The following is a 57,671-nucleotide window of genomic DNA, read 5'->3' as shown; positions in this document are numbered from 1 at the left end:
GATCAAGCTATCCGTCAATGGGGAAATGAAGCAAAGCTATCGCAACCACAACTAGAATCCTTGCGCAAATTAAATACTGACGACCTAAGAACTCTTGGTCGCATTCAAGATCAATTAGGTGATCTCGGAGCGGTCAGTGACGTTATTGGTGCAGTGGTTTTTTAATAAAATCGAGTTTAAAACAAGGTCTATCTTCAGAATACAATATGCCATCGGTGTTCTGGGGAGGCTTTGTTCATCAAAAAAAGTCTTTACAAAAAAGTATCAATAACGGAAAAAGTCTTAATTTGATTCAACTTCAGGCAGTGGTAATAGTTTTACTTTTACAATGCCATTTTAACATTTTATCCCCTCATTGAAAAAAGATTCGGAAAAATGGAAAATAAAAAAATTCAACCGACTCGCTATTATGCAAAAAGTTTTCATCAAGCTCTGGGTATATTAGTGACCATGAAATGTCCTTTAGAGTGCGCCCATTGCGGTATTGAAAGCAGTCCTCGACGGGAAGAAGTTCTTGATCAAGAGTTGATTGTTTCGAGGTTAAGGGAAATAGGAAAACAAGGAAAGATTAAACAGTTAATCATCACTGGTGGTGAACCATTTGCCGTTCGTCCTCTCCTTCATTCTATTTTAGAGGTTGCCTTGGAATACGATATTTATACCTATGTTCAAAGTAGTGGTTTTTGGGCTTCTTCTAAGGAAAGGGCGATCGCAACTTTGACCCCATTACCAAGAATTACCCACCTAGGAATTAGTGCGGACGAATATCATGAATCCTTTGTACCCTTGCAGTATGTAAAAAATGCTGTAGAAGCGGCTTTGGAGTGTGGAATGCTTCCAGAAATATCCCTCAGAGTTTGGGATATGGACAATGACCCCTTTTTACAACACTTTTATAATGTTATTGGTCAAGACCTTTTAGAGCAAGTGTATATTGACTTTGAAAAAATTATCCCTTTGGGTAGAGGCACTCAATTTCTTTCCGTAGAACAAATTCAAAAAAATAAAATCGATCATTTCCCCGAAGGTGCTTGTAACTTAGCTCACCATGCTTCGGTGGATTGCGACGGAAAAGTTTTAGCTTGTTGTAATACCCGAATGGCTCGTAAATATCCTGCTTTACAGTTAGGAGACTTAAACGAAAAGTCTTTTACCCAAATGACCAATGAAGCGGAGGAAAATTATTTATTACAGGCGATTCGGGTTTGGGGCCCAAAAAGATTGGCTGAAATTGTGATAAAACATGGTATGGGCGATCGCCTCAAGGATGTTTATGAAAAAGATAGTATTTGTCTGCTTTGCACTGACTTGCTTTCAAAGCCAGAAATTGTCGAACTACTAACGGAAGTCCTTAATACCCCCGAAGTTAAGGAAGAATTAATCCTCTCCCGACTACTACGCTATGGCGAAATTTCTAAACCTTTAGAGCATACTTTAGAGTTAGTTTCTCCAATGTAAATCTATCGGTTTCTTGAAAACTTTAGAAAATAATACACACCATGCTTTCAACCCCAGAAGCTCTATTTTCCAGTGTCTATGACTACCATGGGTACTTTAAAAAATGTCTAATTGTGCAACTAACTTTGCGTTGCCCCCTCCGTTGCGAACATTGCATTGTCGATGCTAGTCCAGACAACCATAATGAGATGACTACGGCACAGGCTGTTAATTTAGTAAAAGAAGTGGCCCAGGAGGGAAATGTTGAAGTGCTTGTGTTGACGGGGGGAGAACCCTTTATCAATTTATCAAGACTTAGAACTGTTTTAGCCGTTGCCCAAGGGTATAATCTCAAAGTTGCGATGGTTACCAGTGCAGGGTGGGCGACAAGTTACTCTCAAGCCCGAAAAATTCTGGAAAGTTTACCCTCTGTGGCTAATTTATCCTTTAGTGTCGATAAATATCATCTTGATTTTGTCAAACTAGATCGAGTTAAAAGTGCGATCGAAGCAGCACTATCATTAAATATTGAAGTAGGGGCATTTCTCTGTTTAGAAAATGACAGTGATCAATTTTTAGCCTCCTTTAAAGAATTTTTGGGCGATGCACTATATTCCCAAATCAAAATCATTACCCAATATGTTCATTTAACAGGAAGAGCCTTAGAATCCCCCCATTTAGCTCAACAAATAGAGCGAGTCAGCCTCGAAGAATTGCCCAATATAGACTGCCCCACGGTTTCTGCACCCATAGCAATGATTGATGGTTCGGTGATGGCTTGTTGCGGAGATACTATCTCTGATGCCCATAATTGGTCTGCTCTAAAATTAGGAAATCTCAAGGAGGAAGATTTAACCACTATTTTAACTAGGGCGGAGGATAATTTATTGGTTCACGCTCTGCGATTATGGGGTCCTAAAAAGTTGGCGATGATTGTCATGGGGGAATTAGGATTTAATGTATTTAACGATTCATACGAAACACATAATATTTGTCATATTTGCCGTGCCGTTGTTACCAATGAGGAGGTTGTGGAGGCACTACAAAACTATTTGCATAAACCAGAAATAAAGGAACAGATAATTTTAGGACGTTTATTAAAGTTCGGAGAAAGTTCTTTTGCAACGAATTAATAATATCCATTTTTTTACAAAACTTACCTTTATTGCCCTCTAAATTCCTCAACTCTGGTAGGGGTGATTCAAAGTAGGGGTAATAATAAATCCGTAAATAAAAATATACCTTCGTTCAATTCATTGAACGATAAATTGTTAGCCTTGTAATTCATTGCAAGGCGGGAGTGATATACTCTAACATTCGGATTTAGTATAAATTTACATTTTGTTAGTTCAATTTATCGAACGTAAACCGTTAGCTGTGGTGTGGATTGCACAGCCCGAATCAGGCTCACAATTTACCCAACGTGTAATGAATTACACGTCTAATAGATCTCGTTAAATAAATTTAACTCTATTTTTCAGTAAAAATATTATGGTTATTAACCATATTTAATTGTTACCTCAGGCAAAACATTTGAATTATTTGCTAGAAGATCATATAGGATTGCTAAATATTAGAACGAGATTTTTTAAACAAATTTTATTAGTATTAAGGAAAAAAAGATGAGTAATAATTTCAGTTCTCAACTAAAAAATATATCAGCTTCTTATCAAGTTAATACTGCTTATTCTTGGTCTCGTTTATTTAATGCAGATCATCCCAAAGAAAGATTTATTAGATATTTAATTGAAGTATATCATTACATTAAGTATAGTTGCCCTTTTATGGAGTTAACTAGGGATAAATTGACAGAAGATCATTTAATACTAAAAAATTATTTGAGTGAACATATTGCAGAAGAAAAAGATCATGATTTATGGCTGCTCAATGACTTAAAATATTTGGGTTTTTCCCCTGACACAATTCGCAATAGCATCCCCAAAAGGGAAACCATGGCTTTGGTGGGTACTCAGTTATATCTTATCAATGAAGTTAACCCCGTTAGCTATTTAGGTTATATCTTTTATTTAGAAAGTAATCCTCCCACAACCAAAACTCTAAATTATTTATCTCAAGAGTTGGATATACCTGAGAGGGCTTTATTTACTTTGAAGGAACATAGTCAAGTTGATCCTACTCACATTGATGATTTAACTCAATTATTAGATCGTGATTTGTGGAGTGAAAAGGAAAAAGAATTGATTGCTTACAATCTACAAATTACCCTCGAAAATATATCTGATTTAGTATTGGCGATCGCCCTTGAAGATATAGAAAAAGTAATTAAAAAAGAATACAAATTTGTTTGAGATAAATCTACATTCGTCGAAATGCTATAATTTTTCGTTGAATGCATATTTTGGATAGATGGTAAATTTTGGCACAAGTAATTATTGAAAACCTTTATAAGAGTTATTCTGGCTCTAGGTCAAAACTATCTGGTAGTAATAGTATGGGGGTTATCTCTCCTGCTTCTATCCCCGTAGAGATGGAACAAAAAGAATCTAAATCGGAAGATAATACTAATGTCCTTAAGGGTATTAACTTAGAAGTTCGGGAGGGGGAATTTATGGTGTTGGTAGGCCCTTCTGGCTGTGGTAAAAGTACCCTACTACGATTGATTGCGGGATTAGAAGATATTACAGCAGGTAAAATATTAATAGGCGATCGCACTGTAAACAATTTACCACCAAAATCGAGGGATATTGCCATGGTATTCCAAAATTATGCCCTTTATCCCCATCTTCGGGTATATGACAACATCGCCTTTGGTTTACGGCGTATGAATCCTCATCGCAAAAAGTTTTCCCCCGCCGAATTTTTAGGTAATATTAGCCGTGCCTTACCCCCTCGTTTTCGTTACCTCAGTGGGGAAGAAAAAACCATCCAGAAAAAAGTATTAGAAGTAGCCCAATTATTACAGATTGATCATCTTTTAGATAGACTACCAAAACAATTATCAGGGGGGCAAAAACAAAGGGTTGCCCTAGGGCGTGCCATTGCCCGAAATCCTCAAACCTTCTTGATGGATGAACCTCTTTCCAATTTAGATGCTAAACTCAGGACGGAAACCCGCAGTCAGATTGTTACCCTCCAAAAACAATTACAAGTAACAACCATTTATGTTACCCATGATCAAACAGAAGCCATGACCATGGGCGATCGCATTGCTATCATGAATAATGGAGAAATTCAACAGGTAGCCTCACCCCTAGAAGTGTATCATCAACCCGCTAATCAGTTTGTGGCTCAATTTATTGGCTCACCCCCCATGAACTTTATCGAAGTTACTTTTGTAAAAGAAAAGTCCATGATTGTTCATCAATGTTTTAAAATAAATCTCCCTTCAAAATGGCTCGATATTTTTGTTAATTATAATTATGAAAAAGTTAATTTAGGTATTCGACCAGAACACTTTTTTTTAACCGATGATACCGCCGAATCTTTGTCCTGTACCATCAAATTGATTGAATCATTAGGTAACGAAACCTTATTAAATGTCATCTTAGATCACACAAATCAGCCTTTACAAGTTAGGATATTTGGAGATGAAATTTTTAAAGTAGGAGATAAAATTAATCTAGGAATTAACTTCGATAAAGTTAGCTTTTTTGACTCATATCAAGGTAAAAATATTAGTTTAAAATAAAATAAATAAAATCTAAAAAATACTGCTTTTATAAGACTTTATTAATTAAAAATGAAAAAAATTACTCACCAAGAAAACATTGATAAAATATGTTTATTTACCATAACTATTTGTACCATAATTATTGCCATATTAATCATCGGTAGTCGGGTATGTCCTAACGATATTTGTCTATTTAGAACGAATCCCCATGTGGAAAATTTCTCCTGGGACGATCGCACCATAAACTCCAATGATAACGCCTTTATTCTTGATTTTGACCGCCCCGTATCCCAAGAAAGTGTGGAGGACAATTTAGAAATTGAACCAGCTTTACCCGGTAGAATTAGTTGGGCAGGAAAAAGATTAGTTTATACTTTAAATAACGTTATTCCCTACGGTAGAAATTACCGTGTATCCTTAAAAAGTGCGAGGGAACAATTCCGAGGTAGAGAAGAATTAGGACAAGAAATAGAACCTTTTATTGGACAGTTTCAAAGTAGAGATAAAGCCTTTGCCTATGTAGGCAGTGATGGAGAAGAAGCGGGGAGATTAATTCTTAATAATACCACTAAAGAAAATCAAACTATTCTAACCCCAGAAAATTTGATCGTGGCAGACTTTCAATTTACCCCTAATACGGAAAAAATAATTTTTTCTGCTTCCGAAAAAGATAATAATCAAGACGGTATTAGAGACTTATCCATTTATGAAGTAACCACAGGTTTATCCGACGATGGCACCACTAAAATTCCAGGGCAACTAAAAACCATTCTGGGCAAAGATGAATACTTAAATAATAACTTTGACTTAGCAGGGGAAAAAGGGGAGATAGTAATAGTTCAAAGAATACGAAAAGATGACCCCACCGACTTTGATTTGTGGAAAATTGAAGAAGGTAAAATACCTCAAAAACTAGATACTGATGGTGGTAGCTTTATTGTAACTCCCGATAGAAGGGCGATCGCCATTGCCCAAGGGGAAGGAATTTCCATCGTGCCATTACAAAGACAAGAAGAAGATGAATCCCTCAACTTTTTACCCCAATACGGGCAAGTATTAACCTTTACAAGGGATGGCAGAGGTGCCGCCATGGTTAACTTCAACACCGACAACGCCGAATTACGTTATACCCGTTCATTATTTTATGTCAATAATCAAGGGGTAGAAAAAGAATTAGTAACCATAGAAGGCTCAATCGTTGACTGTGAATTTTCCCCCAACGGCAATAGTCTTTTTTGTCTCCTTACCGAATTAACCGAAACAGAAAGCCAATTCCAAGAAAAACCTTACTTTGTGGGTATCGATATTGAGTCAGAAAAGGTTATCCCATTACTCGCCCTTCCCCACTATCAAGACATCAAGATAAGTATAGCCCCCGATGGTTCAGGAATCCTCTTTGACCAACTAATCACAGAAAGTAACCTAACCTATGACACCATCATTAATAATATGCCCGCCGCTGAATTATTTAGTGACTCAGCACAGCTAATCTTAAGTAGTCGTCTTTGGATGTTAAATTTACCTAGCACAGACTCCCCCCAAGCATCCTTACAAGAATTACCCCTACCCGGTTTTAAACCCCAATGGAGTCCTTAAGAAGCAACGGTGGGCAATGCCCACCAAAATAGCCTAATTTAAGGAAGTGAAAAGATTCTCTAAACGAGATTTTGCCACGCCTTTTTTATGTAACAATAACCAACTTTGAATTAAATCAGGGCCATGTAATTCTCCCGTTAACCCAGCGCGTAAAGAGCGCATTACTAAACCCTTTTTAACCTTCAAATCCTTGGTTACTTGTTTAATAATTCCCTTAGCTTCTTCTTCTGTTAAATCCTCTGAAGTAGCGGCAATCACTGCACCTAAAACATTCTTTACCCCCTCTTGGGTAACAAAATCCTTAGCTTCATCACTCAAACTAATTTCCGAAGCAAAAAATAAAGCAGTTTCTTTTACCCCATCAGTTAAACGAGTCAGGCTAGTGGAAATTAAACCCGTTAACTCCAATAACCAATCCTTTTGGGTTTCCCCATCAAACTCATAACCAGCCTCTTGCCAATAGGGAATTAAAGCAGGTAATAACTCCTCTGGGGGCATGGTATGTAAATATTGACTGTTAATCCAGTCCAACTTATCCCAATCAAACTTCGCCCCAGCCTTATTTACCCTATCTAAACTAAACTGTGTGGCAGCTTCATCAAGGGTAAAAATTTCCTCTCCATCGGGGGAAGTCCAGCCCAACAAGGTCATATAATTGACTAAAGCAGGAGCGACAAAACCCATTTTTCTAAAGTCGTCAATGGAAGTAACCCCATCACGCTTAGAAAGTTTTTTCCCTTCCGTATTAAGAATTAAGGGAGTATGGGCAAATTCGGGAACTTGACCCCCAAGGGCTTGATAAAGTAGGATTTGTTTGGCAGTATTGGCAATATGGTCTTCTCCTCGAATCACATGGCTAATGTTCATGTCTATATCATCTACCACCACGGCTAAATTATAGAGAGGTTGTCCAAAAGCGTCTCCATCGGAAGCCCTAGCGATTACCATATCACCACCCAAGTCGCTACCTTGCCAGATTACTTTATCTCTAACTAAATCATTCCAGACAATTTGCTGATTATCTTCGATTTTAAATCTAATAACGGGTTTTCTTCCTTGGGCTTCAAATTCGGCAATTTGTTCGGCACTAAGGTTACGATGACGGTTATCATAACGGGGGGCTTGATTGCTGGCTTTTTGTTTTTCCCGCATTTCGTCTAATTCTTCAGGGGTGCAATAGCAAGGATAAGCCAATCCTTTTTCCACTAGGGTTTGAATGGCTTGACGATATTTATCTAGTCTTTCGGTTTGAAAAAAAGGGCCTTCGTCCCAGTTTAGTCCTAACCATGCTAAACCTGTTTTAATATTCTCAGTATATTCGCTTTTGGAGCGTTCTATGTCGGTGTCTTCTACTCGAAGGATAAATGTACCTTTTTGATTACGGGCATACAACCAGTTAAAGACGGCGGTGCGTGCTGTACCTATGTGTAAGTTTCCTGTGGGGGAGGGTGCTATTCTGACTCTAACTGACATACTATTTTTATATAATAATTTTTCTTTGCAATCTTTTATTTTATCCTACGGTGCATTGGTTTACTTTGTCCCATGGTAGGATTAAATGGAGTTTCCATTTATTATGATTTTTGTGCAATATTTTGATACATCAGTTTTAAAAGGTGCTTTATGGGGTGCGATCGCCGGAGATTTTTTTTCTTTTCATCCCCACTCACAACTATTTTTGAATGATGATTTTAATGGTTTTTCTGGTGCTTTAGAAATCGCTTTTTTGGGTTTTAAAAGGGTTAATTATGATGGTTTTTTTCATATTAACTGTTGGTTAAAAGACTTGGAAAATAATGGTTATGCTTTTAATAATTTAAGTTTCGTGGAAAGGGCGATCGCCCTTATGCCCTTAATATTACATTGTCACGACCATGAAGCAAAATTAGTAGATAGTTTAAGCGAGTTAAATAACATGGATAGTTACCAAAGTATCCTAGATCTTAATTTGATTATTAAATCAATCTTGAACAAAAAAGACAATTTAACTCTTAATAATGAGCTATTAGAGAATAATAAAAATCTTTATAAAATACAAGAATATATTAGTAATAAAGAAACTAATAGGGAAATAGAAAAAAAATTTAAACAAGACTATAAATCAGAAGAAATAAGTATTTATCAAGGAATTTATTATTTTTTATCCATGCCCAACTATGTAGAGTTATCCTTGCTCAGAAGCACCCATAGCACCAATCAAAACATATCAATTCTGACCGGATTCTTATTAGGCTTACATAACAGTTATTACGCCATTCCCTTATCGTGGAGAAAATATTTTCAGTTAATCCCCACAGTGAGAGAAAAAAATATAGACTTATTGAGTCAACAATTTATTGATACTTGGCAAGGAAAATATCTCTCTTTTGCCACCGTCCAAAAGAAGTAATTTCAGAACAATGACAAAAAAAAATAATAATCCCCAACTACCACCCACCACAGACATCGAAGTTGACCATAGCTTGAGGGCAACCATCGAAAAATGGTTTGAATACCCCATCACCGTTCACCCCCATCACACCGACTATGCAGGAATCGTATGGCATGGGAACTATATACCATGGTTAGAAGAAGCAAGGGTTGAGTATCTTCGTAGTATCGGTATCGATTACGCCGACTTAGTTAGTGCAGGTTGTGAATTGCCCGTAGTCGAGATAAATCTTCGTTATCATCAACCCCTGAAAATGGGACAAAGTGCGATCGTCAAAACCCGTGTAAATCAGATTCAAAAAGTAAGAATGCACTGGGATTACGAAATCGTTTCCTTCTCCTCCCAAGAAATGTATCTAAGCGGTAGAGTTACCCTTGTGGGCATCGATACCCAAAAAGGAAAAATTCTGAGAAAACTTCCCCCCATCCTAGAAGAAGCCCTAATCAAGATGTCATGACCATTTTCTTAAGATTGAGTGTAACAATTCTTTACGTTTATTCAGTTCCGTAGCCCTTGTGGATTATGCTATTGATTGAAGAAAAAATATTTTAAAATACAAAAAATACGGAGGTAAAATCCTTGACTCTTCCTCTTCTTAATTACACTCCCAGCTCTCAAAATTCTCGTGTAGAAGGATTTGAAGTTGGCGGAGATGAGCAACCAAAAATCTATAATGCAGAAAACTTACTTTTTGCAACAGACATGGACGATTTAATTGAGGCGGCCTATCGTCAAATTTTCTTCCATGCTTTTAAATCCGACCGTGAAATTGCCCTAGAATCCCAACTACGCAATCGCCAAATCACCGTCCGTGACTTCATTCGTGGCTTATTATTATCCGAAACTTTTAGAAACAGTTTTTACGAAAAAAATAGTAACTACCGCTTTGTAGAGCATTGCGTACAGAAAGTTTTAGGTCGTGACGTTTTCAACGAAAGAGAAAAAATTGCTTGGTCTATCGTTATCGCCACCAAAGGTTATAAAGGTTTTATCGACGAATTATTAAACTCCGATGAATACCTCGAAAACTTCGGTTATGACATCCTACCTTACCAACGTCGTCGTAACCTACCTTCCCGTGAACTCGGCGAAAGACCTTTCAACATCAAATCTCCCCGTTACAACGAATATCACCGCAACCAGCTTGGTTTCCCTCAAGTTATTTGGCAAAATCAAGTTCGTCGTTTTATTCCCCAAGAAAAACAAATCAAAGCAGGAGATCCCTCTGGCTATTTAGCTTTAGCCCGTAGCATTGGTTCTAAACCCACTCCCGCACCCCGTGTGTCTGCGATGAATATCAGCCTAGACAGAGTTCCTTATCGTAAATCATAAGGTTGTTTAGATAATCAGCAATGGGGTTTTGCCCCGTTGCCTTTTTTCTTTTTAGTAAAGATCATACTTCAATAACGTACAAGGAATCCCCCCATTATCCACGGGAATCCGTTGAGAAGTTCTCAAACCAATTTTCTTAGTAAGCTCCTTATTCCCACTAAGAATATAACCAGTCCATCCCTTAAATCTTTGCTTTAAAACATCCCCTAACAACTTATAAAGAGGAAATAACTGCTCTGTTTCCGAAAGCCTTTTACCATAGGGAGGATTACAAATTAAAACACCATGTTCCGCCGGTGCCTCCACATCCATTAATCTTTGATGATAAAACTTAATCTTATCGGCAAATCCACAGGCACGGGCATTACTCCTCGCTTGGATAATCACATCCTCCTCCGCATCACTACCCGTAATAATGGGCATGGTATCCCTTTCACTAGCTTCGGCCTCTCCAAATACCTTATCCCATAAATCTGGGTCAAAGTTAGTCCATCGTTGGAAAGCAAAATCCTTTCGATATAATCCTGGAGCAATGTTCAAAGCCATTAAAGTAGCCTCAATAGGAAAAGTTCCCGAACCACAAAGGGGATCAACCAATGGTAAATCAGGAGTCCAATCTGTCATGGATAATAATGCTGCCGCCAGAGTTTCCTTAAGGGGTGCTCTACCCATAGCAGGGCGATAACCTCGACGATGGAGACTTTCACCAGAACTGTCTAGGCTAAGGGTACATTTATTATGACGAATATGAGCATTAATAATTACATCAGGATTTTCCGTATCAATATCAGACCTAACCCCATACTTTTCTTCCTGTTGATCAACGATCGCCCTTTTCACCTGTAAAGCCGTAAAATGACTATGATTAAGACGAGGACTCTTCCCCGTACAATGAACAACTAAAGTCTGAGAAGGACTAAGAAAATCAGACCAGTCAAAACTCCTAACGCTGTCATAAAGCTCATCCGCATCAGCACTAGGCACAACTTTTAAAGTCCATAAAACCCGAAATATAGTCCTACTCCATAAATTTACCCGATACAATAACTCCTTATCCCCTTCAAAGTGGACTCCCGTAAAATCCGTCTTAACATTTTCCCCCCCCAACTTAATAATTTCTTGAGAAGCTATATCTTCCAAACCTCTGCCCACAGTGGCAAAATATTGATGAATCATTGATAATTAATTAATTTATTCTTTCTGCTAATTATCTTAATCTGCAAACAACACATCAAGAAAAACCTCCACAAAAATAAAACAAAAAAAGGATGCTCCAAAAAGCACCCTTAAATGTAGTATCTTATCCCCATGAAGAACGAAAAAAGATCATGCTAACGATCCACAGATCCCATAATTACATCAATACTACCGAGAATTGCCATCACATCAGCAACCTTAACCCCCTTGAGTAAATGGGGAAGAATCTGTAAATTATTAAAATCAGGAGCCCTAATTTTCCAACGCCAAGGGAACACATCATTGTTACCCACAATAAAGATGCCCAACTCACCCTTACCACTTTCCATGCGAACATAATGTTCACCCTCAGGAATTTTGAAAGTAGGAGCTACCTTTTTGGCAATGTACTGATATTGAAAATCATTCCATTCAGACTTTTTACCTTCTGCTAGGCGTTTAGCCTCCAAATTCTCGTAAGGGCCACCCGGTAAACCCGCCAAGGCTTGACGAATAATTTTAACCGACTCACGCATTTCCCGAATCCGAATCAAATAACGAGAAAAACAATCTCCAGCAGTTTCCCACTGAACATCCCAGTCAAAATCATCATAACATTCGTAATGATCAACCTTTCTCAGATCCCATTTTACCCCAGAGCCACGCAACATAGGACCAGATAAACCCCAGTTAATAGCCTGTTCACGGGTAATGGTACCAACACCCTCAACCCTCTTACGGAAAATAGGATTATTGGTAATTAGTTTTTCATACTCATCAACCTTGGGCAAGAAATAATCACAAAAATCTTCACACTTATCTACCCATCCATAGGGTAAATCCACCGCTACCCCACCAATGCGGAAATAATTATTGTTGATAAGGCGCATACCCGAAGCCGATTCCCACAAATCATAGATCATTTCCCGTTCACGGAAAATGTAGAAAAAAGGAGTTTGGGCACCCACATCCGCCAAAAATGGACCAAGCCAGAGAAGATGATTAGCTATGCGATTAAGCTCTAGCATAATTACCCTAATATATTGAGCCCTTTTGGGAACATCAATATCTGCTAACTTTTCAGGAGCATTAACGGTAATTGCCTCGTTAAACATCCCCGCAGCATAATCCCAACGACTGACGTAGGGAACATACATTACATTAGTACGGCTTTCCGCAATTTTTTCCATCCCTCGGTGCAAATAACCGATGACAGGTTCACAATCCACCACGTCTTCACCATCAAGGGTGAGAATTAACCTCAAAACCCCGTGCATGGAAGGGTGGTGAGGTCCCATGTTTAATACCATGGGTTCTGTTCTAGTTTCAATTTTAGGCATATAGCAAATTTATATTTTGATAATATTTCAACCTGTGAAACAATTTAGTCTGGAAATTCGACAATAACTTAGTCTCGATTCCTATTTATTAATTATCATTACTTATATTTTATAGGTTATTAGCCTTTTGTTTCCCATAGGGTTAGGTAAATACATCTTTACTTTTCTTAATAAATAACATAACATGTAAATCTAAGTTACAATCAGTTACTTAACTTTAATAAAATCAACAATAATACTTTTTTTATAATCATGACTATCCAATCTCAATCTAAAGACTCTAAAATAGAACAGCTACAAAGAGCCTATAATGCTGACCAACAGGTAAAGTATATTCACCTAGAAGCAGAAATCGATTTATTATTACATCAACTTCAAACTCAGCAAAATAAAATAAAATAATTACAGGATTAATCAAAATTCCTGTCTATCGAGAAATCTGACTGTTAATGGTTAACTGTTCGATTTCCGCCCAGCAACAAAAGCATCTTGGACATAAAAAATTGTCTTCATAAGTTTAACAAAAGGAGTAGTAGATAAAATTGTTAACCCTTGGTGTAAATATTGACCACGTGGCGACCATTCGCCAAGCCAGACGTACCGTAGAGCCTGACCCCATTGGAGCCGCCGTATTAGCCGAATTAGCAGGGGCTGATGGCATTACCGCTCACCTAAGAGAAGATAGACGACACATTCAGGATCGTGATATTAGGTTATTGAGGCAAACGGTGAGAACTCATCTAAATTTAGAGATGGCACCAACGGAGGAAATGATTAATATTGCCCTTGATGTGAAACCTGATTATGTCACCCTAGTCCCTGAAAAAAGGGAGGAAGTAACCACGGAAGGGGGCATTGATATTGCTAAAAATCTTAGTCGTTTTACTGATGTGGTTGAGAGATTACAGGGGGCTGATATTCCCGTAAGTTGGTTTATTGATGCTGATGAAGTGCAGATTGAAGCGGCTTCTAAAACCAAGGCTCTGTTTATCGAGTTACACACGGGGAAATATGCTGATGCTGAAAATAAAGAAATTGAAGCAAAAGAGCTAGAATCCTTAAAGGTTGGGACAAAACAGGCTCTTGATTTAGGTTTAAGGGTTAATGCTGGTCATGGTTTAACCTATTGGAATGTTTTCCCTGTGGCCTGTATCGAGGGTATGGAGGAGTTAAATATTGGTCATAGTATTATTAGCCGTGCGGTTTTGGTAGGTTTAGAAAGGGCTGTACGGGAGATGAAGTTGGCCATGAGAGGAGAACTTTAGTTAGGTCTCAAAAAAGTAGGTTTTTCTCGGAATTGACTTCAATATTCTCTTACTCTATGTCAAAAATAGGTGCGATCGCACTTGCTGTCCTAGTTTCTCTCCACTGCCAATGGTTATCTTGTCCATGATTTTTTATATCCTCAATAGTTTGGTCAATTAATTGAGGTATTTGCTCAAATTCAGAAAAGTTATAACCGATTTTGACGGGATAATTAACCTGATGATGAATTACGGGATAGTCAGAGGCGATAATATGGCAACCTGCCGAAGCAGCATCACTAATTACTCCACTGGCACGGTAAAAATAACGCTCTTTGTCGTAGTGAATGATTAGTATATCTATTTGTTGTAATACTTTTAAATAGTCTTCTTCTTTGGTGGTGTCTAACAGGGTAGCTTTTGTTTCGTCGAGATACTCTGGTTTTTGGTTTAAGGGTGTGCCGATGATTAGTTCACATTGATGCTTACTATCAGCAATATACTGTTGTATTTTATCAAGGATAAGGGCGATCGGTTTATCGGGGCGAATCATGCCCACTACCCCAATTTTGATAGTTTCATTCTCGGATAATCTTTCCCCTACCTTTAGCCTTGGTATAACTTCACTGATGATAGGATGAGGCATTAAATATTTACAATGGTCTGGAAATCTGAATTTTTCAGGAATTACATCATCATCAATTTCTAGCAGTACAACCTTTAAGTTTCTAAATAATTGTAGATATATTTTTAGATAAATAAAACCTAAGTATTTAATTTTACTATTCATGGCAAATTGTTGATTACCATGAAGACTCAGAAAGGTTAATTTTCCTCTCAATGCCAGTAATGGTAGTAAAAATAAACAATGTTGATTATAAAATTCAAATACAAAAATAGAGTCAATATCTTTGAATATAAACGCTCTTAAACCCATGGCAATATGCCGATATTCTCGTCTAATTTGTAAGGCAATTTGATAAGGAAATAGTTTACTAAATTTTAGTAACCAATTTGGTAATTCTGTTTCTAAAGAGAGAAATGCGATCGCACTTTTATTATATTCAGGGATTAACAGTAAATCTTTTAAACCATTGTGCATTAATTGCATAGTATTTTAGGAAAATATTTTTGCTCAATCAACTAATTTTAACTACTTAGCCTAATAAATTCCTCGAAATCTCGTCTATTGCTGAAAAATAAGATTAATTGGTAAAGGCGATCGCACCTATATGTAAATACTGAGAATCAACTCTAATGCTCTATCCTTTTAGTGTTTGATAATTTTGTTGAACTGTGCCATCATATGGAACAAACTAAATCTTAATAGTCCGATAAGTTGTGAAAAAAACTTTAATTTGTGGATTCTATGGTAATGATAATTTAGGTGATGAAGCCATGTTTTCGGGAATGATGACATTATTAAGCCGAAAAAATCAAGATTTATCTTTCTCCGTTTTATCAGATAATCCCTCACAGACAAGAAAACGTTTTCAAGTTCAAAGTTTAGAACGAAATAACAAAAAACCTCAATTTCAACTACAAAGATGGTTAGCATTTTTGGAAAATCGATATTTTATTTTAGGAGGAGGAGATTTACTGAGGGATACAGCTAAGTATTCCATTGCTAAAGAATGGTTAGGACATTTACAAAAGGCGATCGCCCTACGACATCGAACCTTAGTTTTAGGAATAAGTGTTGGTGAAATTAACAGACCAGAAACTAAACGTTTAATTCCTAAAGTTCTTAATCAAGTAGATTTTATTGGTGTCAGAGATCAACAATCCCAACAAAAACTCATAGAGTTAGGCGTAAATAACACTATTCATGTGACTAGCGATTTAGCATTAGAAGCATTGACCAATATTAATTTAGCACAGAAATCTTTTAACAATAAATCTATCAACATCGGAATCTCAGTTAGATTTTTACAGGGTAGAGGTTCTTCTTTGGATATATCTGGATATTCTAACTTACAAAAAGAAATAGCTGCGATCGCAGATTGTCTTTATGAAAAATATCAAGCACAAATTCATTTTTTACCTCTAAGAACTCATAAAAATATCTATCATTCACAAGACGATGATTATGTTAGCATATTAGAAATATTACGCTATAGCCGTTATTCAAACAATTTTATAATTCATCGTTATTTTGCTTCTTTAGATGATTTTTATCAAGTAATTTCTCAATTGGATTTAATAATCGGTATGCGTCTTCATTCCTTAATTATTTCTGCTGGTTTAGGAATTCCAATAATAGCAGCCCAATATGATCCGAAAGTTGAAGGTTTTATGGAAGAAATTGCTCAAGGCGATCGCTCTATTCCTTTACATCAATTTGAATTAAAATTGGTATTAGAAAAAGTAGAAAGTATTTTAAATAATCCACAAAAAGCACGTCAAGAAATAGAATTAGCCGTAAAAAAATATCGTCAGAAAATGCTTACTATAGAACCAGAAATTCACAAAATATTTAGTTTATAAAATATTGAAATTTATTTCTCGCAAAGAGTTTTATACATTTCTAATGTCTGATTACTTAATACTTCCCAACTTAATTTATTCAATGGAGCTACTGAAGAACGTTCATGGCTAAAACACCAAGATAATCCTTCTTGCAAAACTTCTACTGTTAAATCACCAGAATAGGTTTTCACCCAAGATTCTCCTATTTTTGATTTAAGTTCACCCATCGCTCCTTTGGCTGGAACTAATATTGGTCGATTATAGGAAAGAGCCAGTAAAGCACTGCCCGAGTTTAACACTTCCGTAAAGGGCAATACAACCAAATCTGCAGCATTTAGATATATTTGAACTTCTTGATTACTTATAAATTTTAACTCTAATTTTATTCTTTTATCTTCTTCTTTAACTGCTAATATTTCACGTTTTAATTGCTCATCGCTAGGTTTACCAGCTACTAACAAAGTTATATGAGAATTAGTTAGTTTTCTAAAAATACTAATCAAATGAGGTACATTTTTATAGGGTCGTATTAAACCAAAAAAAGCTATTACAGGGGAATCATTACTTAAATTTAGCTTTTTTCTGGCTTGTAACTGGGTTATATCATTTGGATAAGTGTTGCGGTAGTGTCCGTGATAAATGGTATAACTGGGGATATTACGAAGTAATGGAAAATGTTTTTGTGCAGATTTTTGACCTGTTTTACTCAAATTTATGTAGCCATCAAGTCTAGGAATAAAAGCACCCCAAAACCAAGTCGCTATTTTGGGATAAGGATTCTCATGATGTTTTAGGTTATGAACTGTCCAAATGATTTTTGTTTTTCTTAATCGCATCCAATCAATGATTGTCAACAATACCATCATTCTAATAACAGATGTTAACGAATTTGAATTTTCAAACACTTTTTCTAAAGGCCAGTGTAAGTGTAAAATATCATAGGAATTTATAATTGCTTTACTTACTGAAAAATCATCTATATTTACACCTTTTTTTTTCATTGGTGAATATAACAAACAATTATAAGGATTTTTGTAACAACTTCTAAAAGCTGGTAGAGCAATAATTCTCATTTTATTTTAATAATATATTTTTAGATTCTAACTAACACTATTTTTTCAAACAATAAAAGGGCTTATAAAAATGCTTTTTAAAATTGCCATTTCACAAGCTGTCACTGTATCATTTTTTAATAGATAATAGTTTTTTAGCCAATAAAATATCATTTTTCTGAAATCATTAATTAGATACGCAAAAAAAGCAAATGGTCTTTGATAGGGTTTTAATCTAATCATTCTAATATGGTGTCTTGTTAAACCTGAACCCCATGCTAAGGATATTAAATAATTTCTTTCCAATCGCCAAGCGGGAATTTTATGATAAGTAACAATTTGAGGTACATACCAAACCTCCCAACCTGCATTTTGTATATAGGATAATATTTCTATATCTTCTCCTTTGGTTAATAGAGATTTCCCATTTGGTCCTAATAAAAATAATCTTTCTGGTACAGCTTCTGACCAAGCCTTTTTAGAAATAATAATTCCAGCACCAGGGGGCAATACTTTTTGTTTATGGTCATTATAACAAAACTCTTTTTTCCCTCGATCAATAATGGCTAAATAAACAGCGATTTTTGAAAAGTCCTTTGGTGGTTCAATTTCAAAATCTGGTTTGATCACTCCTCCATAAGCACCTACATTAGGATATTTCTTAGCGAAATTAACAGCTTCTTCCACCCAATTTAGCTCTGGAATATTATCGTCATCAAGAAAACCGACAAAAGTACCTTGGGCTTCATTAATCGCTCTTTTTCTGGCAGTTGAAGCTCCTTGAATCGGTTCGAAAAAATATTTTAAGGGATAAATTTTGTCCCATTCTGATTGGTATTCTTTAATAATTTTGGCAGTGTTATCTATACTATTATTATCTATTACGATGATTTCCCAATCAATATTTTCTGTGTTTATCTGTTGTTTTAATTTATTTAAAACATCAGGCAAGGTTTTTTCTGCATTGTATGCTCGTATAGCAACGGTAAAATCAATCATAACTAAATATTAGCTGAGGAAATTAAATATATTGTAAAACCTTTTTTCTGATTATTAACTTGATTCTTCAGGGAAAAAAGCAAAGATCAGTTATCCTAGAAAGCGTAAAGTTTTGCATGGACACTAGGATATATCCATGGGTGGAGAGGGTAGAAAATCCCCTGATTGGGAGAGAATTGAAAGGGCGTTGTCAGTAGAAAGGGAATATGGCTACAAAAACTTGAAGGGGAATCAATATCGTTTCCATGAATTTCTCTGTCTTAGTTTTGGGGGCATTCCCCCTGTGTTAAATTTGATGATTGCTTTTAAGTGGCAAAGGGTAGCCAAGGAGTTTGCGGAATATCCTCAATTAACTTTACAAGAGAAAAAGGATTTGATTGCTTATGTGGAAGGATTTATTGATGAAGTAAAGGAAAAACAAAAGGAAGAAGCTGAAAGGAAAGAGGCTATCAAAGAGGACAATATAATACCTTTTCCCTCTAAGGTGGAAACTGTTGCTGTTACTCCCAAGGTGAAAGAAACTGTTGAGAAGATTACTTTAGATAGTCCTGTTATTAACTTGAAATGTGTTAATAATCGGCAAAATAAGTTGTTAGAAAAACTTGGGATTTATAGAGTTAGGGATGTTTTATTTTATTATCCTCGGGAGCATATTGATTATGGTAATAAGATTGCGATTAAGGATTTGGAAGCAGGGGAAACAGTTACCGTGATTGGTACGGTGAAAAAATGTTCTTGTTTTAGTAGTCCAAAAAATAAAAAATTAACTATTCTTAGTCTTGTTATTCGGGATAAGACAGGAGACTTGAAAATAAGTCGTTTTTTTGCGGGAAATTATTACGGTAGTAGGGGATGGCAGGAGAAGATGAAGCGCTCTTATCCGATGGGGGCGCTGATTGCGGCTTCGGGGTTGGTGAAAGCAAATAAGTATGGCATTACCCTTGATAATCCTGAGTTTGAGGTTTTGGATTCTGGGGGAGGCAGTATCAATTCTCTGAAAATTGGTCGGTTATTACCTGTATATCCTCTCACGGAAGGGGTGGCGGCGGATTTGATTCGTAAGGCGGTGGTGGAATGTTTACCAACTTTATCGGCAATTGATGATCCTCTACCAATTAATCTTAGAAGGCAATATAGCTTAGTGAATTTGCAAAAGGCGATCGCCCATATCCATTATCCAGACAACCAAAAACAACTTACAGAAGCTAGAAGAAGACTAATCTTTGATGAATTTTTCTACCTGCAACTAGGCTTTTTAGAAAGGAGAAAACAAGATAGGCAAAACCGCCAAGCCTCCCCCTTCATCCCCCAAGGAAAACTCATTGAAGAATTTAACCAATTACTCCCCTTCCAGCTAACCGATGCCCAACAAAGGGTAATCAACGAAATCGAAACCGACTTAGAATCATCCTCCCCCATGAATCGCCTTGTGCAAGGGGATGTAGGCTCAGGAAAAACCATCGTCGCCGTTTTTGCTATCCTTGCCGCCCTTCAATCAGGGTATCAAGCCGCCCTCATGGCGCCCACGGAAGTATTAGCAGAACAACATTACCGCAAGATAGTACAGTGGTTTAACCTGCTCCATTTGCCCGTAGAATTGCTCACAGGGTCAACTAAAACCGCCAAACGGAGAGAGATCCATTCCCAACTCCAAAGCGGAGAATTGCCCCTTTTAATTGGCACTCACGCTCTGATTCAAGATCCCGTTAAATTCCGTAATTTGGGGCTAGTGGTAATTGATGAACAACATCGCTTCGGGGTGCAACAACGAGCCCGTCTGTTAGCCAAAGGCAAAGCCCCCCATGTCCTCACCATGACAGCCACCCCTATCCCCCGCACTCTCGCCCTCACCCTTCACGGAGACTTAGACGTAAGCCAAATTGATGAACTTCCTCCCGGTAGGCAACCTATTCAAACAACGGTATTAGCAGGAAAACAGCGCACCCAGGCCTATGAATTAATTAAAAGAGAAGTAGCCCAAGGCAGACAAGCCTATGTAATTTTTCCTATGATTGAAGAATCCGAAAAACTAGATGTCAAAGCCGCCGTTGTCGAACATGAAAAATTTACCGAAAAAATCTTCCCCGATTTTCAGGTGGGCTTACTCCATGGGCGAATGTCTTCCGAGGAAAAGGAAGCTGCCCTCACCGCTTTTCGGGATAACCAAACCCAGATAATTGTCTCCACCACCGTTATCGAAGTGGGGGTTGATGTACCCAATGCTACAGTTATGTTAATTGAAAATGCCGAGCGTTTTGGTTTATCACAATTACACCAATTAAGGGGTAGGGTAGGTCGTGGTAGTCACAAATCCCATTGTTTACTAATTAGTGGTAGTAAATCTCCTGATGGCATCCAAAGATTAAAAGTATTAGAACAATCCCAAGATGGCTTTTTCATCTCCGAGATGGATTTACGGTTAAGGGGGCCTGGGGAGGTTTTAGGCTCTCGTCAATCGGGGTTGCCAGACTTTGCCCTTGCTAGTTTAGTGGAAGATCAAGAGGTGTTAGTATTGGCAAGGGATGCGGCGGAAAAGATTTTGTTACAAGATAAATATATGCAGGATGGCTCTAGTTTAAAAAATGAATTGGCAAGACGTTATCAAAAGTTAATCGGTAGTGAAATGTTAACTTAGGTAGTGGTGATTGGGGGGATAAAAATTAATGGTTAATTGTCTATTGTTCATTATCAATTTTTACTACAACCTGAATCAAAAAAACAAGTTAAAGTATAGGTGTTAAGTTTTATGAAGACTGAGGTCGGTTTATGTTAGAACTCTATCAATTTGAATTATCGCAATTTTCTGAAAAAATACGTTTAATACTCGACTACAAAGGACTGGAATATAAAAAAATTGAAGTCACCCCCGGTATAGGGCAGTTAGAGGTTTTCAAAATCTCTGGACAAAGACAAGTACCTGTTTTAAGAGATGGTGATACGGTAATTAGTGATTCTACGGAAATTGCTTTATATTTAGATCGTAAATATCCCGAAAAACCTCTTATTCCTTCCGATGCAGTGGCTAGGGGGCAATGTTTATTGATGGAAGAATGGGCGGATGAGTCTTTAGGTTTAAAAGGACGTAAAACTTTTTTGGGCGCCCTTAATCAATATCAAAGTTTCCGCACTTGTTTTTTACCTAATAACACTCCTGATTTATTAAAAAATCTTGTGGGTGCTATTCCGGGAGACTTTTTAGGGGCTATTGGTAATGATATGTTTAAGGAAGCTGAAAGAGGTTTGAAACAGGATTTAGAAGCCCTTAGTTTAATTTTACAAAATCAACCTTATTTGGTGGGTGATGAACCTAGTTTGGCGGATTTGACGGTGGCTGCCCTTAGTACCATTATTAAATTCCCAGAGGTGGCTTATTATGATGTGCCGATGGATATTGCGGGTAAAGGTATTCCAGGTTTGGCTGATAATAGTGCCTATGAGCCTTTCTTTACTTGGCGCGATCGCCTTTATGCCCAATATCGTCAACCTTTAGATGATTCGAACCGTAGTAATGGTAGTAGTAATGGGGATGATAGCAAACCTACTTCCATCGAAATTGAATAATTATTAAGTATTAGAGGGCGTTGTGATGCGCCCTTTTTTTGTGGGATAAATAGTAAAAATGTTGGAGGTTAAATATTATTAATGGTTCAATACCTTGTTTTTTTGACGATTTCGACGGGTTTATATGCTTTGTTTGGGTTAGGGCTAAATTTACAATGGGGTTTTACGGGGTTAATTAATTTTGGTCATGTGGCATTTATGACCATTGGGGCTTATACTACTGTTTTACTTAGCCTCCAAGGGGTTCCCATTTTTTTAGCGGTCATCATTGGCATTGTGGGGGCTTCTATACTGGGTTTGTTGATGGGGGCTTCTACCCTCCGATTACGGGAAGATTATTTGGCTATTGTCACCATTGGGGTAGCTGAGTTTCTGCGTTTGGTGGCACAAAATGAGGAGTGGTTAACTAGGGGAAATTTTGGTATCCAAAGTTATCCGTTACCTTTTGGCTCTTTTCAACCTAATTTTGCAGGGAAGTTAATGATGATTTTTATTTTAACTATCTTAGCTATTTTTGTAATTTGGCGTTTATTTATTAACATTAAACAACAGCTAAAAGGAGGAAAAGAAGTACAGGGAAAAAGTTTTCAATATTCCAAAGCTAGGGATGTTTATATTAAAGGATTTATTACTTTTTTATTGGTTTTAATTACGTACATCAACGGTGCGATCGCCCTTTATAACTACACTTATAAATCAGGATTAATGTTATTAATATTAATAGCATTGGGAGCAGTTTATTATGGATTAGATTTATTAGTTCATTCCCCCTGGGGTAGAGTTTTAAAAGCTATCAGGGAAGATGAAGAAATCCCTAAAGCACTAGGGAAAAACGTTTTTTGGTACAAACTACAAGCCTTTATGTTGGGAGGCGGAATCGCTGGTTTAGCAGGTTCTTTTTATGCTTGGCAATTTACCACCATTTATCCTAGTAGTTTTGAATCTTTAATTACTTTTAATGCTTGGATTATTATTGTAGTCGGTGGTGCTGGAAATAATGCAGGAACGATTCTTGGGGCGGTAATTTTTTGGGCTTATGAATCTTTAACTAGATTTATTTCTGATAATTATGACTTCATTACTACGGCTCAATTAAGTTCTTTAAGAATGATGATTATTGGTTTAGTTTTAATGGTATTAATTGTGTGGAGACCCCAAGGAATTTTGGGTAAAAAAGGTGAACTATCTTTAGGAAAATAACCATAAAAAAACCCCCAAAAAGGGGGCATTATTTAGATTATAAAATCTATGCTAAAGCAGGAACGGCCTCTTGCCAACGTCCTACGGCTTTACCGAAGACAGCCAATTCCTTAACCAAAGCATCGAAAGCATCGGGGGTTAAAGATTGAGGGCCATCGGATAACGCCTTAGCAGGGTTGGGGTGTACTTCAATCATTAATGAATCTGTACCCGCTGCGATCGCACCTTTTGCCATAGCAGGAACATACTCAGACTTACCAGTACCATGACTAGGATCAATCATAATAGGTAAGTGAGTTAGAGTTCTCAACACAGGTAAAACAGATAAATCTAACACATTACGGGCATAAGAGCGATCGAAGGTACGAATACCACGCTCACACAAAATCACATTAGGATTACCCGCTGCCAAAATGTATTCCGCCGCCATCAACCACTCATCAATGGTGGCAGACATACCCCTTTTCAAGAGTACAGGCTTAGGTTGAGCGCCTACTTTTTTGAGGAGAGAGAAATTTTGCATATTTCTTGCCCCAATTTGTACCACGTCTGCATACTCAGAAATTACATCTAAATCTGCGGTATCCATAACTTCGGTAATAATACCCAGACCACTAGCATCTCTAGCAGCAGCTAGCAATTCGAGCGCACTTTCACCATGACCTTGAAACGCATAAGGAGAAGTTCGAGGCTTGTATGCACCACCCCGTAAAAACTTAGCTCCCGCCGCCTTGACTCTAATCGCCGTTTCCACGATCATCTCTTCATTTTCAACGGAGCAAGGCCCTGCCACAATAGCGATAGGATTATCTCTACCAATGGCTACATCTCCATTAGGAGTAGAAATTACAACCTCACTAGGTTGTCCATGGTGATATTCCAAACTAGCACGTTTGAAAGGTTTTTCAACCCTCAACACACTCTCAATCCAAGGACTAACTTCTTGAATTTGTTCACGATTAAGGGATGCGGTTTCGCCTACCAAACCGATAATCACCTTAGTTTGTCCAACGATTTTTTCGGGTGTTAAACCCCAAGAACCTAACTCCTCGCTTACACGGGTAATTTCAGGCTCGGGAGTACCGACTTTCATTACAACGATCATAATTAATATACCTATTTATTTCATTATCAACTGTCAACTCAAATATTGATCAGTCTTTTAATTGATTTTTGGCTTCTCTTGCTTCTTTGGCTTCCTGTCGAGCGGCGCGCCAAGCGGACAACATCCTACCGACATTAAGAGAAAACTCTTCTGTGCCCAGCAAAGTACCTACTCTTCCCTCATCCCACGAGGTGGAGAAAATGCCATAACTCAAACCTAACACACCTAACCCAAATAAGCCCAAACTGACTAATAAAACGGCGGTGTTAGGAATTTTTAACCATTCTTGGGTAACAACTAAATAGAAAACAAAAAAGGAAGATATACCTAATCCAGTGGGGATGCCACTAAAAATAGCCATTCTCCGAACCATTCTTTTGCTGACTTCTTCAGGGATTTCCTTTAAAGATGCTTCTTGCTTTTTGTTCCTTTTTCCAGTGTCTTTGGTAGGCTTAACACTGGCTTGGGATTTACTTTGGGCAGGAGGTTTTTTTTCTACCTTTTCTTTCTTGGTCTTTGGTTCAAAGGGTAATGGTTTTCTTTCAGAAGGAGATGGCATAGTTAATATATTTCTCTTTTTAATTCCTATTTTTAACCACGAATACCTAATTTTTTGATTAAATCTTGGTATCCTTGGGGATCTTTTCTTTTGATATATCCTAACAAACGTTTACGTTTACCAATGATTTTTAGAAGACCACGACGGGAAGAGTGATCTTTTTTGTTAACTTTTAGGTGTTCGGTTAGTTGGCTGATTCTGGCACTTAAAAGGGCAACCTGTAAACTAGAAGATCCAGTATCGGTTTCATGGGATTGATATTGACCGATGATTTCTTGTTTTTTCTCTTGGGTTAAACTCATTTTTCCTAATATTTTTGAAACTGCAACCTCCAATTATATCACAAACAAACAATTGAGAATTGAGAATTGATAATGGATAATAGGTAGGTAAAATCAATGGTGTTTTAGGAATTTTTTTAGGTTATGCGGATATTTATCAGTACGGGGGAAGTATCGGGAGATTTACAAGGGGGGCTGTTGACGGAGTCTTTGTTAGGGCTAGGTAAATCTTTAGGAATGGAGATGGAAATAAGTGGTTTGGGGGGCAAAAAAATGGCGAGCGCAGGGGTTAATTTAATTGCTGATACTACGGCCATTGGCTCGGTGGGTTTGTTGGAATCTTTACCTTTTATTATCCCTACTTGGCGGGTACAACGGTTGGCAAAAAAACATTTACGGGAAAATTTGCCTGATGTGGTGGTGTTGATTGACTATCTTGGCCCTAATTTGAGTATTGGTACTTTTTTGAAGGAGAATTTTCCTGATATTCCTGTGATTTGGTATATTGCACCACAGTTTTGGGTGTGGACTCCCATGGAACAAAATGTTAATCAATTAGTCAGTGTAACTGATAGGTTATTGGCTATTTTTCCCGAGGAGGCTAAGTTTTATGAGCAGAAGGGGGTTTCTAGTACCTATGTTGGTCATCCTTTGATAGAAAAATTTAGGGATAATCTTTCTCGGCAGGAGGCTAGAAGTAAGTTGGGGATTGATTCTGAGCAAAGGGCGATCGCCCTTATTCCCGCTTCAAGAAAACAAGAGTTAAAATATCTTTTGCCTGTGATGCTAGAAACGGCCCAAGAAATTCAAAAACAAGTAAATGGGGTTAAATTTTTTCTCCCTGTTTCCCTGCCCCAATACCGCCCACAGATAGAGTCGATGATCAACAAATCAGGATTAGATATTACCCTCTATGATGGGGATAGTTTAGATTTATTTCCTGCCCTCGATTTAGCCATTACCAAATCTGGCACCGTTAATTTAGAATTAGCCCTATTAAAAATTCCTCAAGTAGTTATCTATAAAGTAAATCCTTTTACTATTTGGGTAGGGAGAACATTTTTAAAATTTTCGATTCCCTATATGTCCATGGCTAACCTCATTTTAATGGAGGATATTGTTCCTGAATTGTTACAAGAAGAAGCTACCGTTAGTAATATTATTCAAGAATCCCTTGATTTATTGCTAAATGGCGATCGCCAAAAACTTCTCCAAAATAACTATCAAAGAATAATAGACAGTTTAAACCAAGGAAATCCAAATACATCAGCTACCCAAAAAGTAGCCCAAGAAATTATTAACTTTAGTAAAAAATAATAAATATACCATGCTAAAAACTATCAAATACCCATTCTTAATCATTCTCAGTACCATTGTCCTATTACCCGCCTGCAACTTAGCAAATAACGTTGATGAAGTCACTAATCCCATCGAAGAAGAAACCATCACAGAAACCCCAGAAATAGCCCCCATTGACGATAGTAATTCCACAACACTAAATCTGCAAACTTCAGGACAGGGAATTTTTGAGCTAGAAAATAGAGAAGCCATGGAAATTACCGCCGTTTCCTTCACCATGACAGATGACGATAAAAGTGAAATCAATATCACCCTCGCTGACAATACCACCATTTCATTTGCAGGGGAAACCCAACAAGACAACGATTCCATTATTACCTCCCTTACAAATTCGGGTATGGCAGATGCCGAAGGTTATCTAACCATGCAACATCAAAACGAAGAGATAACCCTATTACAAGGAGAAGGTTTATTAGACTCCCAACCATTTTCCATCAATTTTGCCCTAGAAGAAAATGAAACTAATCCCCCTGGAGAAAATGAAACCACCGTCCCAGAAGAAAATCCATCATCCAATGATATTAATTTTTATCAACAACTAGGACAAGGCATATTTAGTCTGGAAGGAAGACAAAATGAGATTATCTCTTCTGTGATGGTACAAATTAACGAAGATAATAAAGCCACCATCGGAATGTCTCTCAGTAATGATACAATCTTTAACTTTCGTGGAGAAGTTTCCCAACAAGATGCCTACACCATCAACATTCAACTAACTTCATCAGGAATGGCCGATGCAGAAGGTTTATTAAAACTAGAATATGGAGCGAATAATTCTATAAATAATCTCATGGCAAATGGTAAATTAGACGGACAAACATTTTTAATTAATTTTAGTAAATAAGATTAATTTTAACCATAACAACTAAACTATAAATAGTAGCTAATTTCTTTTTTTTTATATATAAAAAAGACCCCGACATCCCCAGCTTTTTTCACTATTTGAAACCAGCAAGAGAAGGAGGTGTATGAAACATAAGTTAATTAGCTACAGTTACTCTAAACCCCATTGGTGCTTGAGTACATCTTTATACATATTCTCCCTAACAAGCATTTGCTCATATAGTTTAATTAAAAAATCCCTAGCTTGTTCCCTACTCATTTGGTCAACCTGAGTTTCAAATGAACGCAAATTAAACTGTTGTTCTAGGGATAGTTGTGCTTTTTTGTTCATAACTTTCATACACTCCTTTGTTTTGTGATAATTTTGCCTAGATAACTAAGCATTTATCAGAACTAATAACTACACCCATCATAACAATAGGATTCGGAAAATAAATGCTCATTATGAACAATAAGTAATTGTACTCATGCTATTTTTTGCCATGTAAGTTATTGTTAGGCATCCAAAACCTTTTATTTATCAAGGTTTACTTCAATACAGTAAAGGGTGACTAAAGTAAATATTTTTTTAGCAAAAGTTAACAAAATAAGATAATCCGTTACACAATTTTCAGAAAAATAAGTAAATTTGAGTCCGATTTATAAACTGTACTTACAGTGTTGACTTAACTATTGCCTGCCCTAATAAGCGCTAAATACCATGGCTTTTACCCAATACCCAATGACGACGGAAAAAACGGTATAAAGATGATTCTTCTAAGGATAGATAAATAGGTCGCCCGTGGGGGCAAGTATGGGGATTTCTGGTCATTTTCCATCTATCTACCATGTCTTGCATCTGATTGATGGTCAATTTTGTACCATTACGAATGGCACTACGACAGGCAACGGCAACCATGGCACTATCAACATCTGCACCCCAACTCAATTCCAGAAGGGCTTCGGTGATGTCATCTCTTTGGGCTAACATCTGGGGAATATTACGCACTGCCCACAAGTCTTCCCCAAAACTTTCGATGTCTAGTTGGAGGTTGGTTAGTTGCTCAATTTGTTTTGGTAAAAGGTTATGAAGAATAATCGGTTGGGGGAGGGGAATTAGTTGCCATTGGTCTTGCAGTTGTTCATATAATATTCTTTCATGGGCGATGTGTTGTTCTATGAGCCACATTCCTTGATCATGTTCAGCTATGATGTAGGTGTTGCGTGATTGGGCTATTACTTGTAAATCTATTAAGCCGATAGTTTTTTCTTGGGGGAGATTTGTTTCTGTTTTTTCGACATTATAAAGAGTTTTATTTTCGGATACTTTAAAGATATTCTCTACTCTTTTATTTTCTATTTGGTGATTGATATTATTATCAGTTATTCTAAAAATATTATTAATAGCGGACTTAATTTGCTCTTGCCAAAATTCAATATTATGTAAGTAAATTTCTGCTTTTGCTGGGTGTCGATTCCAGTCTATTTGTTGGGGAGAGGTTTTGAGATGGATAAAAATAACGGGAAAACGATCGCGCCCTAGGGTACGATGAAACGCTGAATAAATAGCTGATTCTAGCTCAGGAGATTTTACCACTCTGCCATTTATTCCTATTTTAACCCAGTCTGGGCGAGGACGAGAAAGGCGATCGGGTAATCCTAAGACTAAATCTAGGGAGGATTGATTATTTTCTTGGGGAGTATTTATGGTTATTTGTTGGGAAGTTAAGTCATGATAATTGATAGTTTTAGACAGTTGAGAAAATATTTTTTGTACTTGCTCATTACCGTTTATATAAAGTATTAATTTATCATCTACAAATAGTTGCCAAGTTACTTCAGGATGGCATAGGGCAAGTTGTCCAATTAGGGTTTGAATTTGTTTAATTTGTTGTTTGAAAGGGGGGGTTGCCTGACGACGTAGAGGAATATTTTTAAAGAGGTTTTCCACTGTAACTATGGTCCCGGGGGCGATCGCAACGGGATTAACTGTACTAAAATGATTATCATGGCAACAAATCTCATAACCACAATCATCCGCCACCCGACTAACGATTTTTACATCCGCTAACTGGGCAATACTATGTAACGCTTCTCCCCGAAAACCGAGGGTGTTGATATGGTGTAAATCTTTCGTTTCCCTTATCTTGCTAGTAGTGTGGGCTTGAGTGCATAACAGCAAATCATCCTTATCCATAGCCCTACCATTATCCGCCACCTGAATCATCCACAACTCAGGCTTAAGACTAACGACAATGCGACTAGCCCCCGCATCCAAACTATTTTCCGCCAACTCCCTTACCACCGCCGTGAGAGAATCTATCACCTCCCCCGCCGCAATTAATTTTATGACATCGATAGGAAGTTTTTGAATTAACATCATTAGCAATTGAGAATGGGCAATGGGCAATGGGGGATGCCAAAAATTTATAAAAACTTGTGACTCATTACCAATTATTTTATTATCAATCAATTATTGGTATATTGATAGTCAGTAATCATCCAATATATTAAAGATATGGCAGGTAAAATCAAAAAAGGAACCTACGTCAAAGCCGTTAGAGAAAAACTAGAAAATAGTCTCGAAGCCAAAGCCAGTGATAGCCGTTTTCCTAGCTACATATTTGAAAGCAAAGGAGAAATCCTCGACTTAAACGATGAATATGCCCTAGTAAAATTTTACACCCCAACCCCTAATGTTTGGTTTCGTCTCGACCATTTAGAGGTAATCGACTAGAATTAATTTTATGGCAGAATCCATCTATCTCTCATCCTGTAATAAACTAGCCAAAGTATCCATTATCGGGGCAGGAAATGTAGGACGCACCGTTGCCCAACGGGTTATTGAAAAAAATTTGGCAGACGTTTGTTTACTCGACATTATCGAAGGCTTACCCCAAGGGATTGCATTGGATTTAACCGAAGCCCAAGGCTTAGAGTATCACCATTGTGAAATAATGGGAACTAACGATTATGCCGATACCAAAAACTCCGATATTGTGGTTATTACCGCAGGAATTGCTAGGAAACCCGGAATGACTAGGGAAGATTTATTAAAAATCAACGCCAAAATAGTCATCGAAGCTACCCACAAATCTCTCCATTATTCTCCCAATGCAGTGTATGTGGTAGTTACCAACCCTCTGGATGTGATGACTTACCTAGTCTGGAAAACCAGTGGTTTACCCTCTGAGAAAGTGATGGGTATGGCGGGGGTGTTGGATTCTGCGAGGTTAGAAACCTTTATTGCTTTTGAGTTGGGGGTATCTATCCATGATGTGCAGGGCATGGTATTGGGAGGGCATGGGGATTTAATGTTGCCCATTCCGAGGTATTGCACCGTTAGTGGTATTCCTATCACTGAATTATTACCCACCGAAACCATTGATAAATTAATTCAGCGCACCCGAGATGGAGGTGCAGAAATTGTCCGTTTACTCAAAACTGGCAGTGCTTATTATGCCCCTGCTTCTTCTGCTTGTTATATGATTGAGTCGATTTTATTTAATCAGTCTCGGTTGTTGACAGCGGCGGCTTATCTTCAAGGGCAATATGGCTTAAATGATTTATTTTTAGGTGTACCTTGTCGATTGGGTAGCAATGGTATTGAGCAAATTTTGGAAATTAATTTGACTCCTGAAGAAAAAGATATTTTGCAAAAATCGGGTAAATTTGTCCGTGATAGTATTGATGTTGTTCTCAACTTTCGGTAAATAACTTAAATCATAGAACTATTTTTCAGGAAAAAGCGTCAATTATAATGAATTGTTGTACAATGACTTGTTAACCTCAAGCACTCATCGATACAAAAAAAAAGAGATACTATGTGGAAAAAATTGACCCTTAAATTAGCATCAAAACTAGGAATTATCGCCTTTTTCTGGATGATACTCTTTTGCGCATCCGCCGAGGCAGCCCTAGAGTTAAGGGTAATGGTACGTAAAAGTGCCAATAGTTTACCCATCGGAAGTTCAACTACCGCCGTGGTAAAAGGTGGAGATGGTAGAGTATTAGGACAAGTAGCCGCCAGAAATTCCTTTAATGTTCGTGGCAATGGAAATAATGTTAATTTAGGGCAATGGAATTCTAATCGCATTTGGTTAGAACCCACAGGGGATGGGGTAGTATGGATTGGGGATAAATGGTATCGAGGTAGAGTTTTGTTAGTTAGGGAAGGTAGTGGAGTTACAGCCATTAACTATGTTGATATGGAAGAATATTTATATAGTGTCGTGGGGGCAGAAGCTATTCCCAGTTGGCCCCAAGAAGCCCTCAAAGCCCAAGCAGTGGCTGCCCGTAGTTATGCTCTCCATCAACGAAATAATTCCCGTAATGCTCTTTATGACCTTGATACTACCACAAGAACTCAGGTATATAAAGGATTAAGTAGTGAATACACAACTACCCATCAAGCAGTAAGAGCTACGGAAAATCAGGTAATGACTTACAATGGACAAGTAATTTTAGCGGTGTTTCATTCTTCTTCGGGGGGGCATACGGAAAATGTAGAGGATGTGTGGACTTCCCCTTTACCTTATCTTCGTGGGGTGGTAGATTATGATCAAACTTCCCCCGTGTTTTCTTGGAATAAAACCGTTAATACCAATCAAATTAGTCGGGCAGTGGGGGGTATTGGTAATATTCGTTCTATGGTACCAGAAAGAACAACTCCTCAAGGTAGGGTGGTATCTATGCGGGTGGTGGGAGATTCTAATACTCGTAGTGTCAGGGGTACGGATTTAAGACAGGCGTTAGATTTGCGTAGTACCCTTTTCCGTGTTTCCATGGGTAATGGTGGAGTGCAGGTTTCGGGAAGAGGTTTTGGCCATGGTATTGGTTTAAGTCAGTGGGGTACTTATTATTTAGCTCAAAATGGTATTAATTATCAACAAATTTTGGCTCATTATTACCAAAATGCTCGACTTTCTCGATTACAAACTAGATAATTTTTATAATTTGCCATGATTACCGTATCTCCCCTTCAGGATTGGGAAATATCCTTTGATTATATCGGCACTGTTTTAATGGGGCAGTTGAGAGATGGGCAATATTTAGTGTGGGAGTTGACGGCGGAAAATAGTCATTTTGTTCGTTTTAATAATGCTAAGGTAAGGCAGACGGGCATGGTGGTGGATGGGCAGGTGTCCATGAAGATGATTGCGGAGGGGAGAATTGCTTATGTTGATTTTCCTTTGACGGGGGATAAGGAGGTTGATTTATCCATTGCCCAAGAATCTTTTGATTATTTACAGGGGATAATTTCTCAATTGCCTCTGGATCCTTATATTGTGTTACCTTCTAATCAAGGCTCTAGTCATGAGGTATATGGGGGGAGTTTGCTTCATCCTGATGAGGTGGTGAATCATATTTTACCTTTGGTGCAGGGGTTAGATTTTACGGGGCTTTATGCTTCGGGGAGTGTGATTCGGGCAAATTACAATTCTTTGGGGCAGAAACATTGGTTTGCTACGGAGTCTTTTTTTGTGGACTATTCTTTGATTAATGCCCATGGGAAGGCTATTAAGGGGTGTTATTCAGGGCGTGATTGGGATGAGGCACTTTTTTTGAAGCACATTGAGGGGGAAAGGGTTTTACTAACAAAGTTAGATTTACCTATCCATGAGGTTTTACCTAATGCTTATGGTGCTTATCTTGCCCCTGCAGCAGTGGCTGATTTGTTACATATGTTTTCTTGGGGGGCGATGGGGGAGGCTTCTATTCGTCAGGGGGGTAGTTTTTTGTCTGGAATGAGGGATAGGGGGGAGAGTTTATCTTCTTTGTTTAATTTACGGGAAAATTTTGCTGGGGGTAGTGTGCCTCGGTTTAATAATTTTGGGGAAATTTCTCCTTTATGTTTACCTTTGTTTGAGGGGGGTAAATTGGTTAATACTCTGATTAATAGTCGTACGGCTAAGGAGTATGGCTTACGGGCAAATGGTGCGAATGGGGGTGAAACTTTGCGATCGCCCGAAATACTAGCAGGAAACCTCAAATCAGAGAATATTTTATCGGCCATAGGTACTGGGTTATATATCTCTAATTTACATTATCTTAACTGGAGCGATCGCCCCGGGGGCAGGGTAACGGGAATGACTCGTTATGGTTGTTTTTGGGTGGAAGATGGGGAAATTGTGGCTAGTATCAAGGATTTACGATTTGATGATTTTCTTGGTCAAATTTTTGGTGATAATCTCGTGGATTTAACAGATTTTCAAGAGTTTATCCCGGATGTTGGCACCTATGGAAATCGCTCCCTGGGCGGTAGTCTTGTACCCGGTATTTTGTTAAAAGCCTTTACTTTTACTCTTTAAATTCTAAGGATAAAACAGGGATAATTCAATCGTTATTATTTTCTGCCTCTTACCTCTTGCCCATCCCAAGCAAAAATCTTAAAATCAGTAACACCTAATCATCAACCATTATTAACCGTGAATATTTCTATAGAAAAAGGCTTTATTAAAATAAGAGAATTTAACCATTATTACGAGTGGGTAAAACAAGAAGATAACAACTCAAAACCCGTCATGGTTTTTATTCATGGTTGGGGTGGTTCTTGTAATTACTGGCGTACTACGGCAAGGGCGATCGCACCTTATTTTGATTGTTTATTATATGATATGAGGGGCTTTGGTCAATCTCAGGAAAAAATCCCCAATGATAAACCCCAATCCTACGAATTAGAAGAATATGCCCAAGACTTACTCACCCTATTAGAAGCATTTAACCTAGAGAAAATTTATCTCAACTCCCACTCCATGGGGGCATCCATCGCCACCCTTTTTCTATCCATTGCGCCCGAAAAAGTAGAAAAAGCCATCCTCACCTGTAACGGTATCTTTATTTATAATCCCCTCGCCTTCTCCATCTTTCATCAAGTGGGGGGATATGTGGTTAAACTCCGCTATAACTGGCTTTTAAAAATTCCCCTCGCCGAAAAGTTTTTCATGGCAAGATTTTTACATCGCCCCATTGCCAAGGAAATGAGCATCGCTTTTTTAGAAGACTTTTTAATGGCAGACTATCAAGCCGCCCTTAATACCATCTATTCTTCTGTGAGTAAAAAATCAGTGGAAACCTTACCCCAAGCCTATCAAAACATTTCTGTACCCACCCTGTTAATATCAGGGGAAAAGGATCAAATAATTCCTGCTAGTATGGGTAAAGCCGCCGCCCTTCTTAATCCAGAAAAGATTGAATACTATTCCATAAAAGATACTGGGCATTTTCCCATGTTAGAAGATAGTGTCACTTATTTAAAAGTTATGGGAGACTTTTTAGAATTAAATATTAGTAGTTAAAATAAAATATAAATCTGATTTATCCCTAAACAATTATTTTAAATAACATTTCTCAAACGAGAAAAAATAAGTAATAAAATGCTCGTAACAAATAAAGCTATTAATCCAGCTACCATAGGAGCAATAAAAATACTAAATACGGGTAAATTAAAGAGGGTAAATAACGAACTATGAAGCAGGGGAAGAAAATAAACTAAAGCCATGGTTGCACCCCCGACAAATAGTAAATCCCATTTTTCAATTACTTTTTTCCAGAGCATTAAAACTAATAAACCCATTATTCCTCCTAAAATTCCCATTTGTACCCCCAACGAAAGAGTTTCTAGTAGGCTAGTAATGGCGATCGCCACTAATACCCCCTCAAAAGCCCAAAAACTTACTCCCCTTAAGATAGAAGCCATGGGCAAGGGTTGTTTAGGAGTTTTTTCCTTCACAGGTTTTTGCGGTTTTTCCGTCGGTTGAATACCTTGTTTAGTAGGATTTACTGGCTCAATATGGACAGGTTCGGGTTCATGGGTAGGGGGACTTGTATTTGTGGTTACAGGGGGATTAACCGTGGGCTGAGGATTCATAGGAGGAACATTTGCCACCCCTTGCTTGGGAGGATTAATAATTTTAAGAGCATCCGTTGCATTTTGAAATCTTTTGGCTGGATTATGTTGTAACATTTTTTCAATGGTAAGCCCGAGGCGATCGCTCACTGTAACATACTTGCGCCACTGCCATGTATTACTGTAAGCATCATATAAATCCGTGACAGGCTTCCCCGTCAAAAGATGGACACAAGTCACCGCCAAAGCGTATAAATCCGTAGAAGGAAAAACCTGAGCCCCTGCCATTTGCTCTGGGGGGGCAAAACCCATAGAATAAATACCAGTAGATTTCCCTTGAGGATTGACGCCATGATTCGTCACCACCTTCACCGCCCCAAAATCAAGAAGATAAATCACCCCATCGTGCCTACGCATAACATTAGAAGGCTTTATATCTCGATGAATTGAGCCGTTGCTATGGACAAAAGCTAAAATTTTGAGAACTTCTTTTAAAATTTGCGTGACTTCCTGCTCAGAAAAAGCCCCCCTTTGTAGCAATTCCTGCTCTAAATCCTGCCCCTCAATATATTCTTGCACCAAATAAAAATATTGTTCTTCTCCTTGTTTTTTACCATTAATAGTACCTTGCACAATTAACGGAAAATAAGCAAATAAATCAGGAATTTGTGGATGACGATTACCCAAATTTTCCAATACAAGGGCTTCTCTTTCAAACAATTCCAATGCTACTACCAACTCCGCCTCTCCTAAATCTCCCTCTGGCTGAAACTGTTTTACCACACACTTTCTCATGGTGGGGCTATATCTGTCTAAGGCTAAATATGCCGCCCCAAATCCCCCTTTTCCCAGTAGTTTTATGGGTAAATATCGACCTGCTAATATTAGGGGCATTCCGCAACTAATGCAATATTTTTGTTGTACTGTTTTTAGCACCGAGACATTTTTTAATTCTCCAAAACTATTTATCGGATGTTGACAATAGGGGCGGGTACAGGTGATATTCATGGAACAAAATAGATTTTATATGGGGAATTATACTTTTATTATAATTAGATTTTACTGAGGGTAATGATTAAGGAACAAAAAAAGACATTAATCTTTAAACTGTATCTAAATAAGGTTTATGGGTACAGTCGTAGGATATTATTTTAATGATTATCTTGAACAGATTATAATTATATATATAGTTAAAAGTTTAAGCAATACTCAGTAATAACGAACAATTGATAAATGGGGTGCTAGTGACATAAAAATGGATAATAATTTTATTCTTCAAGAGCAACAAAAAGATTTTTGCCATCGTTTAAAAGCAGATTCTCTTTGTGCTTGTCGATCTCATAATTGTTATACTGAAATTGATACTATTAAGGCTTTTGCTACTAAAACTATCCTTAATAATTTAGAGGTTTTACTAAGAAATAAAAAAGGTAGTTCTGATTATCATAATATACTTTCTAAACATTTTCTTAATAGACTGGGAGAACATTTTTTACAACAACGTTACCAAGATCTGATCATTTTAGAGAAACGCCATAAGGGATTAGAAGTAATTAATAATAGTTTTGTCATTGAGGGTAACTCTAATTTTAATATTTTGGTAAAAACAGTCCTAAAGAGTGATGATATTTGTTGGTTTTTAACCCCAGAAGAAGTTAATAACTATGAATTAATTATCTTTTTTATTTCTGTGTATGATTTACAAGATGATATAAAAGATTATCCTTTAATTTTAGCTGGTTTTTTACCCCAAGAATATATCAAAAAATACATCACAAAAGACTATATTTATATCTCCGATTTATTTTACGGAGGAGCATTAAAAGGCTATTTACTTTGGGCAAGAAAAAAACAAATTAATCAATATACTAGATTAGGTAGATTTCATGAGCAAAAAGGAGAGTTTGACTTAGCTATTCATGCCTATAATAAAGCCTTAACCATTGGTGAAGCTAACTCTAATCTATATTTTCGGCGAGGAATGGCACTGTGGAAACAAGGATATTACCGTAGGGCTATTGATGATTTTTCGGCGACTATTAAACTTAACTCTAATCATTTTTTAGCCTACCATTGGCGGGGTTTTGCCTATACTTATTTTCAAAATTATGAATCTGCATTGCAAGATTATGAGCAAGAGGTAAGGATTAACCCCGTAAGTTTTTTAGGTTACTATAAACGAGCTTTTATTAAAACAAAATTGGGGAATTTTTTAGGGGCTTTGGATGATTATCGAATTTGTATTACAATTAATCCTAGTTTTTTTCTGGCTTATTATAATCGAGGTTTTGTTTATCTTAAGTTGAAGGATTATGAGGATGCGATAGATGATTATATTCAGGCTTTAAAACTTAATCCTAGTTTGTATCAAGCTCATTATAATTTGGGCTATATTCATCAACTTTTAGGACATCATTCCGAGTGTATTATGGCTTATAAACACTGTCTTAGGTTAAAACCTGATTATGAAAAACCTTATTTTAATTTGGCTATTTTACAGGCTGATTTAGGTTATATGCAAAAGGCGATCGCTCTTTATGACAAATTATTAACAATAAATCCTGATTTTATTCAAGCTAAGTATAACCGAGATTCGTTATATTTTATTAGGGAAAACGAAGGAAAACTATTAGGAGAATATACACAATATAATGACAAAAAAAATAAGAAAATTCCTTATCTAGTAGATATAAAAACCTATAACTCTTTAATTAAGAAGAAAGACTTTCTGGATTGATTAATTATTAAACCTTCTTTTGCCGACAAAAAACTGAACAATTGTTCATAATCTTTTGAAAAGATAGTCTATTATTTTTTGTTATAATATGTAGTCTAATTGCTAATATTTTTAAGACTATGACAACTAACTTATCCATCCCTTTCAAACAATCAATACCCCTCGATGAAATTGCCTACAACGAAAAAGGATTAGTAGCGGCGATCGCACAGGATCATTTAGATGGTACAGTATTGATGATGGCATGGATGAATAGAGAATCCTTACAAAAAACCCTCGACACTGGAGAAGCATGGTATTGGAGTCGCTCTCGTCAAGAATTATGGCACAAAGGGGCAACCTCTGGACATATTCAAAAAATAAAAGCCATCCGTTACGACTGTGATAGTGACGCTTTACTACTCACCATCGAACAAATTGGCGATGTAGCTTGTCATACAGGGGAAAGAAGTTGTTTTCACCAAGTTGATCATAGCAAATCTGCACCCCCTGCCGATACCCTTACAGAATTATACAAGGTAATTTGCGATCGCAAAAATAATCCCTCAGAAAAATCCTATACCTGTAGTTTATTCCAAGGAGGAGATAATAAAATTCTCAAAAAAATTGGTGAAGAAACCGCCGAAGTAGTCATGGCTTTCAAAGACGATAACCCCGCCGAAATTGCAGGGGAAGTGAGTGATTTGTTGTATCATACCCTCGTTGCCCTAGCCCATCATAATGTTGACATTAGGGAAGTTTACAAAAAACTAGACGAAAGAAAAAAATAGATGTTGTTGATTTTAAATATGATTTGGCAGTTTGGATAGGCAATGGTAACAATACTCGAATACTAATTTATTTTCGTAGTCTAACCATATTTCATACCGTAATTAAGGGTGGGCAATGCCCACCATTCACCAAGCCTTAATTGCGAATTAAAATTACCGCCGTTTCCACATGGGTAGTCTGGGGGAAAAAGTCAGCGGATTTTACCTTCTCAATACGATAATCCCCATTTTCACACAGTAACTTCAAATCTCTGGCAAGGGTAGCAGGATGACAACTCACATAGACAATTTTATTCGGTTTCATCTTCCCTAAACTCTCTATCACCTCTGGTTGACAACCCTTACGGGGAGGATCTAAAATTACCACATCTGCATGGGTAGTTAATTCAGGAAAAACAACCTCCGCCTTACCCACCACAAATCGAACATTATCGATGTCATTGATAGTAGCATTATGATTAGCTAATTCAATGGCTACCTTATCAAACTCAATACCAATTACATTATCGACCTTTTTGGCAATGGGTAAAGTAAGAGTACCAATACCACAGTATAAATCAATTACCGTTTCATTTCCTTGAAAGTCTAGGGTATCAATTACCCATTTAAACAGTGACTCCGCCACGGTGGTATTAACTTGGAAAAAGGTTTCTGTGCGGAGGGTAAGGGTTAATCCTGCAAATTCTTCTTTTAAATACAATCTTCCTGCCAATAATTCCGTTTCTTCCCCAAAAATTACATTAGTGGGTTTAGGATTATAATTTAAAGTTACTCCCACCACATTCGGATAACGCTCTAACCATAAGGGTGCTTGTTCTGCTAATTTAAAGTTACTGGGTTTACTGATGACAATGGTAATAAGAATTTCTCCAGTATTTTTACCAATACGAAAACAGAGATGGCGTAGGATACCTTTTTTCGTTTCCTCATCATAAACGGGGATGCCTAATTCTTGTAAGTCTTGTTTTATTTCGGCGAGGAGGGGGTTTAATCTTTCGTCTTGGATGGGGCATTGATTAAGGTTAACAATTTGATGGCTACCTTCTCGATAATAACCAGCTTTGAGAGTGCCGTTTTGGGATACTCCAAGGGGATAACTAGCTTTGTTACGATAACCCAAATCTTTATCTGCCAAAATGTCTTCCACTTCAAAATCAGTAAAACCACCAATACGGGTTAGGGTTTCTTTGACTTGATTTTTTTTAACTTCTAGTTGATGTTGATAATCTATATGTTGCCACTTACAACCTCCACATTTATCTGCCACTATGCAACGGGGGCGAATACGATTATCTGAAGGGTTGATAATGTTTTCTAGTCTCCCTTCGGCATATTTTTTCTTTACTTTTATTAGTTTAGCCTGAATGCGATCGCCCGTAACCGTATGAGGAATAAAAACAACCTGAGAATCAATTTTTCCTACCCCATTACCATCACTACTAACATCTTCTATATCAATCTCTACCAACTCACCTTGTCTAATCATTGAAGCTCTTTTTTTACCATTACAATACTTAGATCATATCAATAAATGGGGGGTAGATGTTGAGAGGTGGTAAGTATTATTAATTATCCATTATCAATTATTAATTATCCATTCCCATAGACGGTTTTCCCGATAACCATAATATTTTCTTCAACTATAATTAGAATGTAAAGAAATATTGAGCAAAAATGAGTATAGTTAACTTACAGGAAATATCCGATAACCTAGAGAGTAGTAATTCAAAGGATCGTTTATTGGCATTGGCTTCCCTAAGACAGGTTGATGCTGAAGATGCAGTGCCTTTAATTAAAAAAGTCCTTGATGATGAAGTGTTGCCCGTGCGCTCGATGGCTGTATTTGCTTTGGGTGTAAAGAAAACTGAGGAATGTTATCCTATTCTAGTCAAATTATTAGAAAGTGATCCCGATTATGGTATTAGGGCAGATGCGGCGGGGGCTTTAGGCTATCTTAACGACATCAGGGCTTTTGATGCTTTGGTAAGGGCTTTTTATGAAGATACCCAATGGTTAGTGAGGTTTAGTGCGGCGGTATCCTTGGGCAACTTAGGAGATATTCGGGCAAAACAAGTATTACTAGCAGCCCTCAGAAGTGGAGAAACCGTATTACAACAAGCGGCAATTTCTGCCTTAGGGGAAATCAAAGCGGAAGATTGTGTGGGTGATATTTTAGATTTTGCTCAGTCAGAAGACTGGTTGATTCGTCAAAGATTAGCGGAATCTTTAGGTAATTTTAACACTGAAAAAAGTGTTTCTGCCCTCAAATATTTAGCAAAAGATGCTCACCCTCAAGTGTCCCAAGCGGCTAATTATTCATTACAAAAGTCAGAACAAAATAATTAATTTTTACTTGCTATTGCTATCATTTTTATCTTAAATTCATTATCGAAAAAGTCTTGTTTTTACCTTCTATTTATTTCTAGGTTAAGCAAGATTTTTTTACTCAGTGTTAGTCAATTTAAGGGTGAAATACTTTTAATTACAAAAAGCATCTTATTTTATATCATGGTCATGGTTACATGGTACAGGATCATAACCTCCCGGGTGGAAAGGGTGACATTTCAAGATCCTTTTTATGGCTAAATAACTACCTTTAATTGTACCATGAAGGGCGATCGCCTCCAGGGCATAGGCAGAGCAAGTGGGCTGAAACCGACAACTAGGGGGAAATAAAGGGGAAATAAAAGCACGATACCCCTTAATTAATAAAATTAAAAAATGTTTCATCTTAACCGAGGAGGGCAAAAAAATCATCATCTAAATCATAGCCAAAAATTTGAGCCATAGCTTTTAAACGAGAATTTCCCGTCACCCCTTGAGACTTTAACCATTGATGGAGAGTAAAAACCTTACCCATGATAAAAATATCCAACGCCTCTGGATTATATTGTATGCCCTCCGTGCGCTTAAACTCGTGGGGTACAACCATCGCAGTATAACGGGCTAACTCCCCTTCACGCCAGTTGAGTAAGATTGGAAACCAAGGATAACGGGCATTGAGGGCGATAAACCATAAACGAATTTCAGGTATTTCCGAGAATTCTCGAGGGTCATTTTCGGATAAGGTATAATCAATTTTAAATTGAATTTGTTGCTCGGCGGATAATACCCCTTCTCTTTTTTCCCATTCCTCTACCATGGTAGTAACGGGGGATAAGTCTAATTTCTCAATATGTTGATTGTTGATAGTGATAATGGTCATATAAAGTATTTAATAATTGATGCTACTGTTAATATCAACTTTTATGAGCTTCCCTGTCAATCATCCATAGGGTTTATGGGAAAAGTTATTTAGTTGAAGTGAGGTGGGCAATGGGGAATAGGCAATGGGCAATGGTTAAGATTGATAAAGTAAGAAAAATTTAGTCTATTGTGCATTTACATAATTAATTATTTATCATAAATTTCACTGTACCAATCATGAACTTAAATATTCTTGGCAATAATCAAAAAAATCTTAGCTTTGCAGATCAATTTTGGCATAATTTTCGTAACAATAATGAGTCTATTAATAAAGTAATTTATGAGGAGAAAGAATCTCTTAACGAAACAGACTTTGATGTAGTTATTTGTGGAGGTACTTTAGGCATATTTTTAGCCACAACCCTCACATTAAAAGGCTATAAAGTGGCTGTGGTTGAAAAAGGAGTTTTACAAGGTAGGGAGCAAGAATGGAATATTTCTCGCCATGAATTAAGTTGTTTAATGGAGTTAGATTTACTAACTGAAAAAGAGTTAGAAGAAATCATATTCACTGAATATAATCCCGCTAGGGTTAGTTTTTATAAAGGTTATGAGTTGTGGGTAAAAGATGTTTTAAATATAGGAGTTAGTCCTAGATTATTACTAGCAAAAGTTAAAGATAAATTTTTAGAATTAGGGGGAATTTTATTAGAAAAAAAACCTTTTATTTCTGCCACTATTTATGATGATGGAGTAAAAATAGAGTTAGATAATAAAACTATATCTAGTCGATTGTTAATTGATGCCATGGGGCATTTTTCTCCCATTGCGAAACAGGCTAGACAGGGGCAAAAACCCGAAGGGGTGTGTTTAGTGGTGGGGAGTTGTGGTGATGGTTTTGCAAAGAATGATACGGGGGATTTAATTGTAACGATTTCCCCCATTGAAAATAGATGTCAGTATTTTTGGGAGGCTTTTCCAGCCAAGGATGGACGCACTACCTATTTATTTACCTATGTGGATGCCCACCCTAATAGAATTAGTTTGACGGATTTAACCCAAGAGTATCTTAGACTATTACCAGAATATCAAAATATTGACCTAGGGGCGATCGCCTTTAAACGTTTTCTATTTGGCTTTTTCCCTTCCTACAATCAAAGCCCATTGAAGATGCCATGGCAAAGAATACTAGCCATCGGAGACAGTAGCGGTAGTCAATCCCCCGTCAGTTTTGGTGGATTTGGAAGCATGATGCGTCACCTACCCCGTCTCACCACCGCCATCAACGAAGCCCTACAAACCGACAGTTTAAAGCAAAAAGACTTACATCTGATTCAACCCTATCAACCTAATATATCCGTTACTTGGCTATTCCAAAAAACCATGAGTGTAAGTATGGAAAAAAACTATTCCCCCAATCAAATTAACGACTTAATGAGTGGAGTATTTCAGGTGATGGATAAGATGGGCGATGATGTCTTAAAACCATTTTTACAAGACGTAGTACAATTTTCAGGATTAGCCAAAACTTTACCCCTGGTAAACCCTCTGTTAGTATTACCCCTTTTACCCCAAGTCGGTTTACCCGTCTTTGCCGATTGGTTTAAACATTTTACTAACCTAGGACTTTTTACAGGTTTATACCCCCTCGGTAACTCCCTCCAGTTTATGGAATCAAAGATGAATGAACAACAAAAATATTACTACCATCGCTATTTAGATATGTGGCAATATGGAGCAGGGCAGGATTAAAATACAAAGAATTGTGATCAAAATAGTACATTTTCCTAGAACTGTCACAAGATAGAAATAGTGATGTTTACTTAGGTTTGGTTATATGTTGCAGCATGATGTAATTATTATCGGTGGTGGTTTAGCTGGTTGTCGGGCAGCGTTGGAGATAAAAAAGCAAAATCAAGATATTGACGTGGCTTTGGTGGCAAAAACCCATCCCATTCGCTCCCATTCCGTGGCGGCGCAAGGGGGTATTGCGGCAAGTTTGAAAAATGTAGATCCAGAGGATGGATGGAAAGCCCACGCTTTTGATACCGTAAAGGGTTCAGACTATTTAGCTGATCAAGATGCGGTGGCATATTTAACCAAGGAAGCCCCCGAAGTAATTATCGAGTTGGAACATTTGGGGGTATTATTTTCCCGTTTAGAGGATGGTAAGATTGCCCAAAGGGCTTTTGGGGGGCATTCTCACAAGCGCACTTGCTATGCGGCGGATAAGACTGGTCATGCCATTTTACATGAGTTGGTCAACAATTTACGGCGTTTTGGGGTGCAGATATATGATGAGTGGTATGTGATGGATTTAATTTTAGAGGAAGGCGCTTCTTCATCGACACAGAAGGAGGCTAAGGGGGTGGTGATGTTTAATATTGACGATGGTAATGTGCAGGTGGTGAGGGCTAAGGCGGTAATGTTTGCCACGGGGGGTTATGGTCGAGTTTTTAATACTACTTCTAATGATTATGCCTCTACGGGGGATGGTTTGGGGATGTGTGCGATCGCCCAATTGCCCTTAGAAGACATGGAATTTGTGCAATTTCATCCTACGGGATTATATCCTGTGGGGGTGTTAATCTCGGAGGCGGTGAGGGGAGAGGGGGCTTATTTACGCAACAGCGAAGGGGAAAGATTTATGGCAAGGTATGCCCCCAATCAGATGGAGTTAGCCCCCCGTGACATCACCTCTAGGGCCATGGTGATGGAGATTCGGGCAGGTAGGGGTATCCATAGTGATGGTAAGGCAGGAGGCCCTTATATACACCTAGATTTGACCCATATGGGCAAGGAAAAAATTATGAGTCGTGTGCCTTTTTGTTGGGAAGAAGCCCATCGTTTGGTAGGTATTGATGCGGTAAGTGAACCCATGCCCGTGCGCCCTACGGCTCATTATTGCATGGGGGGAATCCCTGTAAATACCGATGGCAGGGTGCGTCAGGATGAAAATACCCTAGTAGAGGGCTTTTTTGCGGCGGGGGAGTGTGCCTGTGTATCGGTACATGGGGCTAATCGTTTGGGTAGTAATTCCCTCTTGGAATGCGTGGTATATGGCAGAAAAACGGGAAGGGCGATCGCACTTTATGTCCAAAATAGAGATTTTCCCCAAGTAAATGAGGTTCAATATTTAGATACCGCCCAAGCCAGAATCGATTGTTTACTCAATCAACGGGGGGATATGAGGATAAATGATTTAAGACAACAGTTTCAAGATTGTATGAGCGAACATTGTGGGGTTTTTCGCTCTCAGGAGATAATGCAACAGGGATTGGATAAAATTCAACACCTCAAGTCTTTGTACAATCAAATTTTCCTCGATGATAAATCTAACTGTTGGAATACTGAGTTAATAGAAGCCCTCGAGTTGAAAAATATCATTATCGTAGGAGAAATGATTTTAACCTCCGCCATTCAACGGCAAGAAAGCCGAGGCGCCCACTCACGGGAGGATTTTACCGAGCGCAATGACCAAAAATTTCTAAAACACACCCTCGCCTATCATCATCCCGACGGAGTCAAAATAGACTATATGCCCGTAGTTATTGATATGTTTGAACCCAAAGAAAGGAAGTATTAAAAGTATTCTCAGAAGACGAACAATGGGCTTAAGCCCATTACTCATTACCCATTACTCATTACTCATTACTCATTACTCATTACTCATTACCCATTACTCATTACTCATTACTCATTACCCATTACCCATTACTCATTACCCATTACCCATTACCCATTACCCATTACCCAAACATTATCAATTGTCCTAGGGTATGTTTTGAGTAATAATGAATTAACGACACCTGAGAATGATTAAAAAAAGATGGCAACAGAAATCGAAATCCAGTTACAAACCCTTGAACAAGAAGCCCAAAGTGCGATCGCCCATAGCGATAATCTCAAAAAATTAGAAGAATTAAGAGTAGCCTATTTAGGAAAAAAAGGGGAATTATCACTAATATTAAAGGGAATGGGTAAACTGTCCCCCGAAATGCGCCCCGTTGTCGGTGCCGTTGCCAACCAAATCAAAGACAGAATACAAAATAGCCTCACCCAACAACAAGAAAAATTACAACAACAACAAATCCAAGCCCAAATCGCCTCGGAAACCATCGATGTCACCATGCCCGGTGTCGGAAAATCCCTCGGAAAATCTCACCCCCTCCAAAGCACCATTGACAGGGTGATTGATATATTTGTTGGCTTAGGTTACACCGTCGCCCAAGGGCCCCAAATCGAGAGCGACTACTACAACTTTGAAGCCCTAAATACTCCCCCAGAGCATCCCGCTAGGGATATGCAAGATACCTTTTACTTTGGGGATGGTAGCCTTTTACGCACCCATACTTCCTCCGTACAAATTAGATATATGGAAAATAACGAACCTCCCATCCGTATCATTGCCCCTGGGAGAGTTTATCGCCGTGACACCGTAGATGCCACCCATTCCGCCGTATTCCATCAAATCGAAGTATTAGCCATTGGTAAAAATCTTACTTTTACTGACTTAAAAGGTACTATCAAAGAATTTTTAAAACAAATGTTTGGGGATGATTTGCCCACGGTTTTCCGTGCTAGTTACTTTCCTTTTACCGAACCTTCTGCGGAGGTTGATGTGGAATGGCAAGGTAAATGGTTGGAGGTCATGGGTTGTGGTATGGTTGATCCTAATGTACTCAAAGCCGTAGGTTATGATCCAGAAGAATATAGCGGTTTTGCTGCTGGTTTAGGGGTAGAAAGATTTGCCATGATTCTTCACAAAATTGACGATATTCGCCGTTTATATAATAGCGATTTACGTTTTCTTAATCAGTTTTAATTATCCGTCAGGTAGGGTTAATCCCTACTTAATTATAACTCTGATGACAAAATAGTAAAATTTTTTTATTACTAAAAACCAGTAAAATTTCGCAAAAAAACTTATTCAATCTTGAACCAAATATATTTTAAACTTGAATAAAATATTATTGTCAAAGGTTGTCTGCCCATGTCACGCATTCTCATTAACCAATACCGTAAAGAATTGGAAAATCGGAAACGTTATGGGGGCAGTAGCAATGAAGGCTCAATCCGTTACGCTTTTGCAACTTTATTAAATGGTTATTGTCGTCCAAGGGATTTTATTCTGGTAGAGGAATTAACCATTGCATCTCGTTTGCAAACAAAAATTCGCCTAGATGGTATCGTCAAAGATGCCCTCAGACTTGATTGGGGATACTGGGAAGCCAAAGACGAAAAAGATAGCCTTGACGCAGAAATTGAAGCAAAATTCAGGAAAGGTTATCCCACCGATAATATTTTGTTTGAGGATACCAAAAATGCTGTGTTAATCCAGAATGGTGATGAAGCCCTCCGCATTGGCATGGATGATGATGATGCTTTAGATGCTCTGATTAACCAATTTTTAGACTATGAAAGGGCAGAAGTAAAGGATTTTCGAGGTGCGATCGCAACTTTTAGCCAAGATTTACCCACCATAATCAATACTCTTAGGAATTTGATCGATAGTCAAGATCCCCCTATCATATCCCCCTCTCCTGTGGGAGAGGGGTTAGGGGTGAGGGTAAATTCTCCTGTGGGAGAGGAGTTAGGGGTGAGGGCAAATTCTCCTACGGGAGAAGGTTTAGATGTGAGGGCAAAAAATCAAAAATTCATAGAAGCGAGAAATAAATTCCTCAAAGTCTGTCAAGAGTCCATCAACCCTGACATCTCCATTGATGACATTCGAGAGATGATTATTCAACACATTTTGACAGAGGATATATTCACCAATATTTTTAGTGATGCTCAATTTCACCAAGAAAATAACATCGCTAAACAACTAAATGAAGTTATCAAAACCTTCTTTACTGGTAATGTTAAAAGAAACACTTTTAAAACCATTCAAAGTTATTATAATGCCATTATTCGCACCGCCTCAAGCATCGTTAATCACCAAGAAAAACAAAAATTTTTAAAAGTAGTTTATGAGAATTTTTATAAAGCCTATAATCCTAAAGAAGCTGATAGATTAGGGATTGTTTATACACCCAATGAAATAGTTAAATTCATGGTACAAAGTACCGATTATTTATTAGAAAAACACTTTAATAAAACTCTGGGTGATAAAGGGGTAGAAATCTTAGATCCTTGTACTGGTACGGGTACATTTATCACAGAAATATTAGATTATTTATTAACTAGAGATGTTGAACATAAATATCAGCATGAGATTCATTGTAATGAGATGTCAATTTTGCCCTATTACATTGCTAATCTAAATATTGAATATACTTATCAACAAAAAATGGGCGAATATTTAGAGTTTCAAAATATCTGTTTAATGGATACTTTGGATAATAGTAATTTTGCGGGGAAACAATTTGATTTGTTTGCCATGAATCAAGAAAATACGGGCAGAATTAAGCGACAAAATGAAACAGATATTTCAGTAATTATTGGTAATCCTCCTTATAATGCTAAACAGGAAAATTTTAATGATAATAATGCGAATCGTAAATATACAACCATTGATAAAAGGATTAAGGATACTTATATAAAGGAAGGTACTGCCCAAAATCAAATCGTTGTGTATGATATGTACACTCGTTTTATTCGTTGGGCTACGGATAGATTAGCGGATGAGGGGATTGTTGCTTTTATCACTAATTCTTCTTTGATTGATGCTAGGGCATTCGATGGTTTTAGAAAGTGTTTGGAGGATGAATTTGACTATATTTATATCATTGATTTAGGAGGAAATGTTAGAGCGAATCCAAAATTATCAGGTACGACTCATAATGTTTTTGGTATCCAAACAGGGGTAACTATTAGTTTTTTGATTAAGTTAAAAAATAAAGTAAAATCGCCATGTAAAATTTATTATAGTCGTCGTCCAGAATTTGAGACTAATATCGAAAAGTTAGATTTTATTAGCAAAACTACCATAGAAAAAGTTGACTTTGAAAGTATAAAACCTGACAAAAAACATAATTGGATAAATCAAACGGATAATGATTTTGATGATTTAATTGCTTTAATTGATAAGGATGTGAAGGCAGGTAAAACTAAAACAGTTAGAAATGAGAAAACGGGAGAATTAGAAAATAAAGTATGTGATGAAGCAATTTTTCAGTTATTTTCCAGAGGTGTTGTAACTCAGAGAGATGAGTGGGTTTATGATATTAATAAAAATAATTTAGAAGCAAAAGTCAAATTTTTAATTAAGACTTATCAAGCAACTTTAAAAGATAATAACTATCAAGATAAAAATAAAATAAAATGGGATGCTGACTTAACTAGCTATTTAAAAAGAGGAATAAAAAAAGACTTTAATAGTAAACAAATCATTAAAAGTAATTATCGTCCTTTTTATACTCAATATCTTTATTTTGATAAGCATTTTAACGGTAGGACTTATCAATGGTTTAATATTTATGATCAAGATGATTTAGCTAATAAAATTATTACTTTTCAAAGTTTTGGTAGTAATCGCCCTTTCAATATTTTAGCCACTAAATTTATCTCTGAACTTCATGTGACAGGTGCTAATCAATGTTTGTCATTATATAGATACGAGGAAGGAGAGAGGATAGAAAATATAACCGATTGGGCATTGGATTTGTTCAGGGAATATTATCAACCCTCACCCCCCCAGCCCCCCTCTCCCAAAGGCGAGGGGGGAGAAACTTCCCCATCTTCATCTTCATTCCCCTCTCCTGCGGGGGAAAGTTTAGACGTGAGGGCAAATTCTCCTGCGGGAGAAAGTTTGGACGTGAAGGCAAATTCTCTTATGAAAGAAGATTTATCGGAAATAGTTGGTGCAAAGCGTAAAATTCCACGAGAGTTATTAGAAAAAGCAAGGCAGTTACGGGCTAAACAAACCCCAACGGAAGTTATTTTGTGGGAATGTTTGCGGAGAAATCGGTTATTTAATTTCAAATTTCGCCGTCAGCATAATATAGGTTCATTTATTGTGGACTTTTATTGTCATTCAGCAAAATTAGTAATAGAAGTTGATGGTAAAATTCATGAAAAGTCAGAACAAAAAGACAAGGATAAAAATAGAGATGAATGGTTAAAAAGTCAAGGCTTAAAAGTGTTAAGAATTACTAACGAAATGGTAATCAATAACTTAGAAGAAACCCTAAATATAATCATTCAAAACTTATTCCCCTCTCCTGTGGGAGAGGGGTTAGGGGTGAGGGTAAACTCTCCTGTGGGAGAAGGCTTAGACGTGAGGGCAAATTCTCCTGTGGGAGAAAGGGCGCTGGATAGGCAACAACGAATTATTAATAAAGAAGACATTTTTAATTATGTTTATGGAGTTTTACATAACCCCGAATATCGTCAAAAATATGAACTAAATTTAAAGAGAGAATTTCCAAGAATTCCATTATATGAAGACTTTTGGCAGTGGGCGAGTTGGGGTAAGAAACTGATGGATTTGCATTTAAACTATGAAACAATCAAACCCTATGAATTAAGAAGGATTGATTTACCCTCACCCCCCTCTCCCAAAGGCGAAGGGGGAGTAAAAGTAAAATTGAAAGCGGATAAAGTCAAACATAAAATTACTCTTGATGAGATTACCACTTTAGAAAATATTCCTCCTGTGGCATGGGAATATAAATTGGGCAATCGTAGCGCCTTGGAGTGGATTTTAGATCAATACAAGGAGAAAAAACCGAGGGATAAAACCATCGCTGAAAAGTTTAATAATTATCGCTTCGCTGACTACAAGGAAGAGGTAATTGATTTGTTGATGAAAGTCACGACGGTAAGTGTGGAGACGATGAAAATTATTGATGAAATGAATCTGTAAATTTTAACAAGGGGCTTAAGCCCCTTTCCAGACTCTCAAAACCCTTGCCTGAAACTAAAAAACCCTCCAAAAAGGAGGGCTTAACACTGAGTTTATGAACTATAAACCTAGAAACGAGTGGTGTTAGGTTTGTGAACGATGAAACTCATGGTTTGACACTGTTTGAGGTTGTCGAAACCGATAACTCTGATGTAGGAGTCAGAATACTGACCTTTACATTCACGAACTTCGTTTAATACTTCTTGGGGAGAAACAGCATTGAATAAAGGTAGTTTCCAAAGAGTCCAGTGGTGGTCGTTGGGTAAAGGATCTTTTTCAAATTCGATGGCGGGAATAAATCCTTGATCGAGTAAGTATTGAACTTGTTTAACGATTTGTTGATCGGTTAGGGGGGGTAAGTAAGAGAGAGTTTCGTAACGACGCTCTTTAGGTAAAGTTTGCATTTTTATTGTTCCTTGTTTTCTGATTGATTTGATTCGGTATCTATTTGTGTTTCATCTAACGATGAAGACTGAGTTTGAGTCAAACGTTCTAAGAGATAGCGACGATGTTCTATGTTAGATTGCTCTATGTTTGTCTTGACCATTTCTGGTAAAAACTCCACCGTTTGTTCCGCAATTTCTTTTCTTACTGTCAAGATTCGTAAAACTAATTCTTTATTTTCCTTCACCAAAGCCCTAAGATAATTTTCACTATCCTGAATGGGGTGATGATGGGAAAATTCCCTTAACCAAATTGCCAAAGCTGGATTTGTTTCGGTCAGTTGTTCAATGATTAGCTTTACGGCTTGATAGGTAAGATAGCCTTGCAAAACTTTTGCTGTCTCTTTTACCGCTTGTTTGTAACACATAAATTTTAGTGGGCGATCGCCCCTTGGGTGAATCAGAACGAGGAAAATTAATTTTCAGTCATTGCAATTACTTAATTATTTCTATTATGAGTAGAATTACTGTTCATTGGTGACTGTTTTAGTCATTTTTCCTAAATTCTGAATCCCCAGCAACTAAAATTTAGAGGGTGTCAACGGTGTCAAACTCGAACTTGATTTCTTTCCAAAGTTCACAAGCCGCAGCAAGTTCAGGACTCCAACGACAAGCCTCACGGATTACGTCATTACCTTCACGAGCTAGGTTACGACCTTCGTTACGAGCTTGTACACAGGCTTCTAGGGCTACACGGTTAGCGGTTGCACCAGGTGCGTTACCCCAAGGGTGTCCTAGAGTACCACCACCGAACTGTAAGCAAGAATCATCGCCGAAGATTTCTACAAGGGCAGGCATGTGCCATACGTGGATACCACCAGAAGCCACAGGCATTACACCAGGTAAAGAAGCGTAGTCTTGGGTAAAGAATACACCACGAGAACGATCTTCCTCTACATAGTCTTCACGCATTAAGTCAACGAAACCTAAAGTTACAGCGCGATCGCCCTCTAGCTTCCCTACAACAGTACCAGAGTGTAAGTGGTCACCACCAGATAGACGGAGACACTTAGCTAAAACACGGAAGTGAATACCATGGTTTTTCTGACGGTCAACCACTGCGTGCATAGCACGGTGAATGTGTAGTAAAATTCCGTTGTCACGACACCATTTAGCAAGGGTGGTGTTAGCAGTGAAACCACCAGTAAAGAAGTCATGCATAATGATAGGAGTACCGATTTCTTTAGCGAATTCAGCACGTTTCATCATTTCCTCACAAGTACCAGCGGTAACGTTGAGGTAGTGACCTTTCATTTCATTGGTTTCAGCTTGAGCTTTTTCGATCGCCTCTTGAACGAATAAGAAACGATCTCTCCAACGCATGAAGGGCTGAGAGTTGATGTTTTCGTCATCTTTGGTGAAGTCTAAACCACCACGGAGACACTCATAAACCGCACGACCATAGTTTTTAGCAGATAAACCTAATTTAGGCTTAATGGTACAACCTAAGAGAGGACGACCATATTTATTTAACAAGTCACGCTCTACGGTGATACCGTGGGGAGGTCCTTGGTAAGTTTTGATTAAAGCAACGGGGAAACGAATATCTTCTAAACGTAAAGCACGAAGAGCTTTGAAACCGAATACGTTACCAACCAAAGAGGTTAATACGTTGGTGATAGAACCTTCTTCAAAAAGATCTAAAGGATAGGCTACGAATACGAAATATTGATTATCTTCGTTAGGTACAGGCTCAACGTTGTAACAACGACCTTTATAACGATCCAAGTCAGTTAGACCATCAGTCCATACCGTAGTCCAAGTACCAGTAGAAGACTCAGCCGCTACTGCTGCCGCACATTCTTCAGGGGGAACTCCAGGCTGGGGAGTCATTCTAAAACAGGCTAATAAATCGGTATCTTTAGGGGTGTAATCAGGGGTGTAGTAGGTTAAACGGTAATCCTGAACACCAGCTTTAAATCCAGCTTGTGCCATTAGTGGCATCCTCCAAATATATAAATTTTCTTTATAGCTTTATTCTTAACAACCTCTATAAATAGAGGGCAGTTATTAGGCTTTTGCTTTTCGAGTTTCAATCTTATCATGAAGGGGGATCATCTTTTTTCGGAAAATAATTTTTTTTCCATTAATATTTATTCTGATTTTTATTAATTTAACTAATCTTATTTTTTCCCCTGATCACTGTTTCATAGGCATTAATACTCTCAAAATGATAAGTCTTTGATTCTAAAACATCACTTTATACATATTTCTTCACACTTTTTCTTGAAGCTATATCAACTGTTATTGGAATGATTAAATATACTTATATCCCAAGTGATTAAGTGATGACCAAAAGCACCTTCACAAAAAAACCTATTGATCTAATGTAATGACATAGCTATTGGTGGGGGTTTCAATATTTGCTTTTTCTAAGGCTTCCTTAATTCCTTGGCAAACATGGGATGTAACCTGAATAAAAGATTGGCGACGAGAATTAACCCAAAAAAGAACCTCTAAATTAACTGTACTAGGAATCAACTCCTGTACCAAAATGATGATTTCACGCTCTGACTCTACTTCCTCAACACCCATTATCACCTTTCGGACAACTTCTTTCACTAAATCTAAATTTGAACTATGATCAACCCCAAAAGTCACACTACTACGGCGAAGAGGAGAAGCGGTAATATTAACGATGCTACTTTGAAAAACCTGTTGATTAGGAATATAAACCAAACGTCCATCATAAGTTTGTAAAGTAATCGCCCTCAACTGAATTTGGGTAATAGTACCCTCATAATCACTGATAACTACTTGATCATTAATACGAAATGGACGCGCCGCCAGTAAAATAACTCCTGAGATATAGTTTCCCAACACATCCTTAAGACTAAAGCCGATGGCAACACTGGTTAAGCCCAAAGTACCTAATAACAAACCAAAATCTAACCCCAAAATTCCCAAACTGATTACACTACCAACAATCCATACTCCTCCATAACACAAGCGACTTATTAATATGTCTGTACTGCGATCGCCCTCAGTCTTTTCAGCCCACAAAAGAGCAACATTTTTAACCCCCACAGCCACCAACCAAGTAACAAAAATAACAATTAAAGATCCAATCAAGGAAGGTAGATTATCAATCGTATCCCGAATCAAACCCTGAATAGTAATATCTAATCTTTGAGCCACATCCAGCACCAAACTAACCTGACTCAAACTATCATTCAAATCCTGTGCCCATAACTGAGCCAATTCCGATACCGAAACATTAAAATCAAGCGCATCCTGACTCGTTACAGTCATCAAAACTCTATTATTTACCCTCAACAAAGCACTATCTCCCCCCTCACTCAAGGAAACCTCCACAGGGGCAAAAGAATTTGACTGACTCAATAAACTTGCAATACGACGATTAATCACCCTCGCCCTCTCCGTTGCCGTTATGTCCGCCAAGCCCCCTACCTGAAATATCGGTCTGCCACGCACCACCACATCAGCGAAAAAAATATTTTCCTCCAACCTTTCCACCGATGAATCTTGAGCTTTTACTTCAAACAAATCAGAGTAAAAAAATGGACTAAAATAGATTACAAAAATAATTCCCAGAAAATAATATTTTTTCATCCTAAAAATTTTCATTAAAATTAGATATAAAATGTCAAAAAAAATTCATATCGCAATTTCAACAGATAACCTCTCTGAAAGTATCAAAGACTATAATAAACGCTTATCCGCTTTACCCACCATTATTGTTGATAATCAATATGCTCTCTGGGAAACAGAAACCGTAAATTTCTCAGTAAGAGTCGATAAAAATATTGCTCCGGGTAGCCTAAGACATTTAGGATGGCAAGATTCCACCGCCGAAAAATTTACCGAAGAAATAGATGTAAATGGAATTACTTGGGAAAGGTTTAATCGACAAAATCAGTTAGACGAAATCAATCAACTGATGATGAATCAGAGTAAATAATAAAAGAAAAATTAAGCTACGCCGAAGCCAGTGTATTCTCTAACAAAATAGGGTTTTAAACCCAAAATAATATCATCTCTTTTTACTCCTTTTTCTAAGAGTATTTCTGCTACTAAAATATCAGTATTATTTTCTTGAATCCATATCTTTCCCTCTCTTATTTCTAGGTGTAATAACACTGAATAAATTCTTTTTTGTTTATCCCAACCCAAATGTGCGTAAATAGATGTCAGGTCAAAATGAATTGATTTATTAATTTTCTAATTAACCTATACTTGGCAACCATATTATCAATTTTCCGTTAAAGCAGATAATTTATTAACCGTTTCCTCCACCTTAACCATACTACCCGGATTCACCAAGCCAAAATAGTCAAAAACATGAACATTATCCTCCTTCACCGCCCGTAAATTACCCCAAAAAGACTCTGATTTCATTTGCTCCTCGATGCCCTGTTGCCCGGGGTCAACTAATATGATAATCTCTGGGTCAGCTTCCAAAATTTTCTCAGGAGATAAAGTTACATAACCCCCAAATTGTGAGCTACCCTGTAAATTTGCCACCACATTATTAAATTGAAATTGAGTCAATAAATCCCCTGCCCAACTATTTTTATTGGGGGCGAGGATAGGCTGACGACTGACTAGCACTAACATGGAAGTATCAGAATTTGCCTGTGCAGGTATCCAGTTTTGATAATTTTCCATCAAAGGTTGAGCATTTTCCCCCATAGTAGAGGCTAGATTTTGAGTTAATTCTGTCAACGATTCCCAGCTATCAACATTGGTGGACATAGTTTTAATACCGACTTCCTGCAATTTTGCCAAGGTTTGATCACTAAAACCCTCCGCACCGATTACTAAATCTGGCTCAAGGGCGATAATTTTTTCTAAATCTGGGGGGGCATTTCCTTCACTAACGGTGGGATAATCAGCAAACCGAGGATCATTTCTGGTTAAACTACTACCCGGAATTGCCACTAATTTCTCTGGGTTTAATTGATAGATAATATCAGCGGTAAGGGACGTTAAAGCGACTATTCTACTAGGTTGATTAACGGCTTCTAGTTCGCTACTAATACTTTCTTGTTGATTCTCTTGCAGAATAAGACTATCAGTATTATTACAAGCAGTAATAGTGATTAAAGAAAGGGATACTAATAGTAATTTTGTGATTTGATTTTTCATAGTTTTAAAGTGTTTTAATAAATTATTTTAAAGATATTAATATTAGGCTTAGGGTGATTTTTTATAAAAAATATTGTTATTTTACTTCTTAATTTTTTTTCAATTCTAAGTGGCTTTAATCTTTCTATATAAGTCATGAGAATAAGATCCCCCCTAACCCCCCTAAATAAAGGGGGAAGTCGATTTGAAATTTTAAGACTGCTATGATAATCACAGTGATATTAATTAAAAACGTAGTCTAAAGTTAATTCCTGCATTGAATCCGGGAGGAGCAAAACGTTCTAAATTGGGGTTAGTGGGTGCAGTACCTCGTACACTTGACCATTCAAAATATTTTTTGTCAAATAAGTTAAATAAGCCAATATTCAAAGAGGCATTTTTAGAAAAATTATAGTAGCTAATTAAATCTAGTAAAAAGTAACCATCAGGGAGGAATAAATTGTCTCCATCTACCCTTGTTTTTGCCCCAACAAAAGTTCCTACTAACTCCGAACCCCATTTATCTTCGGGTGCTCGATAACGTAAACCGACGACGGCTTGAAAAGGATCGATAGAATTTAGTGGTACGGAATTACCATCACTATTATTATTACCTTCAGTCCAAGCTAGACTACCTACTAAGCTAAAACCATTTTCCCTTGTGGGGTTAAAGAAATATTCTGCCCTGGCTTCTAAACCATAAATTTCTGCACTACCGATATTTTGCGACTGAAATATTGAAAATCCATCGCTAGGGCGAGTACCCACAGTGGCATTATTGATAAAGTTACTGTAATTGTTATAAAAACCTGCCAAACTAAAATCAAGTTGAGGATATGAGCCACGGACACCAATTTCAAAACTATCACTGGTTTCGGGAACTAGGTTAGCATTGGGCAACACTACATATCGAAAAGCAAAGTTAGTAAAGCCAATATTCGCATCATCAAAGGGAGGACTGCGGAATCCTCTGGCGTATTGCCCATACAAAGATAATTCTGGGGTAGCTTTGTAAACGATACCAATTTTAGGAGAAAAAGCGGAGTCATTACGATCTTCTACTACTAAATTATCAACATTGATACGGCGAAAATCATCATCTTCATTGGCATTCAAGCTAAAGAAATCCCACCGTAAACCGGGTATTATCGACCAT

52 protein-coding genes (1 of these 52 running past the window's edge) are annotated in these 57,671 nt (G+C 37.5%); 30 read left to right on the top strand and 22 right to left on the bottom strand.

Annotation, left to right across the window (positions count from 1 at the left end; translation table 11 throughout):
• From ACXITR_RS02740 to ACXITR_RS02715, 6 genes are all read left to right on the top strand, one after another.
• On the top strand, positions 1–165 hold the 3' portion of the coding sequence (locus ACXITR_RS02740) for a hypothetical protein (protein ID WP_457995700.1). 357 nt of this gene lie to the left of the window's left edge; only the last 165 of its 522 coding nucleotides appear in the window; its start codon lies beyond the left edge, outside the window; the stop codon is at positions 163–165.
• A gap of 210 nt (positions 166–375) precedes the next feature.
• Positions 376–1,458, top strand: coding sequence for a radical SAM protein (locus tag ACXITR_RS02735; RefSeq protein WP_457995699.1), 1,083 nt, complete (start codon positions 376–378; stop codon positions 1,456–1,458).
• A gap of 41 nt (positions 1,459–1,499) precedes the next feature.
• Positions 1,500–2,570: a radical SAM protein gene (locus ACXITR_RS02730; RefSeq protein ID WP_457995698.1), complete on the top strand. Its 1,071-nt coding sequence runs from the start codon at positions 1,500–1,502 to the stop codon at positions 2,568–2,570.
• 489 nt (positions 2,571–3,059) lie between these two features.
• A complete protein-coding gene (locus tag ACXITR_RS02725) occupies positions 3,060–3,746 on the top strand; it encodes an iron-containing redox enzyme family protein (RefSeq protein ID WP_457995697.1) in 687 nt (228 codons plus the stop codon).
• Positions 3,747–3,814: 68 nt separating this feature from the next.
• Complete coding sequence (locus ACXITR_RS02720) at positions 3,815–5,086, top strand: ABC transporter ATP-binding protein (RefSeq protein WP_457995696.1); 1,272 nt, start codon at positions 3,815–3,817, stop codon at positions 5,084–5,086.
• Positions 5,087–5,137: 51 nt separating this feature from the next.
• Positions 5,138–6,664: a hypothetical protein gene (locus tag ACXITR_RS02715; RefSeq protein WP_457995695.1), complete on the top strand. Its 1,527-nt coding sequence runs from the start codon at positions 5,138–5,140 to the stop codon at positions 6,662–6,664.
• Between the two features lie 33 nt (positions 6,665–6,697).
• Here ACXITR_RS02715 and gltX read toward each other — a convergent pair whose 3' ends face one another.
• Entirely contained in the window at positions 6,698–8,137 is a 1,440-nt protein-coding gene (gltX, locus tag ACXITR_RS02710) for a glutamate--tRNA ligase (protein WP_457995694.1), read from the bottom strand.
• 85 nt (positions 8,138–8,222) lie between these two features.
• Here gltX and ACXITR_RS02705 point away from each other — a divergent pair, with 85 nt between their 5' ends.
• The 3 genes from ACXITR_RS02705 (at position 8,223) to ACXITR_RS02695 (ending at position 10,427) form a co-directional block, all read left to right on the top strand.
• Positions 8,223–9,053 carry a hypothetical protein gene (locus ACXITR_RS02705; protein WP_457995693.1) on the top strand — a complete coding sequence of 277 codons (831 nt, stop codon included), beginning with the start codon at positions 8,223–8,225 and terminating at the stop codon, positions 9,051–9,053.
• A gap of 10 nt (positions 9,054–9,063) precedes the next feature.
• On the top strand, positions 9,064–9,552 hold the full coding sequence (locus ACXITR_RS02700) for an acyl-CoA thioesterase (RefSeq protein WP_457995692.1): 489 nt from the start codon (positions 9,064–9,066) through the stop codon (positions 9,550–9,552).
• A 122-nt stretch (positions 9,553–9,674) separates the two neighbouring features.
• Positions 9,675–10,427 (top strand): phycobilisome rod-core linker polypeptide, encoded by a 753-nt coding sequence (locus ACXITR_RS02695; protein ID WP_457995691.1) that lies wholly within the window; start codon positions 9,675–9,677, stop codon positions 10,425–10,427.
• A 51-nt stretch (positions 10,428–10,478) separates the two neighbouring features.
• On the opposite strand, the gene ACXITR_RS02690 is transcribed toward ACXITR_RS02695, so the two are convergent.
• Positions 10,479–11,603, bottom strand: coding sequence for a THUMP domain-containing class I SAM-dependent RNA methyltransferase (locus tag ACXITR_RS02690; RefSeq protein ID WP_457995690.1), 1,125 nt, complete (start codon positions 11,601–11,603; stop codon positions 10,479–10,481).
• Positions 11,604–11,758: 155 nt separating this feature from the next.
• Complete coding sequence (locus tag ACXITR_RS02685) at positions 11,759–12,943, bottom strand: NAD(P)H-quinone oxidoreductase subunit H (RefSeq protein ID WP_457995689.1); 1,185 nt, start codon at positions 12,941–12,943, stop codon at positions 11,759–11,761.
• Between the two features lie 252 nt (positions 12,944–13,195).
• Here ACXITR_RS02685 and ACXITR_RS02680 point away from each other — a divergent pair, with 252 nt between their 5' ends.
• Both ACXITR_RS02680 and ACXITR_RS02675 read left to right on the top strand, forming a co-directional pair.
• Positions 13,196–13,345: a hypothetical protein gene (locus tag ACXITR_RS02680; protein ID WP_457995688.1), complete on the top strand. Its 150-nt coding sequence runs from the start codon at positions 13,196–13,198 to the stop codon at positions 13,343–13,345.
• Positions 13,346–13,485: 140 nt separating this feature from the next.
• Positions 13,486–14,208, top strand: coding sequence for a pyridoxine 5'-phosphate synthase (locus ACXITR_RS02675; RefSeq protein ID WP_457995687.1), 723 nt, complete (start codon positions 13,486–13,488; stop codon positions 14,206–14,208).
• A 49-nt stretch (positions 14,209–14,257) separates the two neighbouring features.
• Here the strand turns inward: ACXITR_RS02675 and ACXITR_RS02670 are convergent, their stop codons facing one another.
• Positions 14,258–15,298, bottom strand: a complete 1,041-nt coding sequence (locus ACXITR_RS02670; RefSeq protein WP_457995686.1) for a hypothetical protein — start codon at positions 15,296–15,298, stop codon at positions 14,258–14,260.
• Positions 15,299–15,528: 230 nt separating this feature from the next.
• On the opposite strand from ACXITR_RS02670, the gene ACXITR_RS02665 reads away from it, so the two are divergent.
• On the top strand, positions 15,529–16,674 hold the full coding sequence (locus tag ACXITR_RS02665) for a polysaccharide pyruvyl transferase family protein (protein WP_457995685.1): 1,146 nt from the start codon (positions 15,529–15,531) through the stop codon (positions 16,672–16,674).
• Positions 16,675–16,685: 11 nt separating this feature from the next.
• Here the strand turns inward: ACXITR_RS02665 and ACXITR_RS02660 are convergent, their stop codons facing one another.
• Positions 16,686–17,729 (bottom strand): glycosyltransferase, encoded by a 1,044-nt coding sequence (locus ACXITR_RS02660; protein ID WP_457995684.1) that lies wholly within the window; start codon positions 17,727–17,729, stop codon positions 16,686–16,688.
• A gap of 45 nt (positions 17,730–17,774) precedes the next feature.
• A complete protein-coding gene (hpsE, locus tag ACXITR_RS02655; RefSeq protein ID WP_457995683.1) occupies positions 17,775–18,707 on the bottom strand; it encodes a hormogonium polysaccharide biosynthesis glycosyltransferase HpsE in 933 nt (310 codons plus the stop codon).
• A gap of 136 nt (positions 18,708–18,843) precedes the next feature.
• On the opposite strand from hpsE, the gene recG reads away from it, so the two are divergent.
• The 3 genes from recG (at position 18,844) to ACXITR_RS02640 (ending at position 23,468) form a co-directional block, all read left to right on the top strand.
• Positions 18,844–21,342, top strand: a complete 2,499-nt coding sequence (gene recG, locus ACXITR_RS02650) for an ATP-dependent DNA helicase RecG (protein ID WP_457995682.1) — start codon at positions 18,844–18,846, stop codon at positions 21,340–21,342.
• Positions 21,343–21,473: 131 nt separating this feature from the next.
• The gene (locus ACXITR_RS02645) at positions 21,474–22,268 is read left to right on the top strand and encodes a glutathione S-transferase (protein ID WP_457995681.1); all 795 of its coding nucleotides are present in this window, start codon (positions 21,474–21,476) and stop codon (positions 22,266–22,268) included.
• An 81-nt stretch (positions 22,269–22,349) separates the two neighbouring features.
• A complete protein-coding gene (locus ACXITR_RS02640) occupies positions 22,350–23,468 on the top strand; it encodes a branched-chain amino acid ABC transporter permease (RefSeq protein ID WP_457995680.1) in 1,119 nt (372 codons plus the stop codon).
• Between the two features lie 46 nt (positions 23,469–23,514).
• On the opposite strand, the gene aroF is transcribed toward ACXITR_RS02640, so the two are convergent.
• Genes aroF through rpsO form a run of 3 tightly spaced genes read right to left on the bottom strand, consistent with a single transcriptional unit; the run spans position 23,515 to position 25,434 of the window.
• Positions 23,515–24,573 (bottom strand): 3-deoxy-7-phosphoheptulonate synthase, encoded by a 1,059-nt coding sequence (gene aroF, locus ACXITR_RS02635; protein ID WP_457995679.1) that lies wholly within the window; start codon positions 24,571–24,573, stop codon positions 23,515–23,517.
• A gap of 49 nt (positions 24,574–24,622) precedes the next feature.
• Complete coding sequence (locus ACXITR_RS02630) at positions 24,623–25,132, bottom strand: photosystem II biosynthesis protein (RefSeq protein WP_457995678.1); 510 nt, start codon at positions 25,130–25,132, stop codon at positions 24,623–24,625.
• A 32-nt stretch (positions 25,133–25,164) separates the two neighbouring features.
• The gene (rpsO, locus tag ACXITR_RS02625; protein ID WP_457995677.1) at positions 25,165–25,434 is read right to left on the bottom strand and encodes a 30S ribosomal protein S15; all 270 of its coding nucleotides are present in this window, start codon (positions 25,432–25,434) and stop codon (positions 25,165–25,167) included.
• A gap of 123 nt (positions 25,435–25,557) precedes the next feature.
• On the opposite strand from rpsO, the gene lpxB reads away from it, so the two are divergent.
• Positions 25,558–26,730: a lipid-A-disaccharide synthase gene (lpxB, locus tag ACXITR_RS02620; protein WP_457995676.1), complete on the top strand. Its 1,173-nt coding sequence runs from the start codon at positions 25,558–25,560 to the stop codon at positions 26,728–26,730.
• Positions 26,731–26,740: 10 nt separating this feature from the next.
• Positions 26,741–27,616, top strand: a complete 876-nt coding sequence (locus ACXITR_RS02615; protein WP_457995675.1) for a hypothetical protein — start codon at positions 26,741–26,743, stop codon at positions 27,614–27,616.
• Positions 27,617–27,766: 150 nt separating this feature from the next.
• Here the strand turns inward: ACXITR_RS02615 and ACXITR_RS02610 are convergent, their stop codons facing one another.
• Positions 27,767–27,946: an NblA/ycf18 family protein gene (locus ACXITR_RS02610; protein WP_457995674.1), complete on the bottom strand. Its 180-nt coding sequence runs from the start codon at positions 27,944–27,946 to the stop codon at positions 27,767–27,769.
• A gap of 360 nt (positions 27,947–28,306) precedes the next feature.
• Entirely contained in the window at positions 28,307–29,974 is a 1,668-nt protein-coding gene (gene mutL / locus ACXITR_RS02605) for a DNA mismatch repair endonuclease MutL (RefSeq protein ID WP_457995803.1), read from the bottom strand.
• Positions 29,975–30,112: 138 nt separating this feature from the next.
• Here mutL and ndhO point away from each other — a divergent pair, with 138 nt between their 5' ends.
• The 5 genes from ndhO to ACXITR_RS02580 all read left to right on the top strand — a co-directional run bounded on the left by ndhO (position 30,113) and on the right by ACXITR_RS02580 (position 34,892).
• On the top strand, positions 30,113–30,331 hold the full coding sequence (ndhO, locus tag ACXITR_RS02600; protein ID WP_457995673.1) for an NAD(P)H-quinone oxidoreductase subunit O: 219 nt from the start codon (positions 30,113–30,115) through the stop codon (positions 30,329–30,331).
• 10 nt (positions 30,332–30,341) lie between these two features.
• Entirely contained in the window at positions 30,342–31,307 is a 966-nt protein-coding gene (gene mdh / locus ACXITR_RS02595; protein ID WP_457995672.1) for a malate dehydrogenase, read from the top strand.
• 111 nt (positions 31,308–31,418) lie between these two features.
• Entirely contained in the window at positions 31,419–32,540 is a 1,122-nt protein-coding gene (locus ACXITR_RS02590) for a SpoIID/LytB domain-containing protein (RefSeq protein WP_457995671.1), read from the top strand.
• Between the two features lie 15 nt (positions 32,541–32,555).
• The gene (locus ACXITR_RS02585; RefSeq protein ID WP_457995670.1) at positions 32,556–33,905 is read left to right on the top strand and encodes a metallopeptidase TldD-related protein; all 1,350 of its coding nucleotides are present in this window, start codon (positions 32,556–32,558) and stop codon (positions 33,903–33,905) included.
• A 123-nt stretch (positions 33,906–34,028) separates the two neighbouring features.
• Positions 34,029–34,892 (top strand): alpha/beta fold hydrolase, encoded by an 864-nt coding sequence (locus ACXITR_RS02580; protein WP_457995802.1) that lies wholly within the window; start codon positions 34,029–34,031, stop codon positions 34,890–34,892.
• 38 nt (positions 34,893–34,930) lie between these two features.
• Here the strand turns inward: ACXITR_RS02580 and ACXITR_RS02575 are convergent, their stop codons facing one another.
• The gene (locus tag ACXITR_RS02575) at positions 34,931–36,451 is read right to left on the bottom strand and encodes a protein kinase domain-containing protein (RefSeq protein ID WP_457995669.1); all 1,521 of its coding nucleotides are present in this window, start codon (positions 36,449–36,451) and stop codon (positions 34,931–34,933) included.
• A gap of 247 nt (positions 36,452–36,698) precedes the next feature.
• Between ACXITR_RS02575 and ACXITR_RS02570 the strand changes: the two genes are divergently transcribed.
• Positions 36,699–38,180 (top strand): tetratricopeptide repeat protein, encoded by a 1,482-nt coding sequence (locus ACXITR_RS02570; RefSeq protein WP_457995668.1) that lies wholly within the window; start codon positions 36,699–36,701, stop codon positions 38,178–38,180.
• 119 nt (positions 38,181–38,299) lie between these two features.
• Entirely contained in the window at positions 38,300–38,950 is a 651-nt protein-coding gene (gene hisIE / locus ACXITR_RS02565; RefSeq protein ID WP_457995667.1) for a bifunctional phosphoribosyl-AMP cyclohydrolase/phosphoribosyl-ATP diphosphatase HisIE, read from the top strand.
• A gap of 136 nt (positions 38,951–39,086) precedes the next feature.
• On the opposite strand, the gene rlmD is transcribed toward hisIE, so the two are convergent.
• The gene (gene rlmD, locus ACXITR_RS02560; protein WP_457995666.1) at positions 39,087–40,436 is read right to left on the bottom strand and encodes a 23S rRNA (uracil(1939)-C(5))-methyltransferase RlmD; all 1,350 of its coding nucleotides are present in this window, start codon (positions 40,434–40,436) and stop codon (positions 39,087–39,089) included.
• A 188-nt stretch (positions 40,437–40,624) separates the two neighbouring features.
• On the opposite strand from rlmD, the gene ACXITR_RS02555 reads away from it, so the two are divergent.
• The gene (locus ACXITR_RS02555) at positions 40,625–41,296 is read left to right on the top strand and encodes a HEAT repeat domain-containing protein (protein ID WP_457995665.1); all 672 of its coding nucleotides are present in this window, start codon (positions 40,625–40,627) and stop codon (positions 41,294–41,296) included.
• 150 nt (positions 41,297–41,446) lie between these two features.
• Here the strand turns inward: ACXITR_RS02555 and yidD are convergent, their stop codons facing one another.
• Both yidD and ACXITR_RS02545 read right to left on the bottom strand, forming a co-directional pair.
• Complete coding sequence (gene yidD, locus ACXITR_RS02550; protein ID WP_457995664.1) at positions 41,447–41,680, bottom strand: membrane protein insertion efficiency factor YidD; 234 nt, start codon at positions 41,678–41,680, stop codon at positions 41,447–41,449.
• Position 41,681: 1 nt separating this feature from the next.
• Positions 41,682–42,155, bottom strand: a complete 474-nt coding sequence (locus tag ACXITR_RS02545) for a CRR6 family NdhI maturation factor (protein WP_457995663.1) — start codon at positions 42,153–42,155, stop codon at positions 41,682–41,684.
• Between the two features lie 218 nt (positions 42,156–42,373).
• Here ACXITR_RS02545 and ACXITR_RS02540 point away from each other — a divergent pair, with 218 nt between their 5' ends.
• From ACXITR_RS02540 to ACXITR_RS02525, 4 genes are all read left to right on the top strand, one after another.
• Complete coding sequence (locus ACXITR_RS02540) at positions 42,374–43,888, top strand: NAD(P)/FAD-dependent oxidoreductase (protein WP_457995662.1); 1,515 nt, start codon at positions 42,374–42,376, stop codon at positions 43,886–43,888.
• An 85-nt stretch (positions 43,889–43,973) separates the two neighbouring features.
• Positions 43,974–45,722: a succinate dehydrogenase/fumarate reductase flavoprotein subunit gene (locus ACXITR_RS02535; protein WP_457995661.1), complete on the top strand. Its 1,749-nt coding sequence runs from the start codon at positions 43,974–43,976 to the stop codon at positions 45,720–45,722.
• Between the two features lie 243 nt (positions 45,723–45,965).
• The gene (pheS, locus tag ACXITR_RS02530; protein WP_457995660.1) at positions 45,966–46,961 is read left to right on the top strand and encodes a phenylalanine--tRNA ligase subunit alpha; all 996 of its coding nucleotides are present in this window, start codon (positions 45,966–45,968) and stop codon (positions 46,959–46,961) included.
• 168 nt (positions 46,962–47,129) lie between these two features.
• Positions 47,130–50,945, top strand: a complete 3,816-nt coding sequence (locus tag ACXITR_RS02525; RefSeq protein WP_457995659.1) for a type ISP restriction/modification enzyme — start codon at positions 47,130–47,132, stop codon at positions 50,943–50,945.
• A 107-nt stretch (positions 50,946–51,052) separates the two neighbouring features.
• On the opposite strand, the gene ACXITR_RS02520 is transcribed toward ACXITR_RS02525, so the two are convergent.
• The 4 genes from ACXITR_RS02520 to ACXITR_RS02505 form a co-directional block, all read right to left on the bottom strand.
• Positions 51,053–51,388: a ribulose bisphosphate carboxylase small subunit gene (locus ACXITR_RS02520; RefSeq protein ID WP_446682245.1), complete on the bottom strand. Its 336-nt coding sequence runs from the start codon at positions 51,386–51,388 to the stop codon at positions 51,053–51,055.
• A 2-nt stretch (positions 51,389–51,390) separates the two neighbouring features.
• Positions 51,391–51,795: a RuBisCO chaperone RbcX gene (locus ACXITR_RS02515; protein WP_446682246.1), complete on the bottom strand. Its 405-nt coding sequence runs from the start codon at positions 51,793–51,795 to the stop codon at positions 51,391–51,393.
• A 160-nt stretch (positions 51,796–51,955) separates the two neighbouring features.
• A complete protein-coding gene (locus ACXITR_RS02510) occupies positions 51,956–53,362 on the bottom strand; it encodes a form I ribulose bisphosphate carboxylase large subunit (protein ID WP_457995658.1) in 1,407 nt (468 codons plus the stop codon).
• A 381-nt stretch (positions 53,363–53,743) separates the two neighbouring features.
• Positions 53,744–55,015, bottom strand: a complete 1,272-nt coding sequence (locus tag ACXITR_RS02505; protein ID WP_457995657.1) for a mechanosensitive ion channel family protein — start codon at positions 55,013–55,015, stop codon at positions 53,744–53,746.
• Positions 55,016–55,031: 16 nt separating this feature from the next.
• Between ACXITR_RS02505 and ACXITR_RS02500 the strand changes: the two genes are divergently transcribed.
• On the top strand, positions 55,032–55,349 hold the full coding sequence (locus tag ACXITR_RS02500) for a hypothetical protein (RefSeq protein WP_457995656.1): 318 nt from the start codon (positions 55,032–55,034) through the stop codon (positions 55,347–55,349).
• Between the two features lie 11 nt (positions 55,350–55,360).
• Here the strand turns inward: ACXITR_RS02500 and ACXITR_RS02495 are convergent, their stop codons facing one another.
• From ACXITR_RS02495 to ACXITR_RS02485, 3 genes are all read right to left on the bottom strand, one after another.
• Entirely contained in the window at positions 55,361–55,561 is a 201-nt protein-coding gene (locus ACXITR_RS02495) for an element excision factor XisI family protein (RefSeq protein ID WP_457995655.1), read from the bottom strand.
• Between the two features lie 78 nt (positions 55,562–55,639).
• Entirely contained in the window at positions 55,640–56,536 is an 897-nt protein-coding gene (locus ACXITR_RS02490; RefSeq protein WP_457995654.1) for an ABC transporter substrate-binding protein, read from the bottom strand.
• Between the two features lie 225 nt (positions 56,537–56,761).
• Positions 56,762–57,671, bottom strand: a 910-nt coding sequence (locus ACXITR_RS02485) for a TonB-dependent receptor domain-containing protein (RefSeq protein WP_457995653.1), incomplete at its 5' end; no start/stop codon positions are given.

It is taken from the genome of Cyanobacterium sp. (assembly GCF_054166785.1).
The sequence above is the reverse complement of the archived record's forward strand: the minus strand, read 5'-3'. Positions and strand labels throughout refer to the sequence as shown.

What these genes read in the sequence shown, in the direction of transcription:
- ACXITR_RS02705 (WP_457995693.1), top strand. Translation starts at nt 8,223, where the DNA reads ATGGAGTTTCCATTTATTATGATTTTTGTGCAATATTTTGATACATCA.
- ACXITR_RS02640 (WP_457995680.1), top strand. Translation starts at nt 22,350, where the DNA reads ATGGTTCAATACCTTGTTTTTTTGACGATTTCGACGGGTTTATATGCT.
- ACXITR_RS02520 (WP_446682245.1), bottom strand. Translation starts at nt 51,388, where the DNA reads ATGCAAACTTTACCTAAAGAGCGTCGTTACGAAACTCTCTCTTACTTA.
- pheS (WP_457995660.1), top strand. Translation starts at nt 45,966, where the DNA reads ATGGCAACAGAAATCGAAATCCAGTTACAAACCCTTGAACAAGAAGCC.
- ACXITR_RS02515 (WP_446682246.1), bottom strand. Translation starts at nt 51,795, where the DNA reads ATGTGTTACAAACAAGCGGTAAAAGAGACAGCAAAAGTTTTGCAAGGC.
- ACXITR_RS02490 (WP_457995654.1), bottom strand. Translation starts at nt 56,536, where the DNA reads ATGAAAAATCAAATCACAAAATTACTATTAGTATCCCTTTCTTTAATC.
- ACXITR_RS02645 (WP_457995681.1), top strand. Translation starts at nt 21,474, where the DNA reads ATGTTAGAACTCTATCAATTTGAATTATCGCAATTTTCTGAAAAAATA.
- ACXITR_RS02685 (WP_457995689.1), bottom strand. Translation starts at nt 12,943, where the DNA reads ATGCCTAAAATTGAAACTAGAACAGAACCCATGGTATTAAACATGGGA.
- ACXITR_RS02575 (WP_457995669.1), bottom strand. Translation starts at nt 36,451, where the DNA reads ATGAATATCACCTGTACCCGCCCCTATTGTCAACATCCGATAAATAGT.
- aroF (WP_457995679.1), bottom strand. Translation starts at nt 24,573, where the DNA reads ATGATCGTTGTAATGAAAGTCGGTACTCCCGAGCCTGAAATTACCCGT.
- rpsO (WP_457995677.1), bottom strand. Translation starts at nt 25,434, where the DNA reads ATGAGTTTAACCCAAGAGAAAAAACAAGAAATCATCGGTCAATATCAA.
- ACXITR_RS02615 (WP_457995675.1), top strand. Translation starts at nt 26,741, where the DNA reads ATGCTAAAAACTATCAAATACCCATTCTTAATCATTCTCAGTACCATT.
- ACXITR_RS02555 (WP_457995665.1), top strand. Translation starts at nt 40,625, where the DNA reads ATGAGTATAGTTAACTTACAGGAAATATCCGATAACCTAGAGAGTAGT.
- recG (WP_457995682.1), top strand. Translation starts at nt 18,844, where the DNA reads ATGGGTGGAGAGGGTAGAAAATCCCCTGATTGGGAGAGAATTGAAAGG.
- ACXITR_RS02725 (WP_457995697.1), top strand. Translation starts at nt 3,060, where the DNA reads ATGAGTAATAATTTCAGTTCTCAACTAAAAAATATATCAGCTTCTTAT.
- ACXITR_RS02735 (WP_457995699.1), top strand. Translation starts at nt 376, where the DNA reads ATGGAAAATAAAAAAATTCAACCGACTCGCTATTATGCAAAAAGTTTT.
- ACXITR_RS02590 (WP_457995671.1), top strand. Translation starts at nt 31,419, where the DNA reads ATGTGGAAAAAATTGACCCTTAAATTAGCATCAAAACTAGGAATTATC.
- ACXITR_RS02715 (WP_457995695.1), top strand. Translation starts at nt 5,138, where the DNA reads ATGAAAAAAATTACTCACCAAGAAAACATTGATAAAATATGTTTATTT.
- ACXITR_RS02680 (WP_457995688.1), top strand. Translation starts at nt 13,196, where the DNA reads ATGACTATCCAATCTCAATCTAAAGACTCTAAAATAGAACAGCTACAA.
- ACXITR_RS02630 (WP_457995678.1), bottom strand. Translation starts at nt 25,132, where the DNA reads ATGCCATCTCCTTCTGAAAGAAAACCATTACCCTTTGAACCAAAGACC.
- ACXITR_RS02535 (WP_457995661.1), top strand. Translation starts at nt 43,974, where the DNA reads ATGTTGCAGCATGATGTAATTATTATCGGTGGTGGTTTAGCTGGTTGT.
- ACXITR_RS02610 (WP_457995674.1), bottom strand. Translation starts at nt 27,946, where the DNA reads ATGAACAAAAAAGCACAACTATCCCTAGAACAACAGTTTAATTTGCGT.
- ACXITR_RS02700 (WP_457995692.1), top strand. Translation starts at nt 9,064, where the DNA reads ATGACAAAAAAAAATAATAATCCCCAACTACCACCCACCACAGACATC.
- ACXITR_RS02545 (WP_457995663.1), bottom strand. Translation starts at nt 42,155, where the DNA reads ATGACCATTATCACTATCAACAATCAACATATTGAGAAATTAGACTTA.
- mutL (WP_457995803.1), bottom strand. Translation starts at nt 29,974, where the DNA reads ATGTTAATTCAAAAACTTCCTATCGATGTCATAAAATTAATTGCGGCG.
- ACXITR_RS02730 (WP_457995698.1), top strand. Translation starts at nt 1,500, where the DNA reads ATGCTTTCAACCCCAGAAGCTCTATTTTCCAGTGTCTATGACTACCAT.
- ACXITR_RS02505 (WP_457995657.1), bottom strand. Translation starts at nt 55,015, where the DNA reads ATGAAAATTTTTAGGATGAAAAAATATTATTTTCTGGGAATTATTTTT.
- ACXITR_RS02570 (WP_457995668.1), top strand. Translation starts at nt 36,699, where the DNA reads ATGGATAATAATTTTATTCTTCAAGAGCAACAAAAAGATTTTTGCCAT.
- ACXITR_RS02585 (WP_457995670.1), top strand. Translation starts at nt 32,556, where the DNA reads ATGATTACCGTATCTCCCCTTCAGGATTGGGAAATATCCTTTGATTAT.
- lpxB (WP_457995676.1), top strand. Translation starts at nt 25,558, where the DNA reads ATGCGGATATTTATCAGTACGGGGGAAGTATCGGGAGATTTACAAGGG.
- ACXITR_RS02525 (WP_457995659.1), top strand. Translation starts at nt 47,130, where the DNA reads ATGTCACGCATTCTCATTAACCAATACCGTAAAGAATTGGAAAATCGG.
- mdh (WP_457995672.1), top strand. Translation starts at nt 30,342, where the DNA reads ATGGCAGAATCCATCTATCTCTCATCCTGTAATAAACTAGCCAAAGTA.
- ACXITR_RS02510 (WP_457995658.1), bottom strand. Translation starts at nt 53,362, where the DNA reads ATGGCACAAGCTGGATTTAAAGCTGGTGTTCAGGATTACCGTTTAACC.
- ACXITR_RS02540 (WP_457995662.1), top strand. Translation starts at nt 42,374, where the DNA reads ATGAACTTAAATATTCTTGGCAATAATCAAAAAAATCTTAGCTTTGCA.
- hpsE (WP_457995683.1), bottom strand. Translation starts at nt 18,707, where the DNA reads ATGATTGATTTTACCGTTGCTATACGAGCATACAATGCAGAAAAAACC.
- rlmD (WP_457995666.1), bottom strand. Translation starts at nt 40,436, where the DNA reads ATGATTAGACAAGGTGAGTTGGTAGAGATTGATATAGAAGATGTTAGT.
- ACXITR_RS02500 (WP_457995656.1), top strand. Translation starts at nt 55,032, where the DNA reads ATGTCAAAAAAAATTCATATCGCAATTTCAACAGATAACCTCTCTGAA.
- ACXITR_RS02670 (WP_457995686.1), bottom strand. Translation starts at nt 15,298, where the DNA reads ATGCAATTAATGCACAATGGTTTAAAAGATTTACTGTTAATCCCTGAA.
- yidD (WP_457995664.1), bottom strand. Translation starts at nt 41,680, where the DNA reads ATGAAACATTTTTTAATTTTATTAATTAAGGGGTATCGTGCTTTTATT.
- hisIE (WP_457995667.1), top strand. Translation starts at nt 38,300, where the DNA reads ATGACAACTAACTTATCCATCCCTTTCAAACAATCAATACCCCTCGAT.
- ACXITR_RS02690 (WP_457995690.1), bottom strand. Translation starts at nt 11,603, where the DNA reads ATGATTCATCAATATTTTGCCACTGTGGGCAGAGGTTTGGAAGATATA.
- gltX (WP_457995694.1), bottom strand. Translation starts at nt 8,137, where the DNA reads ATGTCAGTTAGAGTCAGAATAGCACCCTCCCCCACAGGAAACTTACAC.
- ndhO (WP_457995673.1), top strand. Translation starts at nt 30,113, where the DNA reads ATGGCAGGTAAAATCAAAAAAGGAACCTACGTCAAAGCCGTTAGAGAA.
- ACXITR_RS02660 (WP_457995684.1), bottom strand. Translation starts at nt 17,729, where the DNA reads ATGAGAATTATTGCTCTACCAGCTTTTAGAAGTTGTTACAAAAATCCT.